A 57,671-nucleotide genomic window follows, 5' to 3' on the forward strand; every position below is an offset into this window, starting at 1 on the left:
CGTGGTGGGCCGGGCCCAGCGGCCCCGGCCCACCACCGGTCAGTCGAGGTAGTCCCGCAGAACCTGCGAGCGGGAGGGGTGGCGCAGCTTCGACATCGTCTTGGACTCGATCTGGCGGATCCGCTCACGGGTCACGCCGTAGACCTTGCCGATCTCGTCCAGCGTCTTGGGCTGGCCGTCGGTGAGGCCGAAGCGCATCGAGACCACGCCGGCCTCGCGCTCGCTGAGCGTGTCGAGCACGGAGTGGAGCTGCTCCTGCAGGAGCGTGAAGCTGACCGCGTCGGCCGGGACGACGGCCTCGGAGTCCTCGATGAGGTCACCGAACTCGCTGTCGCCGTCCTCGCCCAGCGGGGTGTGCAGGGAGATCGGCTCGCGGCCGTACTTCTGGACCTCGACGACCTTCTCCGGGGTCATGTCGAGTTCCTTGGCCAGCTCCTCCGGAGTGGGCTCGCGGCCCAGGTCCTGGAGCATCTGACGCTGGACGCGCGCGAGCTTGTTGATCACCTCGACCATGTGCACCGGGATGCGGATGGTGCGGGCCTGGTCGGCCATGGCGCGGGTGATGGCCTGGCGGATCCACCAGGTCGCGTACGTCGAGAACTTGTAACCCTTGGTGTAGTCGAACTTCTCGACGGCGCGGATCAGGCCCAGGTTGCCCTCCTGGATCAGGTCCAGGAAGAGCATGCCGCGGCCGGTGTAGCGCTTGGCCAGCGAGACCACCAGACGGAGGTTGGCCTCCAGGAGGTGGTTCTTGGCGCGGCGGCCGTCCTCGGCGATGATCTCCAGCTCGCGCTTGAGCTTGGGGGCGATCTTGTCGCTGTTGGCGAGTTTGTCCTCGGCGAAGAGACCGGCCTCGATGCGCTTGGCCAGCTCGACCTCCTGCTCGGCGTTGAGCAGGGGGACCTTGCCGATCTGCTTGAGGTAGTCCTTGACCGGGTCGGCGGTGGCGCCTGCGGCGGCGACCTGCTGGGCGGGGGCGTCGTCCTCGTCCTCGTCGGACAGGACGAATCCCTCGTTCTCGCCCTTGACCTCGGCCGCGGGGTCGTCGGCGACCTTGCCGCCCTTCATCGGGGGCTCGTCGATGATGTCCTCGTCGCCCTCGAGCAGCTCGTCGACCTCCCCCTTCTTGGCGGTGGTCTTCTTGGCCGCGGTCTTCTTCGCCGCCACCTTCTTGGCGGTGGTCTTCTTGGCCGCGGTCTTCTTCGCCGCCGCCTTCTTGGCGGGCTTCGCCGCGGCGTCCTCGGCGACTCCCTCCGCGTCCTCGGCGGGGTCCTCCGCGCCGGCGACCGGGGCGGCCTTCCTGACGGCGGTCTTCTTGGCGGCGACCGTCTTGGTCGCGGTGCGCTTGGCCGGGGTCTTCGCTGCGACGCTCTTCCGGGTGCGCTTGGGGGCCTCAGCGGCACTCACCATCAGCGTCACACCCTCCTCGTCGAGGATCTGGTTGAGGCTGCGCAGGACGTTCTTCCACTGGGTCGGCGGAATCTGGTCAGCCTCGAAGGCCCGACGCACATCGTCGCCGGCGATCTGCCCCTCGGCCTTTCCCCGCTCAATGAGCGCCATCACAGACGCGGACTCGGCGATCTCCGCAGGGAGCGTACGGGATGTGCTGGCCGACACGAACAACCTCTCGGAACGATGGAAACGGCTTCGGCCCCGCCCACGAAGGGATCCGGAACCTGCAAGCCCCGGCGGGGATGACCGGCGGCTCGGGTGGAGCGACGGAGGAGTTACAGCGCCGGATACGGCGTCCGTATTCCCCCGCTGACTGCCACCTCTTGAGTCATCGCGCTGCCACGCGAAGCGTTACGCCCAATTAGAGTGTCCCGAGTCACAGGACATATACGGCCAGATCGCCTTATACGGTGATGGATCTCCGGTTCATGGGCCCGGAGGGGCCGGTGCGGCAGAAGGGGGACACGGGACCGGACGGATGTCGCCGGACCCCGCTTCGGGCGGGACCCGGCGACACCGTGCGGACCTGGCCGGCGCCGGCCGTCAGTGCTCGCGGGGCGCGGGCACCACGTGGTCGGAGGCGCCGCTCCCGGACGGCGGGGCCGCCGGGACCTGCGCCTCGGACGGCGCGGCGGAGGAGGTCCCGGGCGCGGGGGCCGCCGGAGCCGGCGCCCCGGATGTCGCGGGGACGGCCGCCTCGGTGGGCGCCATGAACAACTGGCGCACCGCGCTCTCGGCGGTGGCGGCCTCTCCGGCGGCGACGGCGTCGGCGATCCTGCGGTGGTGGGCCACCGACGCCTCGGTGGGGCGCTCGCACCCGGCGGCGGGTGCTCCGGAGACCTGGAGGGCCGCGCCGACGATGCCGGAGAGGTGCTCCAGCATCCGGTTGCCGGCGGCCTGCAGGAGCAGGGCGTGGAACTCGGCGTCGGCCCGGGAGAAGGTCAGGCCGTCCCCCTGGGCGAGCGTGTGCCCCATGATCTCGACCATGTCCGCGAGGCGCTGCTGGATCTCGTCGCGGCCGTGGTCCGCGGCGAGGCGGGCGGCCAGCGGTTCGATGGCCCAGCGCAGCTCGCACAGTTCACGGCGCTGGTCCTCGCGCTGCGGACCGAAGGCGCGCCACTCGATGATGTCGGGGTCCAGGAGATTCCAGTCGCTGACCGGGCGGACTCGCGTCCCGACGTTGGGGCGGGCGCTGACCAGGCCCTTGGCCTCCAGGACCCGGAGCGACTCGCGGACGACGGTGCGCGACACCTCGAAGCGCTGGCCGATCTCCTCGGGCACGAGGGGGCGGTCGGCGCCGAGGTCCCCGGAGACGATCATCTGACCCAGTTGCTGTACGAGTTGGCCGTGCAGCCCGCGCCCCCGGTTCCCGGCGGCGCGGCGTCCGGCCCGGGCCATGTCCGCTTCGCCGCCGTCCCAGGCGGAGACGCTGGTGGCACGGGCCGCGCCGGTCGACTCGGCGTAGGCGTAACGGTCCGGCTCGCCCGAACCCGTGAGGCCGGAGTCGGCGGAGCGAGCCGAGGTCATCATGGTGTGCGCAAGGGTAGTCACGCATCCTTTGTCGGCGGTGCTCCGGACGGCCTTGAGGGCTTTGGTGAAAAGCACACGAAAGGGTGATCGGCGACCTCCACGCAATTGACGCCTTATCGGAAAGGAAAGGTCTTCCGATCTGGCATATGCGGCAGTTGACGCGCGCCGGCGGCGGCTCCGGACCGCCGTGGGCCGCGAACCCGCTGGTGAGCGGCGCGCCGGGCGGGGACGCCCCGGGCTGCGGGCGAGGCGCCCGAGCGCGGCGGGAGGCGTGGCGCCGGCCCCCCTCCCCTCAGATCTCCGGGCGCAGCATCGGGGGGTTCAGCAGCGTCGCCCCGCCGGCCCGGAACAGTTGTGCGGGCCGCCCGCCCTGACGGGTCGTCGTACCGCCGGTCGGCACCAGGAAGCCGGGAGTGCCGGTGACCTTGCGGTGGAAGTTCCGCGGATCGAGGGCGACTCCCCACACCGCTTCGTAGACCCGCCGCAGCTCCCCCACCGTGAACTCCGGCGGGCAGAAGGCGGTGGCGAGCGAGGAGTACTCGATCTTCGAACGGGCGCGCTCCACCCCGTCCGCGAGGATCCGGGTGTGGTCGAAGGCGAGCGGGGCGGGCTCTCCGCCGCCCCGGTCCGGGCCGTCGCCGGGAGGCAGCAGGGTGTCCACCGGGGCCCAGCGGACGCTGTCCGCGTCGCCTCCGGCCGTGGGGGTGGGCAGGTCGGGGGCGAGTACCAGATGGGCGACGCTGACCACCCGCATCCTCGGGTCCCGCTCCGGATCACCGTAGGTGGCGAGCTGTTCGAGGTGGGCGCCGGCCTGCCGGTCGTCCGGTCCCTGGACGCGCAGCCCGGTCTCCTCGGTGAGTTCGCGGGCGGCCGCGGCCCCGAGGTCCTCGTCGATGCGTACGAACCCCCCGGGCAGCGCCCACCGTCCCTGGTACGGCGGCTCGCCCCGGCGTACGACCAGCGCGCACAGGGCGTGCCTGCGCACGGTGAGCACGACCAGGTCGACGGTGACGGCGAAGGGAGGGAAGGCCGACGGGTCGTAGGGCATGCCGTGATCATAGTCGTCTGCCTGACGATAAACAGGGGCCCGCGCCGTTCCGCCGTCAGCCGCGGGCCGCCGCGCTCCCGAGGCCGCGCGCGGCCCGCTGCCGGCGCAGACACTGCCTCAGCGGTTCGGGGTCGAGTCCGCTGTTGCAGGCGCCGTGGAGCAGCCGCGCGAAGACGTACCCGGGGTCCAGCTCCAGCGCGCGGCCCAGCGCCACGCGCGCGCCGGGCTCGTCCCCGCCGGACCAGGCGACCCACCCCGCGAGGGTGAGCGGGGCGGCGGCGTGTTCGGCGTAGGCCCCCACGCACCGCCGGGCCAGCGCCCGCCACAGCCGCAGGGCGGGGGCGGCGTCCGAGCCCTCCATCCACTCCGCGGCCCAGTCCCGGGTGATCCGGTCCTGGAGGCCGAGGATCACGGTGGCGGCCTCCTCGTGGGAGAGGAGGCGGTCGTCCCGGGCGTCGGCCCCGGCCCTCCCCTCCCGCCGGTCCGCGGCGGGTGCGGACCGGTAGCGTTCGAGCAGCCGCCGGGCGAGCGCGAGGGTCTCGGCGCGTACCGTCCCGCGGTCGGCGTCGCCCAGCATCCGGGGCACCAGGGCCGTGCCCGCGAGGTCGAGGGCCCGCTCCTGCGGTCCGGCGACCGGCGGGCCGAGCGGGGCGAGCCTGGCCGTCATCTCCTTCAGGGTGCCCTCCACCCGCAGCCCGGCGTACGCGGCGGCGGCCGCCATGGCCGAGGTGCCGGGGACGCCCAGCGGGGTGCCCTCGGCGGGACAGCACCGGGTGTCGGGGCAGCAGTAGGACCAGTACCGTCCGCCGGAGACGCACAGCGCCTCGTACACGGGCATCTCCAGCGCCCCGCAGGCGATCCGCAACCGCTGGGCGAGCGGCCTGAGGCGCTCCATGACGGCCTGGCCGCTCTCGCCGTCGGCCGGCTCCCGGCACAGGAAGACGAGGGCTCCGTCCGGGCTGTCGCCGCGCGGCACGCCGCTGCCGCGCAGGCAGTCGGCGAGCTGTTCGGCGAGGTCGGGCCACCCCTCCTCCTGCGCGGGGATGCCCACCCGGAGCCTGCCGCCGAAGCGGCCGTTCGGGCCGTGGAGGCCGACCAGGACGACGGAGTCGTCGGGGTGGTAGCCGAGCAGGTACGGGAGGGAGTCGATCAGCTCGGCCGGGCCGCGCAGGGTGACCCGGGCGGCGGCGGACGGCTGCTGGGCGGATTCGCTGTGCTGTGTCATGCCCCGACAGTGCCGCGCACGGGCGGGACGCCGCGCGGCGTTGTCCACAGGCGGCCTCAGCGGTCCGATGGTCGTATCGATCACAGAAACGGCGGGTCGTCCACAGGGCGTTCGCGCGGTGTCGGTGTCATCGGGTTGCATGGACGCATGAGCGAGGAGAACCTGCGCGTCGAGGCCGACGCCGTACTGTCCCGCCTCACCGGCGACGCCACCGGCACGGCGAGGCTGCGCACCGACCAGTGGCGCGCCGTCGAGGCCCTGGTGGTGGAGCGCCGGCGGACCCTGGTGGTCCAGCGCACCGGCTGGGGCAAGTCGGCGGTGTACTTCGTGGCGACCGCGCTGCTGCGCGAGCGCGGCGGGGGGCCGACCGTGATCGTCTCCCCGCTGCTGGCGCTGATGCGCAACCAGGTCGAGGCCGCGGAGCGGGCGGGCATCCGCGCCCGGACGATCAACTCCGCGAACACCGAGGAGTGGGAGGCGGTCCACACCGAGGTGGCCGCCGGCGAGGTCGACGTGCTGCTCGTCAGCCCGGAACGCCTGAACAACCCCGACTTCCGCGATCAGGTGCTGCCGAAGCTGGCCGCCACCACCGGACTGCTGGTGGTCGACGAGGCGCACTGCATCTCCGACTGGGGCCACGACTTCCGGCCCGACTACCGGCGGCTGCGGACGATGCTCGCCGAGCTCCCCCCGGGCGTCCCGGTGCTGGCCACCACCGCGACGGCCAACGCACGGGTGACGGCCGACGTGGCCGAGCAGCTGGGCACCGGCGGAGCGGGGACGGACGCGCTCGTGCTGCGCGGCCCGCTGGACCGGGAGAGCCTCAGCCTGGGGGTGCTGCGCCTGCCGGACGCGGCGCACCGGCTGGCCTGGCTCGACAGCCATCTCCACGAGCTGCCGGGCTCCGGCATCGTCTACACCCTGACGGTCTCGGCGGCCGAGGAGGTGGCGGCCTTCCTGCGGCAGCGGGGGCACACGGTGTCCTCCTACACCGGGCGGACGGAGAACGCCGACCGGGAGGCGGCCGAGGCGGACCTGCTGGGCAACAGGGTCAAGGCGCTGGTGGCCACCTCCGCGCTGGGCATGGGCTTCGACAAGCCGGACCTGGGCTTCGTCGTCCACCTGGGCTCCCCCTCCTCCCCCATCGCCTACTACCAGCAGGTGGGCCGGGCCGGGCGCGGCGTGGAGCACGCCGAGGTGCTACTGCTGCCCGGCGCGGAGGACGAGGCGATCTGGCGGTACTTCGCCTCCCTGGCCTTCCCCCCCGAGGAGCAGGTGCGCCGCACGCTGGAGGTGCTGGCCTCGGCCGACCGGCCGCTGTCGCTGCCGGCCCTGGAGCCCCTGGTGGAACTGCGCCGCTCGCGGCTGGAGACGATGCTCAAGGTGCTCGACGTGGACGGGGCGGTGCGGCGGGTGCGCGGCGGCTGGATCGCCACGGGCGAGCCGTGGTCCTACGACACCGAGCGGTACGCCTGGGTCGCGCGGCAGCGGGAGGCCGAGCAGCGGGCGATGCGGGAGTACGCCGCCGCGTCCGGATGCCGGATGGAGTTCCTGCGGCGGCAGTTGGACGACGAGGAGGCGGCGCCCTGCGGCCGGTGCGACAACTGCGCGGGCCCGCGGTTCGGCACCGAGGTCGACCCGGCGGCGCTGGAGGCCGCGCGGGGCGAACTGGGGCGTCCCGGTGTGGAGGTGGAGCCCCGCAGGATGTGGCCGACGGGACTGCCCGCGATCGGGCTGGACCTCAAGGGGCGCGTGCCGGCGGGCGAGCAGGCCTCCCCCGGCAGGGCCCTGGGCCGGCTGTCCGACATCGGCTGGGGCAACCGGCTGCGCCCGCTGCTGGAGTCCCCGTCGCAGGACGGGCCGGTGCCCGGCGACGTGGCCGACGCCGTCGTCACGGTGCTCGCCGACTGGGCGCGGGGCCCCGGCGGCTGGGCCTCCGGGGAGGAGGGCGCGCCGGCCCGTCCGGTGGGCGTGGTGACCATCGACTCGCGGACCCGGCCGCGGCTGATCAGGTCCCTCGGGGAAAGGATCGCGGCGGTCGGCCGGATGCCGCTGCTGGGCACCGTGGAGTACGCCGAGGGGGCGGCGGACACCCGCATTCCGCGCAGCAACAGCGCGCAGCGGCTCCGGGCCCTGCACGGCGCGCTGACCGTGCCCGGACCGCTGGCGGAGGCGGTCGCGGCCGCCGGTGGCCCGGTGCTGCTGGTGGACGACCTCACGGAGACCGGCTGGACCCTGGCCGTGGCCGCGCGGCTGCTGCGCCGGGCCGGGGCGGAAGGGGTGATGCCGCTGGTGCTGGCGGTGCGGGGATGACCCGCCAGCCGCCGTCGGGCGGCGGCCCGACGTGACCGGCGCGACCCGGTCCTCCATTGCCGCCACCGCGTTCGCCGGTGAGAATTGGTGCGGCGCCACGGACGAAGGACGGAGGGAGGACCATGACCTTCGGCTTCGCCTCGCCACCGCCCGCCGAGGCCCTGACCCGCACCGGCCGTGCTCTCGAACCCGCGGAGTGGGCCGCCGCCGGGATCCCCCTGCTGCGCAGCCCGCGCGAGACGGTCACCGGCCTGCACGCCCGCCACCGGCCCGGACCGGCCACCTCCGTCGTCGCGGTGCTCGGCCCGGACGAGCGGGTCGTCGCGAGTGCGTCGTTCACCCGGGTCGGCTCCGCCCCGGACGGCTGGGAGTGCCGCAACGTCCTGCTGTCCCAGCTGCGCCGGATCGTTCCGCACGATCTGCGCCGCCGCAGGCCCGCGCGCACCGCCGTCCTGCTGTGCTGCCGGGAGGACGGCCCGGGGTGGACGGAGCAGGACGGCGCGTGGATGTGGGGACTGCGCGACGCCTGCACCCTGCACGGCCTGCGGTGCGGCGCTTACCTCACGCTGACCCGTACCGGCTGGCAGGTGCTCGGCGAGGACCGCTGCGGGCGGCGGCCGTACCTCGGCGGCCCGGCCGTCCTCGACGGCCGGCCGGAGGACGAGGGCCCCCGGGTTCCCGGGGCGCGGCGGAGTACGGCGGCCCGCTGACCCGCCGGGCGGCGGACGGCGGGCCCGGGGCGCCGGTCAGAGCAGCGTGCGCAGCCGCTGCGGATCGCCGCAGACGATCAGCCGCGAGCCCGTCCTGGTGAGGGCCGCGGGCAGCGCCCGCGCGGCCTGCTCGTCCGTCCCGCCGTTGACGGCGAGCACGACGACCGGGCGGCCGGCGGTGCGGTCCGCGGCCGACGCGTGGGCGTAGAAGACGTCCTCGCCCTCGGTCTGCTGCCGCCAGTAGGCGTCCTCGCCGAAGGTGAGTTCGTGCTGCGCCCAGGGGTGCTGCTCCCCGGTGGTGAACACCAGGACGTCGGCGGGCGGGCAGCCCTCGTCGAGCAGTTCGTCGACGGTCCGGTCGGCGACCTCGACCGCGGTCGCGTCGGTGGCGTCGACGAGCCGGATCTGCGGTGCGGCACTCGGCGAGGCCGCCCCCGCCTCCGCCGCGGGCTGCTCCGCGGCCGGGTGCGGGGACGTCGCGGTGCGCGCCGGCACCGGCCTGCCGGGGGCGGGACGGCTGCGGTCGGCCCGCGGCGGTGTCGGCCGGGGACCGGGGACGGGTGCGGAGGGGCGGGGAACCTGTGGGGCCCGGGTGGTGCCCGCCGTGTTGCGGGGGCCGGGGACATTCGGGTGGATCTTGGGCTCCTCGGAGCTGTGCGGCATGGGGTGTTGTCTATCAAACGCCGGTGCGGGTTGCGCCAGCGGGTTCGGAAAAAGATTCGGTTTCGGCTCAGAAGAGACCGATCTGATCGGTTCGCTCGGCGCGCGCCCGCTTCAGGTGCCGCCAGCGCGGCAGCGCGTCCAGATACGACCACGACAGCCGGTGGTGGGGCGTGGGCCCCAGCTCCTCGAGGGCGGAGCGGTGCGCGGGCGAGGGGTAGCCGGCGTTGCGGTCGAAGCCGAACTCGGCGTGTTCGGCGCCCAGTTCGGCCATGAGGGCGTCCCGGTGCACCTTGGCGATCACGGACGCGGCGGCGACCGCGACGCAGGACCGGTCGCCCTTGACCACCGTACGGACCCGCCAGGGCGCTCCCAGGTAGTCGTGCCTGCCGTCGAGGATCACCGCGTCGGGGCGGACCGGAAGCGCCTCCAGAGCGCGTACGGCGGCGAGCCGGAGGGCGGCCGTCATGCCCAGCTCGTCGATCTCCCCGGGGGAGGCGTGCCCGAGCGCGTGGGTGGTGACCCAGCCGGCGAGCAGCCCGGCGAGTTCGGCGCGGCGCGCGGGGCTGATGAGCTTGGAGTCCGTCAGGCCCTCGGGCGGGCGGCGCAGTCCGGTGACCGCCGCGCAGACGGTCACGGGCCCGGCCCAGGCGCCCCGGCCGACCTCGTCGACTCCGGCGACGACCCTCGCCCCCGTGGTGGCCCGCAGGGAACGTTCGACGCGGTGGGTGGGAGGCTCGTACGGCATGGCGTCAGCCAGGGTACGCCCGGGGGCGGCCGGGCGAGCCGGGGGGTGCCCCGGGCCGGGACCGGAACCGGAGGCGGGACCGGGGACAGGCCCGGGACGGGCCGGAGACCAGGTCCGGGCGTGCGCCTCAGCCGGTGCGCGGACTGAGCAGCGGCATCATCACCTGGTCCACGACGTCGACGATGTCGGCCTCCTCCAGCGGGGCCCCGGCGGTCTTGTGCCGGTACATCATGATGGCGGGCACCACGTCCACGATCAGGTCGCCCGTGGCGTCGGGCCTGACCTCGCCGCGTTCGATGCCGCGCCGCACCACCTCGCCGATCATCCGCTTGCCGGGCTCCAGCACCCTGCCGACGATGAGACCGATGAAGCGCTCGGCCTCGGTCCGGTCGCACTCGTCCAGCACGGCCCGCAGCGCGCAGCCGCTCGGGGAGTACATCGCCTCCCGCATCCGCCCGCACAGCTGGACGAGGTCCTCGCGCAGACTGCCGCAGTCCGGCAGCTCCTGGGGACCGGGCAGCGCGGCCCGCAGGGCGTCGGCCACCAGCTCGCTCTTGGAGGGCCAGCGGCGGTAGACGGCCGCCTTGCCGGTGCGGGCCCGGGCCGCGACCCCCTCCATGGTCAGCCCCGTCCATCCGGCGCTGCCCAGCTGCTCGAGCGTCGCGTCGAGGATCGCCCGCTCCAGTTCGGGGCCCCGGCGGCGCGCCCCCGGTGCTCCCGTTTCCGCGTTGCGCGAAGTGGCCATGTCCGTCTCTCCGTCGGTCCTCGTCGTCCACGGGGGATCCGGCGGCCCGTCCGGCGCGCCACCGGCCGGCGGGTCCGCGAGCGCGATCCCTAGTGAACGCTTGCGTTCCCTAGTCGACTCTCACTAGGGTGATGGGAACAGTGAACGGCCGCGTTCACTGTTTCTCAAGTGGGGGAATCAGGGGGATTTCACACGTGGCGACCTCTCATCCGGCTGTCGATCGGAAAGAACCGCACGTCCGCGAGCGGCAGGCACGGCGCGGCGTCGCGCTGTTCGTGATCGCCGCCTGCCAGCTCATGGTGGTGCTCGACGCCACCATCGTGAACATCGCGCTTCCGCACATCAGGGAAGCGCTCGACTTCTCGACCGCGGGCCTGTCCTGGGTGGTCACGTCCTACACCCTCACCTTCGGCGGTCTGCTGCTGCTCGGCGGCAGGGCCGGCGACATCCTGGGGCGGCGCCGGGTCTTCACGGCCGGTGTCCTGCTCTTCGTCGTGGCCTCCCTGCTGGGCGGACTGGCGCAGGAGCCCTGGCAACTGCTCCTGGCGCGGGCGCTGCAGGGCGCGGGCGGCGCGATCGCCTCGCCCACCGCCCTGGCCCTGGTCGCGACCACCTTCCCCGAAGGACCCGAGCGCAACCGGGCGTTCGGCGTGTTCGCGGCCGTCTCGGCGGGCGGCGGCGCCATCGGGCTGCTCGCGGGCGGCATGCTCACCGAGTGGCTGAGCTGGCGCTGGGTGATGTTCGTCAACGTTCCCATCGGCATCCTGATCGCGGTGCTCGCCCCGCTGTACATCGCGGAGTCGCGGCGCCATCCGGGCCGTTTCGACATCACCGGCGCGCTGACCTCCACCACGGGTGTGGCCTCCCTCGTCTACGGGTTCGTCCGGGCCGCCGAGGAGGGATGGCGCGACGGGGTGACCCTCGGGGCCTTCGGCGCGGCCGTCGTGCTGCTGGCGGCGTTCGTCCTCAACGAGTCCCGCGTCGGCGACCCGATCACACCTCTGCGGATGTTCGCCGACCGCAACCGCTCCGGCACGTACCTGATCATGCTCAGCCTGGCCGCGGCGATGTTCGGGATGTTCTTCTTCATCGTGCTGTTCGTCCAGGACGTGCTGGGTTACTCCCCGATCACCGCGGGGCTCGCCTTCCTTCCTGTGACCGTCGCCATCGTGGCGGGAGCGGGCGTCTCGCAGCGGCTGCTGCCCACGGTCGGCCCCAAGCCGTTCATGGTGGCCGGCTCCCTCATCGCCGGCGTCGGCATGGCCTGGCTGACGTTCGTCGATCCGGACAGCGGCTACCTGGACGGCGTGCTGGGACCGATGCTGTTCTTCGGCTTCGGCATGGGGCTGAACTTCGTGACCCTGACGCTCACCGCCGTCTCCGGGGTCGCCCAGCACGAGGCCGGGGCGGCCTCCGGTCTGCTCAACGCCACCCAGCAGGTGGGCGGCTCGCTCGGTCTGTCCATCCTGATGACCGTCTTCGGCACCGCGAGCCGCGAGGAGGCCGAGAAGCGGATACCCGACTTCATGGCCGAGGCGTCACCGGAGCAGCGGGCCGAGTTCGCCAGGACGCACGAACTGCCCGACCCGTGGGGCGACGCGGTGCTGGCCCAGGGGATGTCCACCGCCTTCGCCGCGTCGGCCGCGCTGGTCGCGCTCGCCCTGCTCACCGCCGTGCTGGTGATACGGGTCCGCAGAAGTGACCTGGAGGCTCTCAACGGGGCGGCGGGCGCGGGAGGACCCGCCGCCTGACCGGGAGCCGGGGAGGGGGTCGGGTCCGCCGCTCAGTACGAGTCGCGGACCCGACCCTCCCGGTCCACCTGTCCGCAGGGACCGCCGCTCCGGTCGCCGCTCCGGTCGCCGGGGAGACCGACGGAGCGGTCGACGGGGCGGTCGGCGAGCACCGAACGGGCCCGCGCCTCCCCGTAACTGGTCGCGTACCAGGGCTCGTCACCGCCGAGGACGTCGTCGGCGATGTGGCGCAGGGCGCAGGAGCGCTGGGGTTCGGGCAGGCCGTCCAGGGCCGGCACGGCGTCGGCGGAGAGGTCCTGGAGGTACTCCAGATCGATCTTCCCGGTGCGCTCGAAGCGCCGGACGTTCTGCTCCGCGACCAGCGCGTCCGGTGAGACGAGCCCGAAGCACAGCACGGCGGCGCCGGCGCTCGCCACGACCGCGCGGGGCAGCAGGCGCGCGCCGAACACCCCGGCCGCCATGATCAGCACCACGACGAGGCCGAGCCACAGCTCGATCCCGGCCACGGACACCCTCAGCCTGGTCAGGCCGTACGCGTCGACGTACAGATCCATGCGGCGCAGCGCCGAGAGCACCACGACGAGGGTCAGTGCGCAGAGGGTGCCCAGCACGGCACGGACCAGCGTGCGGTCGCGGGCCGCGCCGCGCGGCGCCCAGCGCAGGGCCAGCGCGATCACGACGAGGGTCAGGAGGGTGGCGGTCAGCAGTTGCCAGAAGCCCTGGCGGGCGTACTCGGCGTAGGTCAGCCCCGTCTCGTCGAGCACCTTGTCGTAGCCGCCGAAGAGAACGGTGAGCTGGATGGCGATGAAGACGGCGAACAGCGCGTTCAGCACGATCAGGGGAAGCGCCCACTCCACGCGCCCCCGGGGCCGCCCCGGGCCGCCCTCGACGCGGTCCCAGCGCCAGGGGGCCGCGGCGGTGCGGGCCGCTCCCAGCGCGCCCGCCACTCCCAGGACGAACAGGACGGCGTGCAGCGGCCCGTCCGACACCGAGGTCTCGGGCACCAGCCCGGTCAGCAGGTCCGCGAAGGCCGCGTCCGCCCCCGCGAACAGCGCGCCGAAGACGACCAGCAGCACGACGGCGACGCCGCCCGTCCGGATGACGGGCCACCAGCGGTCGCGCGAGCCGTCCGCCCGCTCCCGCAGCCCGCGCCAGGCCCAGACGGCCCCGGGCAGGACCTCGCCGAGCACCCCGGCACAGCCGAGCAGCACGCCGCGCCAGGTGCGGGTTCCGTGCAGCGCCAGCGAGCCCGCCGCGAGCGCGGCCGTCAGCGCCAGGAAGGTCGGCCACCCCGCGTCCCGCAGCGCGGGCACCAGCAGCAGCGCCAGCCCGCCCACGGCCCACACCAGCGACCACAGGTGGATCCGGCGCCCCGCGGCCCGGCCGGCCAGGTACGCGGCGAGGGCCGCCGGCAGGGCGACCAGCAGCACGTTGATCCCCAGACCGTCGCCGAGCAGCAGCCCGGCCAGCGCCCCGGTGGCCAGCACCGCCCAGACGGTGGCCCAGCCGATCGGCGCGGGCTCCTCCGGCCGCGCCGCCGTCACCCAGGCGGGCGGAGGCGGAGGCTCGTACGCGGTCCAGGACGACGCGCCGTGCCGTGCCCTCGGGGACCGTTCGCCCGGGGCGGTCCGCCGCGCCGTGTGCGCGGGCGCCTCGGGCGGCCCGGCGTCCTTCGGCGCGGTGTCCTTCGGCGCGGCACCCTCCGGTGCGGTGTCCCCCGGCCCGGCTCCCTCCGACACGGTGTCCCCCGGCGCGGCGTCCTCCGACACGGCCTCCTTCGGCGTCGTGCCCTTCGTGCCCTTCGCCCCCTCCGCCGCGGGCGCGCCGAACGGCTGGTCGGACATGAGTCCCCCTCCCCCACCACGGCTTCCCCACCGCCTCGCGGTGATCAGCGCGATGACTCGGGCGCCACCGTAGTGCGCCCCCGGCGCGCACACGCACCCGAGGCGCCGCTCTGTGACACAGCGGTGACAGGGTCGGACCGGCGCACGCGGCCGGGCGCACGCCCGGAGCCGCCGGGGCCGGCCCGCCGCGGCCTCAACCCCTCACGAGCCCCTCACGGGACCCTGCCGGGACGCCCGCGGACCCCCGACATGCCGTACGTCTCCCCGGACTCCCCCGCGTACGGCCCGGCGTACGACTCGGGGGTGCACCAGCGTTCGAACGGCCGGTCCAGGTGGTAGCGCCCGTCCGACCCCAGCAGCAGGGCCCGCATCTCCCCGTTGCCCGGGTTCGACAGCGACTCGAACTCGGCGACCGTCCAGTGCAGCCACCGCATGCAGAACAGCCGCATGGTCAGCCCGTGCGTCACCAGCAGCACGTTCGGCGGGTGGTCGGGCGACTCGAAACTGCGCCACAGGCTCTCCAGGAAGGCCCCGACCCGGTCGTAGACGTCCGCGCCCGACTCCCCCTGCGCGAAGCGGTAGAAGAAGTGGCCGTACGCGTCGCGCGACGCCTTCTGCCGCCGTACGTCCTCGCGGTCCTGCCAGTTCCCCCAGTCCTGCTCGCGCAGCCTGGGCTCCTCGCGCACCCGCACCCGCGTCGGGTCCAGGCGCAGCGCGCGGAAGGTCTGGTGGGCGCGGCGGTACGGCGAGACGTAGGCCGAGACGTGCTCGTCGCCGAAGAGCGCCCGCAGCCGCTCCCCCACCGCCTCGGCCTGCCGGAATCCGCGCTCGGTGAGGCTCAGGGCGTGGTCGGGCACCCGCTCGTAGACCGAGTCGTCGAAGTTTCCCTCCGACTCGCCGTGCCGGACCAGGACGATGCGCCGGGGTCGTGCCATGTGCCCACCCTAGGCGTGCGCGGGCCCCGCGGCCCAACCAGCCCGGCGGCGGACCCGGCGGCGGGTCGCACCGGCGCCGTCCCGCACCGGTTTCAGGCCCTGCACCGGTCCCAGGCCCTGCGCCGGTCTCAGACGGTCCACCCCGGCTCGAGGTCGATCACGTCCCCGTCGACGGCCGCGACATCGGCCCCCAGCTGGGCGCGGAGCGCCAGTCGCTCGATCCGCTCCGTGCGGTACTTGCCGTGCTCCGCGGCCGAGTCCCACATCGACAGCACCAGGAACTCGTCCTCGGCCTGCGCCTGCGCGAAGACCCCCCGCAGCATCCCGGGCGATCCGGCCATGGCCGGGTTCCACACCTTCTCCTGCATCAGGGTGTAGTGCTCGATGCGCTCCCTCCGCACCCGGCAGTGGGCGACGCGCAGCAGGTCGGCGTCCGTGAACTGCGGCCGGAACCCCACCTTCACGTCGAAGCGGTACTCGAAGAGGCGGGTCTGGGCGCCCTTGTAGGTGCCGTTCTGCGAGGCCGCCAGCCGATCGTGGGAGCGTGCCATGAACGAGTCGTAGAAGGCGCGGCTCTCCCAGAAGCCGAAGAGGTGCGCCACACCCGGCCGGGAACGGCTCCAACCGCCGCCCTGAGCGCGGAAGCCCGGCTCGCCGAGCAGGCCCGCCCACTTCCGCTGCCCCCGCTCGAAGCCGCGTCGGTCGACCACCGTGCACCGCATCCACTTGACCAGCACCGCGCCATCGTACGGCCATATCGGTGGCTGATCGCATGGCTCGTCACGGACCGGATCCGACGGGAGTGAGGCGCCCGGCCCCCTGTTCGACCCCCGCCGGAGGCTGCCGTCGGCGCGGAGCCGGGGGGAGGCACGCGTCCTCACCTCCCGCACAGGGGCGGACGCGCCGCCGGCCGCCCCCCGGCCCGCCCGCGGCCGGCTCAGCGCCCCGCGCCGGTCCGGGCGGCCAGGTACTCGTCGTAGGTGACGCGCCCCACCTCGCGTCCCGGCGCCAGATGGCCGCCCGCGCGGTAGCCGCGGAAGATCTTCCCCGGCAGCCTCAGCGGCAGCACCGGACGGCGCCGGCCGCGCGCCCGCAGCGTCGTCCGCGTCAGCTCCGCGTGGTCGCGCACCTGCGGCCCGCCCATGTCGGGCACCCGGCCGGCGGGCTCCCCGGCCGCCAGCTCCACGAGGCGGTCGGCCACCTCCGCCGCGTCGACCGGCTGGAAGCGCACCCCGGCGAACGCCACGGCCACCGGCAGCCGGCGCTGCGCGTCGACGGTCCCGGCGATCAGGTCGTGGAACTGGGTGGCCCGCAGAACGGTCCAGGGCAGCCCCGACTCCTCCACGACCCGTTCGGCCTCCAGCTTGGCCCGGTAGTAGGGGAGCGGCACCCGGTCGACCCCGACGATGGAGACGTGGACCAGGTGCGGACGGCCCCCGGAGCGGCGCGCGGCGTCGGCCAGGCGGCGGGTCGCGGCCACGTCCCCGCGCCCGGCGGCCGTCGCGCAGTGCACGATCACCGCGGCGCCCGCGACCGCCTCCTCGATCCCGCTCCCCTTCTCCAGATCGCCGGTCGTCCACTCGTACGGCTCGCGGTCGTCGGCGGGGCGCGGGCGGCGGCTGAGCACGCGTACCGCGCGCCCGCGCTCCAGCAGCCGCCGCACGACCTGACGGCCCAGCGTGCCGGTGCCGCCGGTCACCAGGACGGGGGCGCCGACCTCTCCTCGGGACTCCACGGGTTCCACTGTTCGTCCGCCTTTCCGGTTCACGGTGTTCCTTCCACCCGTGGGACGGACGGGCCACCGGCGGATGTGACATCTCACCCGTCCGCCGTCCCGGCCGGCGAACGCGCCCCTGGCCGAAGGGCACCCGCGGCCCGTGCGCGCGTGATCGCCGCGGGCTCGCCGCGGGCTCGCCGCGGGCTCGCCGCTTCCGCCCGGCGCGGGGTGCCGCGCGTGGCACCATGGACGAACAGCGCCCGGTCCCGCGGCAGTTGGCCGCACCGGGCGCGGACGTGTCCCGCGGCGGCCCGGTTCCGAGGGAACCGAGGAAGGGGAGGGAGCCTGGTGAGCAGTCTCAACAAGGGGGTCGGCAAGGTCGAGGTGGCGCTGAGGTGGGATCCGAGTCCCTCCGGCGCGCCGTCCCACGACCTCGACATCGTCGCCGCGACCTACTCGGCGGACGACCCGTACGGCGAGCCGGTGTACCTCGTGCACTTCGACCGGCGCTCACCGGACGGCACCATCATCCTCAACAGGGACAGCAGGACCGGCCTGGGCTTCGGCAACGACGAGGTCATGACCGTGGAACTCGAACGCCTGGCCCCCTCGTTCGGCCGCGTGGTCGTGGGCGTGGCCATCCAGCAGAGCGGGGGGCGCAGGACGTTCGGCGACATAGCGAACACCGGAGTCCGGATCACCGAGGGGTACACCGAGCTGGCCCGGCACGACTTCTCCGCCGTCTCCGGCGCCACGGCCGCCACCGTCGCGGAGTTCACCCGCAACGGCTCGGGCGCCTGGGAGTTCCGCGAGGACGTCCGCGGATTCGACACCGACCCGGACTCCTTCGCCCGGCGGATGGGCGCCGTCCCCGCCTGACCCGCGCGTTCCCCGCCGCGGCGGGACTCCGTACGGCGGGTTTCCACCCGGCGGGTTTCCACGCGGCGGCTCGCCGCACCGGGCACGGCACCCGCGCACCGCATGCGCCGAGGGCGGTGGAACCGGAAGACCGGCCCCACCGCCCTCGGCGGCTGGTTCGCGCCCGCGCGGCGCCCGGGATCAGCTGCAGCCGCTGGTCGAGCCGCAGCCCTCGCACAGGTAGCAGCTGCCCGCGCGGCGCATCTTGGTGCCGCAGGAGAAGCAGAGCGGCGCGTCGGCGTTGAGGCCGAGCTGCATCTCCACCAGCTCGGTGGAGCTGTGCGCCTCCTTCGGCGCCGGCGCGGGGGCCTGCGGCTCGGAGGGGCCGCTCACCGCCTTGGGCGGCTCCACCTGGCGCGGGGCCGACTGGGCCAGGCCCTCGACGTCCAGCTCGTCGTCGGCGGGCTCGTAGGAGCCGGTCTCCAGGTGGCGCTGGCGCTCCTCGGCGGAGTGGATGCCGAGGGCCGAGCGGGTCTCGAAGGGCAGGAAGTCCAGCGCCAGGCGGCGGAAGATGTAGTCGACGATCGACTGCGCCATCCGCACGTCCGGGTCGTCCGTCATGCCGGCCGGCTCGAAGCGCATGTTGGTGAACTTCGAGACGTACGTCTCCAGCGGCACGCCGTACTGCAGGCCCACCGAGACGGCGATCGAGAAGGCGTCCATCATGCCCGCCAGGGTCGAGCCCTGCTTGGACATCTTCAGGAAGACCTCGCCGAGACCGTCGTCCGGGTAGGAGTTGGCGGTCATGTAGCCCTCGGCGCCGCCGACGGTGAAGGAAGTGGTGATGCCCGGACGGCCCTTGGGCAGGCGCTTGCGCACCGGGCGGTACTCGACGACCTTCTCGGCCTCGGGCTGCTGCCCCTCGGCCTTCTTCTCCTCCTTCTTCTTGGCGGAGAGCGGCTGGCCGACCTTGCAGTTGTCGCGGTAGATCGCCAGCGCCTTCAGGCCGAGCTTCCAGCCCTCGTAGTAGATCTCCTCGACCTCCTCGACGGTGGCCGTCTCGGGCATGTTGACCGTCTTGGAGATCGCGCCGGACAGGAACGGCTGGGCGGCGGCCATCATCCGCACGTGCCCCATGGGTGAGATGGAGCGCTCGCCCATGGCGCAGTCGAAGACCTCGTAGTGCTCGGGCCGCAGGCCCGGGGCGTCGATGACGTTGCCGTGCTCGGCGATGTGCTCGACGATCGCCTCGACCTGCTCGGGCTGGTAGCCGAGCCGCTTGAGGGCCTTGGGCACCGTGTTGTTGACGATCTGCATCGAACCGCCGCCGACCAGCTTCTTGAACTTGACCAGGGCCAGGTCGGGCTCGATGCCGGTGGTGTCGCAGTCCATCATCAGGCCGATGGTGCCGGTGGGGGCGAGGACGGACGCCTGGGCGTTGCGGAATCCGTTCTTCTTGCCCAGCCGGAGCACGTCCTGCCACGCCTCGGTGGCCGCGGCCCACACCGGGGTGTCCAGGTCGTCCATGCGCTTGGCCTCGGCGTTGGCGTCGGCGTGCTGCTTCATGACGCGCTGGTGGGCGTCGGCGTTGCGGGCGTAGCCCTCGTACGGACCGACGATCGAGGCCAGTTCGGCGGAGCGGCGGTAGGAGGTGCCGGTCATCAGGGAGGTGATCGCACCGGCCAGGGCGCGGCCGCCGTCGGAGTCGTAGGCGTGGCCGGTGGCCATCAGCAGGGCGCCGAGGTTGGCGTAGCCGATGCCCAGCTGGCGGAAGGCGCGGGTGGTCTCACCGATCTTCTCGGTGGGGAAGTCGGCGAAGCAGATGGAGATGTCCATCGCGGTGATGACCAGCTCGACGACCTTGGCGAAGCGCTCGGCGTCGAACGACTGGTTGCCGGCGCCGTCGTCGTGCAGGAACTTCATCAGGTTCAGCGAGGCCAGGTTGCACGAGGAGTTGTCCAGGTGCATGTACTCGCTGCAGGGGTTGGAGGCGGTGATGCGGCCGCTCTCCGGCGAGGTGTGCCAGCGGTTGATGGTGTCGTCGTACTGGATGCCGGGGTCGGCGCAGGCCCAGGCGGCCTCGGCCATCTTGCGGAACAGCGCCTTGGCGTCGACCTCCTCGATGGTCTCGCCGGTCATCCGGGCGCGCAGGCCGAACCTCTCGCCGTTCTCGACGGCCTTCATGAAGGCGTCGTTGACGCGGACGGAGTTGTTGGCGTTCTGGTACTGGACGGACGTGATGTCGTCGCCGCCCAGGTCCATGTCGAAGCCCGCGTCGCGCAGGGCGCGGATCTTCTCCTCCTCCTTGACCTTGGTCTCGATGAACGCCTCGACGTCGGGGTGGTCGACGTCGAGCACGACCATCTTGGCCGCGCGGCGGGTGGCGCCGCCGGACTTGATCGTGCCGGCCGACGCGTCGGCGCCGCGCATGAAGGAGACCGGGCCCGAGGCGTTGCCGCCGGAGGAGAGCAGCTCCTTGGAGGAGCGGATGCGCGAGAGGTTCAGGCCCGCGCCGGATCCGCCCTTGAAGATCATCCCCTCTTCCTTGTACCACTCCAGGATCGACTCCATGGAGTCGTCGACGGAGAGGATGAAGCAGGCCGAGACCTGCTGGGGCTGCTTGGTGCCGACGTTGAACCACACCGGGGAGTTGAACGAGAACACCTGGTGGAGCACGGCGTAGGCCAGCTCGTGCTCGAAGATCTCGGCATCGGCCGGGGAGGCGAAGTAGCCGTGGCTCTCGCCGGCGGCGCGGTAGGACTTCACCACGCGGTCGATGAGCTGCTTCAGGCTGGTCTCGCGCTGGGGCGTGCCGACGGCGCCGCGGAAGTACTTGCTGGTGACGATGTTGACCGCGTTCACCGACCAGAAGTCGGGGAACTCCACGCCGCGCTGCTCGAAGTTGACCGAGCCGTCGCGCCAGTTGGTCATGACGACGTCACGGCGCTCCCAGACCACCTCGTCGTACGGGTGCACCCCCGGGGTGGTGTGGATGCGCTCGATCCGCAGACCCTTGCCGGCCTTGGTCCCCTTGGACCGGGAGCCTCGTGCCGGGTCGCTCGTCGTCTCTGTCATTCCGCCTCCCTGTACAGGCATAACGCCCTGACACACCCCGTACTTCCCGGGGTGTGGTGTTCGTTTCGATGGCCGGGACGCGAGGGCGCCCCGGTCGGGTCCGTGTGGGCCGCTCAGTCCCCGGCGGCCAGCGGCACGGGCCGGGCGGGACCTCCGCCGCCCCCGCCGTCACGTCCGCCTCCGGTGTCCCCGGCGCCGCTGCCGTCACCCGCGCCACGGCTTCCGGCGTCCGCGGCCGTTCCCGCGGCTGCTCCCGTGGATCTGTCCGGGTCCTCGTCGCCCCCGCCGGCACGGTCGGCGCGCGCGGGGGCCCGTTCCCCGCGCAGCTCGGCGATCTCGGCCTCGAAGTCCTCCAGCGAGTCGAACGCCCGGTAGACGGAGGCGAAGCGCAGGTACGCCACGAGGTCCAGCTCGCGCAGCGGCCCGAGTATGGCCAGACCGACGTCGTGCGTGGACAGCTCGGCGCTCCCGGTGGCGCGTACCGCCTCCTCGACCCGCTGGCCCAGCTTGGCGAGCGCGTCCTCGGTGACCGGGCGGCCCTGGCACGCCTTGCGCACTCCGGCGATCACCTTGTCCCGGCTGAAGGGCTCGGTGACCCCGCTCCGCTTGATCACCATCAGCGACGCGTTCTCCACCGTGGTGAAGCGGCGGGAGCAGTGCGGGCACTGGCGGCGTCGGCGGATCGCGGTGCCGTCGTCGGTGGTGCGGCTGTCGACGACGCGGCTGTCGGGGTGCCGGCAGAAGGGGCAGTGCATCGCTTCCCACCCTCCTTCACCCTCGATGGCGCAGCATTGGACACGCATTCGAGTGCCCGGCGAACGGCCCTCGAAGCGGCCACCAGCATAGGCGATGCCCACCGCCCTCAAGAGCGGGGGGACCACAACTTCTGGGTGGCTGCCGAACATCTAACCACTACATCTGGTGGCTGATGGACGCACACGCCGGGCGTGTCGGAAGCGCCGGAGCGGCAAACGTACGAGAGGGTACCGTAGTGATCGGCGGCGATCTTCGGGCCATACACCGACCACATCGATCACGACAGCTAATCTGCGAAATTTCACTCGAACGTGTGTTTGGCGCAACCTTTCGAAAGCACCTACCGTTGTCCAACTAGGGAGAACCGCTTGAGAGGGGCCGTCGTGACCACCACCGCAGAGAGCGCCGCCATCGCCGCACGGGACCGTTCCCAGGGCCGCATCGACCCTGTGCGCGGAGCAAACGCCGCCCACGGCGCGCCCGACGACGCGGGCGGCGCGGAGGCTCCCAAGCCCGCCCGCTCGCTGCCCGGCCGTCCACCGGGGATCCGCGCCGACAGCTCCGGGCTGACGGACCGGCAGCGCCGGGTGATCGAGGTGATCCGCGACTCGGTGCAGCGCCGCGGCTACCCGCCGTCGATGCGGGAGATCGGCCAGGCCGTCGGCCTGTCCTCCACCTCCTCCGTGGCCCACCAGCTGATGGCGCTGGAGCGCAAGGGCTTCCTGCGGCGCGACCCGCACCGCCCCCGGGCCTACGAGGTGCGCGCCTCGGACGCGCCCACCAGCCAGACCACCGACACCACCGGCAAGCCCGCCGCCTCCTACGTTCCCCTGGTCGGCCGGATCGCCGCCGGCGGTCCGATCCTCGCCGAGGAGTCGGTCGAGGACGTCTTCCCCCTCCCCCGTCAGCTCGTCGGCGACGGCGAGCTGTTCGTGCTCAAGGTCGTCGGCGACTCCATGGTCGAGGCCGCGATCTGCGACGGCGACTGGGTCACGGTGCGCCGCCAGCCGGTCGCCGAGAACGGCGACATCGTCGCCGCCATGCTGGACGGCGAGGCGACCGTCAAGCGCTTCAAGCGTGAGGACGGGCATGTCTGGCTGCTCCCCCACAACTCCGCCTACCGGCCGATCCCCGGTGACGAGGCCACCATCCTCGGCAAGGTCGTCGCGGTGCTGCGGCGCGTCTGACGCGCCGACCGCACGACGGCCGAGAGAGACCGGCCCCGGGACCACTGCGCCGGTCCCGGGGCCTCCTTCGTGCCCGAGGACCTCCTTCGTGCCTGGGGGCGCCCGCGGGCGCCCCCAGGCTCCTCCCTGGCCTCCCCGGCCGCCCCGGCCCTACTCGGCCGCCCCGGCCGCCTTGGCCGCGGCGTCGATGGCGGCCAGCGAGCGGCGCACCTGGTTTCGGTCGGTGGTGTACCAGAAGTCGGGCATCGAGGCCCGCAGGAAACTCCCGTAGCGCGCCCGGGCCAGCCGCGGGTCCAGCACCGCGACCACCCCCCGGTCCCCCGTCGCCCGCACCAGACGGCCCGCGCCCTGCGCCATCAGCAGCGCCGCGTGGGTGGCCGCCACCGCCATGAAGCCGTTGCCGCCCGCCTCCTCGACCGCCTTCTGGCGGGCGCTCATCAGCGGGTCGTCGGGACGCGGGAACGGGATGCGGTCCATCACCACCAGCTGGCAGTTGGGGCCCGGCACGTCGACCCCCTGCCACAGCGACAGCGTTCCGAACAGACAGGTCTCGGCGTCCGCGGCGAAGCGGCGGATCAGCTCGCCCAGGGTCTCCTCGCCCTGGAGCAGCACGGGGACGTCCAGCCGTCCGCGCAGCGCCTCGGCCGCCGCCTGGGCCGCCCGCATCGAGGAGAACAGCCCGAGGGTACGCCCCCCGGCCGCCTGGACCAGCTCGGTCAGCTCGTCCAGCATGTCGCCGCGGCTGCCCTCCCGGCCGGGCGGGGACAGGTGCTGGGCGACGTACAGGATGCCCTGCCGGGGGTAGTCGAAGGGCGAGCCGACGTCCAGCCCCCGCCACCGCGGGACCTCGGCGCCGCCGTCCTTCCCGCCGTCCGCCCCCTCTCCGGATTCCCCCGGGCCCTCCGAGTCCCCGGATCCCCCGCCCGTGCCGCCGGGCTCCGTGACCCGGCCCTCGGCGCTCAGCCCCAGGGAGGCGCCCACCCCGTCGAAGTCCCCGCCGAGCTTGAGGGTGGCGGAGGCCAGGACCACCGTCCGGTCCTCGAACAGCTTCTCCCGCAGCAGCCCGGAGACCGCCAGCGGCGCGACCCGCAGCGAGGCGCCGTAGCGGTCGTGGCGCTCGTACCAGACGACGTCGTACTCCGAGCCCTGGACGATGCGCTCGGCGACCTCGTGGACGTTCTCCACGGACGCCAGGGCCTGCCTGCGGACGGCGTCCTCGTCCTGGACGGACCGGTCGCGGGTGTTGCCCAGCGCGGTGATCACCCCGCGGGCCGCGTCGCGCAGCGCCGTCAGGGCGTACCCCAGGTCCTCGGGGATCTCCTCCAGACGGCCCGGCAGGGCGAGCTCCATCAGTCGCTCGAAGCCCTCCGCGGCGGTCTGGAGCCGGTCGGCGTCCTTCTCGTCGACCAGCTTGGCCGCGCGGCGCACCGCCCGGTTCACCCCGCCCGGCGTCAGCTCGCCGGTGGCCACCCCGGTGACTCGGGAGACCAGTTCGTGCGCCTCGTCGACGATCAGGACCTCGTGGCCGGGGAGCACCGGCGCGCCCTCGATGGCGTCGATGGCCAGCAGCGCGTGGTTGGTGACGATCACCTCGGCGAGCTTGGCCCGCTCGCGCGCCGCCTCCGCGAAGCACTCGGCCCCGTAGGCGCACCGGGTGGCGCCCAGGCACTCCCGGGAGGAGACCGAGACCTGGGACCAGGCGCGGTCGGAGACGCCCGGGGTGAGGTCGTCGCGGTCGCCGGTCTCGGTCTCGTCCGCCCAGTCCCGCAGCCGCAGCAGGTCCTTGCCCAGTCTGCTGGTGGGGGCGGCGGCCTCGAAGGGGTCGAACAGGCCGTCCTCGTCGTCCTGCGGCACGCCCTCGTGGAGGCGGTGCAGGCACAGGTAGTTGGAACGGCCCTTGAGCATGGCGAACTCGGGGCGGCGGCGCAGCAGCGGATGGAGCGCCTCGACCGTGCGCGGCAGGTCGCGTTCGACCAGCTGCCGCTGCAGGGCGAGCGTCGCGGTCGCGATGACCGTGCGCTCGCCGTGGGCCAGGGCGGGCACCAGATAACCCAGCGACTTGCCGGTTCCGGTGCCCGCCTGGACCAGGAGGTGGACGGTGCTGTCGACGGCCTCGGCAACGGCTTCGGCCATGGCGACCTGGCCGGGTCGCTCGGTGCCTCCGACGGCGGTGACGGCGGCGTGGAGGAGGTCGGTGAGGGCGGGCTTGGTCATAGGACCGCCACCTTACGCGGCGTCGCCGACAGCCGTGCCCGATACGGTCCGGTACTCACCGCCGGGGGTCACAGGGCATGGCGCAGCACCCGGTCGCGGACCAGCAGGGCGGCGCGCTTGCCGGGGAGTTCGGCCTCGGCCGCCAGCCGGAAGCCCGCCCCCAGGAAGGCGGCGACGGACGGGAGGTTGCGCAGGTCGGGTTCGGCGATGACGCGGTTGCACATCGGCCTCCGGTCCAGGACCAGGTCCGAGACCGCCCGCAGCAGCGCCGTGCCGATGCCGCGCCCCCGGTCCGCCACGCCGCCGATCAGCAGGTGGAGCCCGGTGTCGTGCGGGCGGGCCGGATAGTGCCGGGCGAGCGGGTCGAGGTCGGCGCGGTAGACCTCCCAGTAGCTCATGGGGACGCCGGCGAGCACCCCCAGGCACGGCACGCTGCGCCCGTCGCCGCCCACCTGGGCGCGCAGATGGGCGGCGGTGACCTCGGCGGGACCGGCCAGGCGCCAGAAGGCCGCCACCGCCGGGTCGTTCATCCAGGCGGTGATCAGCCGTAGATCGCGCTCGAGGCGGACGGGGACGAGCTGGAAGACGCCGGCGGGCGTGGTGACCGGGCCCCACTCGGCGACGGCGTCCAGCAGGTCCGGCCGCGCCGGGGGCTCCGCCGCCCCGCCGTACGGCACGGCGGGCGGGTCCGCCGGCAGGTGCAGGTCGAGGGTGTCGTCCGTGCTGGACACCGGCGGTGCGGGAGGGATGGCCGGGGCGGTCGGGTCGGCCGGGGCGAGCGGGTCGGTCGGGGCACCCGGGGTACAGCCGGCGGGCGGTGCCGGGGTGACGGGCGGTACGGACGTGACGGGACGGGCCGGCGGAACACCGGTGGTCATGGCGGTGCCTCCCGTGCGGTTCCGGTTCAGGGCTTCACCAGGGGATTGGAGACGGTCACGTAGACGGACTGGGAGTCCACCGGCCCGACCAGTTCGTCCAGCCCGTGCAACCGGGTCAGGAGGTTGGCCTTGCACCGCAGGGTCGGGGAGTGCAGCAGCAGGGCGGGCAGCCGCGACCTGCCGCCGCCCTCGTGGGGGCGGTCGGCGCCGGTGAGGAAGCGGCGCAGCGCCGCCAGCAGCAGCCGCTCGTCGGCCAGGCCCTGGGAGCCGAACGCGCCGATCAGCCCCAGCATGTTGTTGACGCCCAGGTAGTAGGCGAAGCGCTCGTCGGCGACCTCGTCGGCCACGAAGGTGTCGCTGTCGGCGCCGATGCCCGGCAGGCTCCGCCGGAGCGCCTCGCGGTGGGACTCGCGGAAGTAGTAGCCCTGGTTGTCGCGGTGGCGGCCTCCCACCGGCCACCCGTCGCCGTCGAGCAGGACCACGGTGTTCTGCTGGTGGGCCTCCAGGGCGACGCCCGCCTCGGCGTCCAGCCACAGCACGGGACGCACGACGGTGTGGAGGTAGCGCAGGAACCACTCGGCCGCCACCGTGGCCACCGGCCGCCCCGTACGGACCGCGAGCCGGGTGACGGCGTCGGCGAGGCGGGAGCGGAGCGCGCCCCGGGGGTCGCCGGGCCAGGGCCGGGGCGAGGTGAGTGCGGCCAGGCACACGGCGTCGTCACCGGGCCCGAAGGGGTTGTGCCGGATGACGGCGTCCAGCCCCGCCACGGGCTCGCCGTCGGCGTCGTCGACGGCGAGCCAGGCGGGGTCGCGCACGATGTCGAAGCCGGGACGGCCCGGGAAGGCGGCCCGCCAGCGCGCGCCCAGGCCGGTGCGCAGCAGCCGGTGCACCTCCACGCCCCGGTGCAGTTCCTTGCGGAGGTTCTCGCGGCGGGAGTTGGTGATCCGCAGGCCGAGCGAGAGCTTGAGCATGGCGGGCACGCCGGGCCGGTGGACCGTGCGCACCGAGGAGGTCGGGTGCCAGGGGTCGCCGTGCGGGCCGAGGTCGTGCAGCAGGCCGGCCTCGAGCAGCGCGGCGACGGCGGGGCGGTGCCGTACCTCGCGGGCCTGCCAGGGGTGCAGCGGCAGGGGGACCGTCCCCTCGGGCAGGCTCAGCCCGGAACCGGCCAGCTCGGCGGCGATCCGCTCGGCCGGCACGGTCCGGCCGCGGTCGGTCCAGGCGGAGTCGGAGGCCAGGACGGTGCGGTCGACGGCCATCCAGTGCAGGGGGAAGGCTCCGCGCAGCTCCGGCGACCAGGCGCGCGCCTCCGCGTCGGTCAGCCCGTCCCGGCTCTTGGGCACCGGGTGCAGCGGATGCCCCAGGATCAGGGACTGCTCGCCCTCCAGGAACGGGGAGGCCGCGGACGGCGGCTCGGGCCGGGCCCGGCGGTCGGCGAGGAAGACGGCGGTACGGCGCACGGAGTCGGCGACCCGGCCGACCAGCTCCGCGCCCTCGCCCGCGCCGGCCCCGGGGGCAGCGGGTCCGCGGTGCGCGGCCTCCCGCGCCAGCAGGGCGGCGAGGGTCACCGCGTCGACGGGGGCGGCGCCGGGGGCGGCGCCCTCCAGGGCGGGCGGGCCGAAGCGGTGCCAGCCGGTGGCGGACCAGTGGTGCACCGGCACCCGCAGCGCCAGACCGCAGGAGGCCAGGGCGATACGCAGGACGGCGCTGCCGCCGGGGCCGCCGGGCCGGGGCAGGTCGTTCTCCCGCACCCAGCAGCGCAGCAGGTTCTCGGCCGCCGCGGCGTCGGCGGCCACGGCCGGGTCGGGGTGCTCCAGCGGGTCGCCCGCCTCCCGTCCGCCGGCGTGCGGCGGCGCCCCGTCGCGGTGCGGCTGCCGTGGTACGGCGGACCCGGTGGGGCGGGCGGGCCGCCCGCCGGCCGGGGCCGCCTCCTCCTGCGTCGTCCTCCCGTCCGGAGCGGGACATGCGTTCACGGAAGTCTCCCTGGGGGTGAGGGCACCGCACCGGTGCGTGGTCGTCCGGTTCCCGTGGCACGGCGGAGCGCGCCGCCGTGTCTCCGCCCGTACCAACGACGCCGTCCCCGCCGGATCACGGCCCCGGGCAAAATCCTTCGCGCCTCCGGGCGTTGGAACCGGGGACCCGCCGGGTGCCGTCCCCTGCAGCACCGGCATAGTGAGGGCCCGCCGCGCTCGGCGGGGTCCACCACAGGCCACCACGTGCAGAGTTCCGTTTCAGGGGGATTTTCAGTCCATGTCATCTACGAGCAGACGGCGCCCTGCGCTGGTCGCCGCGGCGCTGGCCGCCGCCCTGGCCGTCACCGCCACCGCATGCGGCCCGGCGGACGGCGAGGGCGACGCGAAGGCCCGCCCCAGCGCCTCCGCGCGGGACGGCGGCGACACCGGGGCCGGCATCGACGGCCTGCGCCTGCCGAAGGAACTGCCCGCCGCCCTCAAGGACTTCGACCCCGAGAAGTGGAGGGACGGGGAGTGGAGGAACTGGGACAGGGACGACTGGCTGCGTGAGGCCAAGGACTTCGTCAACCCGATCATCGAGGGCCTGTGGGACCCGGAGCGGATGAAGGACGCCGAGGAGAACGACCGCGAGGTCGACGACCCCGGCATCGGCGACGGCACCGGCGGCGAGGGGGACGAGGGCGTCACCGACCCCGACCCCGCGCCGAAGAAGGCGCAGCCGGCCGCGACGCCGTACCGGGAGAGCGCCCCGGCGGTGGGCAAGGTGTTCATGGACACCCCCAAGGGCTCCATGGTCTGCTCCGGCACGGTCGTCCAGGACCCCCGCAACCCGGGCAGGTCCGACCTGGTGGCCACCGCCGGGCACTGCGTGCACGCGGGTTCCGGCGGCGGCTGGTTCCGCAACATCGTCTTCGTGCCCGCGTACAACGACGCGGCCCTGGAGGCCGCCGAACTGGAGCGGGCGTCCCCCGCGGAGGTCGCGCCGCACGGCGTGTACTGGGCCACCTGGGCCCAGACCACCGACCACTGGATCTCCAGCGGCTCCGACACCGGCGGCCTGGGCGCCTCGCAGGACTTCGCCGTGCTGCGGGTGGAGGCCGAGGACGGGAGCGGGAAGTCCCTGGAGGAGACCGTCGGCGCCGCCGTGCCGGTCAACTTCGACAAGCCGTCGGTGGCGTCGATCCCCTCCGTACGGGCCTACGGCTACCCCGCGGCCCCGCCCTTCGACGGGCTCACCATGCACACCTGCGCCGACCGGCCGGGCCGGCTGACCCTGAGCGAGTCGGAGTCCACGATGTACCGCATCGGCTGCACGATGACCGGCGGCTCCTCCGGCGGCGGCTGGTTCGCCAGGGGGTCCTCCGGCCGGCAGGTGCTGGTCTCGGTCACCTCCATCGGCACGCTCGACCACACCTGGCTGGCCGGTCCGCGTCTGGGCGCCGAGGCCGAGGGCGTCTTCGAGGCGGTCAGCGGGAAGTCCGCGGGGCGGGGCTGACGACCCCGGCCCGGCGCGGGACGCACCGAGGGCCCCGCCGCTCCCGTGGGGGGAGCGGCGAGGCCCTCGCCGTGTACGCGCCCGGCCGGCCGTGCCGAGCCGGCCCGGGTCAGACCATCGCCATCGGGCTGCGCCGGGTGTCGCTGCCGGGCACCGGCTCGGACGGGTCGCTGCCCAGGTCCACGATGCGGTTGTCCGCGTCGACGTGCACCACCGCGGGCCGGTGGGCCCGGGCCTCGGCGTCGTCCATCTGCGCGTAGCTGATGAGGATCACCAGGTCCCCGGGGTGGACGAGATGCGCGGCGGCACCGTTGATCCCGATCACCCCGGAGCCGCGCCGCCCCTCGATGACGTACGTCTCCAGGCGGGCGCCGTTGGTGATGTCGACGATGTGGACCAATTCCCCGGGGAGCAGGTCCGCGGCGTCCATCAGGTCCGCGTCGATCGTGACGGACCCCACGTAGTGGAGGTCCGCCTCGGTGACCGTGGCACGGTGGATCTTCGACTTGAACATGGTGCGCAGCACGGTGCCGTCTCCTAGCGGTGAGAAGGGTCGCGCTCCCGGGCCGGGATGCGCGCCGTCCGGGCCATGCTACGGCCTACGCCCGGAGCTCCGCCGTGACGTACGCCCTGAGCTCGGCCGCCAGTTCCTCGTGAACGCGGGCCGCCAGCAGCGTGCCGCCCTCGGTGTGCTCCTCGGAGAGCACCTCGCCGTCGGCGTGGACCCGGGAGACCAGGTCGCCGCGGGTGTAGGGCACCAGCGCCGTCAGCTCCACGGCCGGGTGCGGCAGCTCCCGGTCGATCAGCTCCAGCAGCTCGTCGATGCCCTGCCCGGTGCGGGCGGAGACCGCGATGGCGTGCTTCTCGGCGCGCAGCAGCCGCTGGAGGACCAGCGGGTCGGCCGCGTCGGCCTTGTTGACCACCACGATCTCGGGCACCTCCGTCGCGCCGACGTCCCGGATCACCTCGCGCACGGCGGCGAGCTGCTCCTCCGGCACCGGGTGGGCGCCGTCGACCACGTGGAGGATCAGATCGGCGTCGCCGACCTCCTCCATCGTGGAGCGGAACGCCTCGACGAGGTGGTGCGGCAGGTGCCGTACGAAGCCGACGGTGTCGGCCAGGGTGTACGCCCGCCCGCTGGGGGTCTCGGCGCGGCGCACGGTCGGGTCGAGGGTGGCGAACAGCGCGTTCTCCACCAGGACGCCCGCGCCCGTGAGCCGGTTGAGCAGGGAGGACTTGCCGGCGTTGGTGTATCCGGCGATGGCGACCGACGGCACCTTGTTGCGGCGCCGCTCCTGCCGCTTGACGTCGCGGCCGGTCTTCATCTCCGCGATCTCCCGGCGCATCTTCGCCATCTTCTCGCGGATCCGCCGCCGGTCGGTCTCGATCTTGGTCTCACCGGGACCGCGGGTGGCCATGCCGCCGCCCGCCGAACCGGAGCCGCCGCCGCCCATCTGCCGGGAGAGCGACTGGCCCCAGCCCCGCAGCCTGGGCAGCATGTACTGCATCTGCGCGAGCGAGACCTGCGCCTTGCCCTCGCGGGACTTGGCGTGCTGGGCGAAGATGTCGAGGATCAGGGCGGTGCGGTCCACCACCTTGACCTTGACGACGTCCTCCAGGTGGATGAGCTGGCCGGGGCTGAGCTCACCGTCGCACACGACGGTGTCGGCCGCCGTCTCCACCACGATGTCGCGCAGCTCCTGCGCCTTGCCGGAGCCGATGTACGTCGCCGGGTCCGGCTTGTCCCGGCGCTGGATCACGCCGTCGAGGACGAGCGCGCCCGCGGTCTCGGCGAGGGCCGCGAGTTCGGCGAGGGAGTTCTCGGCGTCCTGCACGGTGCCGGAGGTCCACACGCCCACGAGCACCACGCGCTCCAGCCGCAGCCGGCGGTACTCGACCTCGGTGACGTCCTGGAGTTCGGTGGACAGGCCGGCGACACGGCGGAGGGCGGCGCGCTCGGAGCGGTCGTACTGGTCGCCGTCGCGCTCACCGTCGATCTCGTGGCTCCAAGCGACGTCCTCCTCCATCAGGGCGTCGGCTCGGCGGTACGTCTCGGCGAGGCGCTGGCCGTTCTGCGGAAGGGAGGAAGAGAAGGTCAACTGTGTCCTTACGTCGTCGGAGTGAAGACAACCGGGTCAACGCGTGCGGTACCCGGAACATTCCCGGGGACGCGTCCGGTCACGACGATGGTGACACGGCGCAGCCCGGCCGTCACCTGGTTTGGAGCGTGACCGTCGCCCGGCCGGGCGGACCGCCGCCTCAGGGCCGGCGGCGGGTGGCCCGTACGACGTCGTAGACGCCGGGCACCTCCCGCATGGCACGCATCAGCCGGGGCAGCTCGCCGGCGTCGTCCAGCCGCAGGGTGTACGTGTGCCGCACCCGGTGCTCCCTGGGCGGCTCGACCTCGGCGGAGACCACGGCGGCCCCCTCCGCGGCGATGGCCTCGGTGAGGTCGGCCAGGAGGTGCGGACGGCTCAGCGACTCGGCGTGCAGCGTCACCCGGCAGCCCGCGCCGGAGTCCTGCCACCGCACGGGTACGGTCTCGCGCCCGGCCGCGGTCATCCGGGCCACGGTGGGGCAGTTCTCCCGGTGGGCGGTCACCGCGCCGCCGCGCACCGCGAAGCCGACCACGGCGTCGGGCGGCACGGGCGTGCAGCAGCGGGCCAGCCGTACGGGCGCGCCGGGCAGCCCGGCCACGGCCGCGGACCTCTCGCGGGTCCGCACCGGCCCGGGCCCGGGGGCCGGGGCGGCGGGTTCCGGCACCGGGGGCGCCCCGCCCGCCCGGTCCGCCCCGCCCGCGCGCTCGCCGTCCTCCGGGTGCTCGCCGTCCTCCGGGTGCTCGCCGTCCTCCGGGCGGGCGTCGAGCCAGGTGCGGATGGCGATCCGCGCGGTGGGGGTGCGAACGTGCTCCAGCCACTGCGGGGAGGGGCCGGAGGCGCCCTCGGGTGCCATCAGCAGTTGCAGCGAGTCGCCGTCGCGCAGCACGGTGCCCAGCGCCGCGAGCCGTCCGTCCACCCGGGCGCCGACCAGGGCGTGCCCGGCCGCCCCGTAGCGGGCGTAGGCGGCGTCCACGCAGGTGGCGCCCGCGGGCAGGTGGAGGGTGGCGACCTGGGTGGCGCTGCCCGGATCGGTGCAGAAGACGGTGATCTCGCGGTCCTGGGCGAGGTCGTCGCGCAGCTCCGCCCAGAAGGTGTCCGGGTCGGGGGCGTGGCTCTGCCACTCCAGCAGCCGTTCCAGCCAGCCGGGGCGGGTGGGGTCGGCGCGCTCGCCGTCCGCGGCGGCCGTCTCGTCGTGGGAGGGGCCGGAGGTCCGGTGCGGGTCGCCCAGGGCGATCACCCCGGCCTCGGCCACCCGGTGCATCCGGCGGGTACGGACCAGGACCTCGGCCACCCGCCCCCCGGCGTCGGCGACGGCGGTGTGCAGCGACTGGTACAGGTTGAACTTCGGTACGGCGATGAAGTCCTTGAACTCCGACATCATCGGCGTGAAGCAGGTGTGCAGCTCGCCCAGGACCGCGTAGCAGTCCGCGTTCTCGGCGACCAGGATCAGCAGCCGCCCGAAGTCGCACGGCCCCAGCTCGCCGCGTTTGGCGCGGGCCCGGTGGACGGAGAGGAGGTGCCGCGGCCGGATCAGGACCTCGGCCGCGATGCCCGCCTCGCGCAGCACCGCCCGCACCGACTCGGCGATCTCGGCGAGCGGGTCGGACCCGGCGGCGTGCGCGCGGATCAGCTCCCGGGCGCGGGCGTACTCCTCGGGGTGGAGGACGGCGAAGACCAGGTCCTCCAGCTCGGTCTTGAGCGCCTGCACACCGAGCCGTTCGGCCAGCGGGATGAGCACGTCGCGGGTGACGCGGGCGATGCGCGCCTGCTTCTCGGGCCGCATCACGCCCAGGGTGCGCATGTTGTGCAGCCGGTCGGCGAGCTTGATGGACATCACCCGCACGTCGTTGCCGGTGGCCACCAGCATCTTGCGGAAGGTCTCCGGCTCGGCGGCGGCGCCGTAGTCCACCTTCTCCAGTTTGGTGACGCCGTCGACGAGGTAGCTCACCTCCTCGCCGAACTCCGCCCGTACCTGCTCCAGCGTCACGTCGGTGTCCTCGACGGTGTCGTGGAGCAGGGAGGCCGTCAACGTCGTGGTCTCGGCGCCGAGTTCGGCCAGGATCAGGGTGACGGCGAGCGGGTGCGTGATGTAGGGCTCGCCGCTCTTGCGCGTCTGGCCCCGGTGCGAGGACTCCGCCAGGACGTAGGCGCGGCGCAGGATGTCGAGGTCGGCGCCGGGGTGGTGGGCGCGGTGCGCCTTGGCCAGGTGCTCGATGGCGTGGGGGAGGGCGTGGCGGGACGACGGGCCCAGGAGGGCCGCACGACCGAGCTTGCGAAGGCTCCGTACTGCGCTCATGGCACCTCCCACGGCGTCGGGGTGCTTGATCCTATCGAGCCTCCCACGCGCCTCGCTCCGCCTCCTGTCCACAGTGGCCGGGATCACCCGTTCGAGCGGTCAGCCCTCAGGGAGCGGAGAGCAGGCCGGGATCGACGGTGCCCTCGGCGACGATCACGGCGGGGCCGGTCATCTCGACGCCGCCGTCCGGGTGCTCGGTGATCACCAGCCGTCCGCCGGGGACGTCGACGGTGTAGGTGACGGGGGTGCCGTCGGCGGCCGGGTCGGCGCCGTCGCGGCGGGCGGCGGCGACCATGACCGCGCAGGCGCCCGTACCGCAGGAGCGGGTCTCGCCGGAGCCGCGCTCGTGCACCCGCAGGGCCACGTGGCGCGGTCCCCGGTCGACGACGAACTCGACGTTGGCGCCCTCGGGGTAGGCGGCGGCCGGCGCCACGGCCGGGGCGGTGAGCAGGTCGCCGGCGTGGCCGAGGTCGTCGACGAAGGCGACGGCGTGCGGGTTGCCCATGTTGACGTTCAGCGCGGGCCAGGCGCGCTCCCCCACGGCGACGGTGACGCTCGCCTCCGTACCGCCGGGCAGCCTCGCCGCGCCCATGTGGACGGTGACGTCGCCGTCCTTGGCCAGGTGCACCCGGCGCACGCCGGCCCGGGTGGCGACGGCGAGGTCGCCGGCCGCGGCCAGCCCGGCGCGCTCCAGGTAGCGCGCGAAGACGCGCACCCCGTTGCCGCACATCTCGGCGACGCTGCCGTCGGCGTTGCGGTAGTCCATGAACCACTCGGCCCCGGCGGCCATCGCCCGCGCCTCGGGGTGGGCGGCGGAGCGCACCACGCGCAGCAGGCCGTCCCCGCCGATCCCGGCGCGCCGGTCGCACAGCCGGGCCACGGTCGCGGCGGGCAGGTCCAGCGTCCCGTCCGGGTCGGGGATGATCACGAAGTCGTTCTCGGTGCCGTGCCCCTTGAGGAACGGGACGGGCGTGCCCGCGGGCCCTGCTGAGCTGTTCACGGTGCCCATCGTACGGGGACGGGCGCCGACCGGGCGCCGGGCTAGCGGAGGCGGGCGACGCGCCAGATGGCCAGTGCCACGAGGGTGCCGACGACCATCGCGTACAGGGCGACCAGGCGCCAGTCGGGGCGTTCGCCGGAGCCGCGCGCGGGCAGACCGGGCCAGGCGAGGCCGACGCGGCGGGCGGCCATCATGCCCCAGCCGGCGGCGCAGCAGCTGAGCAGCAGGCCGAGCATGGCGACCACCGCCCCGCCCTCGCCGAGTCCGAAGGCGAGCGGGAAGGCGAACATCAGCGATCCGGCCGCACCCAGGCCCACGATCGGGGCGAGCTGCCACAGCCGCAGCTTCCGGGGCGGACGGAGTTCGCCGTAGGACTCGTCCCCGTCGGCGGCCGGGGTCTCCAGCGCCTCCAGCCCGCCCACGCCCGCCAGCCCGTCCAGGCTCCCCGGGCCGTCGTCCCCCCGGCCGTCGGCACGGAGCGGTCCGACGGCCGGCTCGTCGCCGTTGCGAGGGCCGGCCTCCATCGCCACGTGCCCTCCCAACTCCCGCTGTGCGGCTCATCGACGGTCGATGCTCATTGATGGTCGATGATGGCACGCCCGGACAACTGTCCAGGGCCCGCTGGACGTCCCGATGCCATCACGTGATCAGGCTGTGACCGCTCGTTCGAGGAGGGCCAGGGCGCGGTCGGTGAGTTCCCCGCGGCGGTCGGCCGCGCCGCTGAGCCAGTGGACGCGGGGGTCGCGGCGGAACCAGGAGTCCTGGCGGCGCGCGAAGCGCTTGGTGGCGCGTACGGTCTCGGCGCGCGCCTCGTCCTCGGTGCACTCCCCCGCCAGCGCGGCCAGCACCTGCTGGTAGCCCAGGGCCCGCGAGGCCGTGCGGCCCTCGCGCAGCCCGGCGCGCTCCAGCTCGCGCACCTCCTCGACCAGTCCGGCCTCCCACATGCGGTCCACCCGGCGGGCGATCCGCTCGTCGAGCTCCGGACGCCCGACGTCGACCCCGATCTGGAGGGTGTCGTAGACGGAGTCGGGGCCGGGGAGGTTGGCGGTGAAGGGGCGGCCGGTGATCTCGACGACCTCCAGGGCGCGGACGATCCGGCGGCCGTTGCCGGGCAGGATCGCCCGGGCGGCCTCGGGGTCGACGGCGGCGAGCCGGGCGTGCAGCGGCCCGGAGCCGGACTCGGCCAGCTCCGCCTCCAGCCGGGCGCGGACGGCCGGGTCGGTGCCGGGGAACTCCAGGGCGTCGATGGCGCCGCGCACGTACAGCCCCGAGCCGCCCACGAGCACCGGGGTGCGCCCCTGGGCGAGCAGGCGGTCGATCTCGGCGCGGGCCAGGCGCTGGTACTCGGCGACGCTGGCGGCGACCGTGACGTCCCAGACGTCCAGGAGGTGGTGCGGGACACCCCGGCGCTCCTCCTGCGTCAGCTTGGCGGTGCCGATGTCCATGCCGCGGTAGAGCTGCATGGAGTCGGCGTTGACCACCTCGCCGCCCAGGTGCCGGGCGAGGGCGACGCCCAGGTCGGACTTTCCGGCCGCGGTGGGGCCGACCACGGCGATGACACGGGGGGTGGGGGGTGCGCTGCTCACGGCCCAAGTCTCGCAAACACACGGGGAGGAATCCGAACGGGTTACGTGACGTCACACGTCCGGAGTCGTTGCCTGTTGCGAGGTTCCGCCCGCCGACCCACGGACCGGACGCCCGGGGCGACGTCATGTGTCGCTCCGCGGGGCGCGGAATTTCACCCGCACGAGTAAGGTCTGGAGTAGGTATGGGTGTGTTCGCCTGGTTTCGTCGTGGTTCGAAGGACGTGAAGGAGGATGTCTCCGCCGCACCGGTCGCGGAGGGCCCGGAGGGTTCCTCGGCCGGTTCTCCCGCCGCCGCCGCGGCCCCGTCGCCGGAGGCGGGAGGGCCCGCGGGACGCGACGGGACGGGGCGGGCCGACGGACCCGGGGAGCCCGGGGAGCCCAGAAAGGAGGCGGCGCGGACCGCGGCGGAGGACGCCGCGGGCGAGGCCGGGGAGAACGCGGCCGGCGGCACCGATGACACCGATGACGACGGCGCCGGACGGCTCGCCGGGATCCCGCGGCAGCAGTCCGCCGGGCACGCGGCGGACGGCACGGGCGGCGCGGACGGTACGGACGAGCAGGCCGGCCCGGTCGGCGCCGACGACGAGGGCGCCCGCCGGTAGCCGCGGCGGCCGTGCCGGGGCGCCCGCGAGAGCCACCACGGAGCCGAGGGAACGCCGAGGGAACGGAGTGACCGCCATGGGCTTCATGAACAGGGTCAAGGGCATGATGGGCCGGCACGGCGAGAGGACCGGAGAGGCCGGCGACGACCGGACCAGGGGCAGGCACCGGCGCCACACCGGAACCCGTGACGCGAAGATCCGGGAGGCGCGGGAGCGGATGACCCGCGAGAGGGACGAGAAGGGCGACACCGCCGGTCCCGCCGCCTGAGCGGCCCCCGCCGCGGCCGTGCGGTCCCCTTCCGGGCGGGCCGCACGGCCGCGGCGGTCTACGACCAGCTCGCGACCAGGTAGCCGACGCCGTACGGCGCCTGGTCGTACAGCAGCCGTCCCTCCAGACCCGCGCCCTCGGCCGCGCCGGCCAGCACGTGCCAGCAGGCCCGTCCGGACGCCTTCAGCTCGTAGGCCAGCTCCTCGTCGAGGGCCAGCAGTCCGGCCGGGTCGGCGGCGCCCAGGGCGCGGGCGGCCGCCTCGTCGAAGGCGGGGGCGCGCTCGTCGAAGTAGCCGGGGGCCTTGACCGTCCGGCAGGCGCTGCCGTCGCCCATCGCCAGCAGGGCGACGCGCCCGGCCGAGCCCGCCAGCTCCCGGCCGGCCTCCGCGCAGCGCTCCCTCGACAGCGGCTCCCCCACGCCGAGGCCCTCCACGGGCGCGGCGCTCCAGCCCGTGCGCTCCAGCAGCCAGGCTCCCACGGCCAGGGACGGCGGCAGCGGGTGCTCGGCGGGCGGGCCCTCGCCCAGCCGGACCTCCAGGTCGACGCCGAAGGGCCGGAAGGAGCCGGTGGCGCCCTGCGGGTGCCTGCCCCGGCCGGCCGGGTCGGCGGTGCCGACGACGACGAGCCGGTCGGGGCGCGCGGCGGCCAGGACGGCGATCGCGTCGTAGCAGGCGGCCCGGGCGTCGTCCATCTCGTGCGCGGCACCCCCCGCGACCTCGGGCACCAGCAGCGGCGGGCAAGGACATGCGGCGGCGGCGACAAGCATGGCGCGCAGCCTACCGCCGGGGAGTCACCCGCGGCCGGGCGCGTGAGGGGCTCGTGTACGCCTGACCAGCGCACGCCCGGCACACGCCCGGCGCGCACCGACGCGGGTGCGGGACGGGTGCGGCCGGTCGCGACCGGCCGCGGCTGGTCGTGTCCGGTCGTGTCCGGTCGTGTCAGTGGGCGGCGCAGCCGCCCGGCGCGGCGGGCAGCGGCTCGGGGATGCCGACGGTGGGCAGTCCGAGCATCACGCCCTGCGGCTTCGCCGCGGACGCGGCGGCGCGCCGCTCCCAGGCGTCGCCCGCGCGGGTGCGCCGCACCCCCAGCACCGCGCCCTCGGCCAGCAGGTGGTGCGGGGCGGCGTAGGTGATCTCGACGGTGGCCATGTCACCGGGGCGCGGGACGTCCTCGTCGGGACGCGTGAAGTGGACCAGACGGTTGTCGGGGGCGCGTCCGGACAGCCGCCGGGTGGCGCCGTCCTTGCGGCCCTCGCCCTCGGCGACCATGACCTCCAGGGTCCGCCCGGTCTGCTTCCTGTTCTCCTCCCAGGAGATCTCCTCCTGGAGGGCGACCAGGCGCTCGTACCGCTCCTGCACGACCTCCTTGGGGATCTGCCCGTCCATCTCGGCGGCCGGGGTCCCGGGGCGCTTGGAGTACTGGAAGGTGAACGCCTGCGCGAAGCGGGCCTCGCGGACGACGTGCAGGGTCTGCTCGAAGTCCTCCCCGGTCTCGCCGGGGAAGCCCACGATGATGTCGGTGGAGATCGCGGCGTCGGGGATCGCGGCCCGGACCTTCTCGATGATCCCCAGGTAGCGCTCCTGCCGGTAGGAGCGGCGCATCGCCTTGAGCACGCGGTCGGAACCGGACTGCAGCGGCATGTGCAGCTGCGGCATCACGTTCTCCGTCTCGGCCATGGCGGCGATGACGTCGTCGGTGAAGTCGCGCGGGTGCGGGGAGGTGAAGCGGACCCGCTCCAGGCCCTCGACCCGGCCGCAGGCGCGCAGCAGCTTGGAGAACGCCTCGCGGTCGCCGATGTCGGACCCGTAGGCGTTGACGTTCTGCCCGAGCAGCGTGATCTCGGTGACGCCCTCGGCGACCAGCGCCTCGACCTCGGCGAGGATGTCGCCGGGCCGGCGGTCCTTCTCCTTGCCGCGCAGCGCGGGGACGATGCAGAAGGTGCAGGTGTTGTTGCAGCCGACCGAGATGGAGACCCAGGCGGCGTACGCGCTCTCGCGCCGGGTCGGCAGCGTGGAGGGGAACGCCTCCAGCGACTCGGCGATCTCGACCTGCGCCTCCCGCTGGACACGGGCGCGCTCCAGCAGCACCGGCAGGCTGCCGATGTTGTGGGTGCCGAAGACCACGTCGACCCAGGGGGCCCGCCGCACGATGGTGTCGCGGTCCTTCTGCGCCAGGCAGCCGCCGACCGCGATCTGCATGCCCGGCCGGGACGCCTTCTTCGGGGCGAGGTGGCCGAGGTTGCCGTACAGCTTGTTGTCGGCGTTCTCCCGCACCGCGCAGGTGTTGAAGACGACCACGTCGGCGTCGTCGGCGTCCCCCGGGGCCCGGACATAGCCCGCGTCCTCCAGCAGGCCCGACAGACGCTCGGAGTCGTGGACGTTCATCTGGCACCCGTAGGTGCGCACCTGGTAAGTCTTCGCACTCATCTCAGACGACAGGGTACGTGCTCGCACCCCGCCCCCGCCTCTCCCTTCCGCGTACCGGTCCTGGCAGGATCGGAGCCATGGTCCCCCTGTCCGCACGCCGCCCGGGGCCGCGGCGGCTGCTGAAGGCCGCCGCGGCCGCGGCGGCCGTGCTCGCGCTGCTGCTGTGGTGGCTGCTGCCGGGCGGCGGGCCGGCGCCGAGCGGCCCGGTGTCCTTCACCACCGGGGCCCGGGGCGGGGTGTACGAGCGCTACGGGGAGCTGCTGAAGCAGCAGCTCGGCCGGGACCTGCCCGGGGTGGAGGTGGATCTCATGCCCAGCCAGGGCTCGGTGCAGAACATCGAGCGGCTGATCTCCGGCGAGGCGTCCTTCACCATCGCCGCGGCCGACGCGGTGGCGGCCTACGTCAACTCCGGGAGGGAGGGCGCCGACCGGCTGCGGGCCTGTGCGCGGCTGTACGACGACTACATCCAGCTCGTCGTCCCGGCCGGCTCGCCGGTGCGCTCCGCCGAGGACCTCGAGGGACTGCGGGTCGGGCTCGGGCAGCCGCGGTCCGGGGTGAACCTGATAGCCGGGAGGCTGCTGAAGGCGGCCGGGCTGGATCCGGACGAGGACGTCCGGCCGGTGCTCGAGGGCATCGACCGGATGCCGGAGCTGCTGGTCCGCGGCGAGCTGGACGCCTTCTTCTGGTCGGGCGGGCTGCCCACCGGCGCGATCCAGGAGCTGGCGGAGGCCACCGAGATACGCCTCGTGCCGCTCGGCGACCTGGTGCCGACGCTGCACGCGCAGGAGCCCCGGACCCGCTCCTACCGCGCGGCGCTGATGCCCTCCGACGCCTATCCCCCCGTCCAGGACGGCAAGGCCGTCGAGACGATAGCGGTGGCGAACCTGCTGGTCACCACGGACGACACGGACGCCGCGCTGACCGAGGGGATCACCCGCTCGGTGATCAACAGCCGGGACCGCATCGGCCGCGAGGTGCACGCCGCGCAGAAGGTCGACCTGCGCACGGCCATCTACACCCACCCGCTCCCGCTGCACCGGGGCGCCGAGCGCTACTACCGCTCCGCGAAGTCCTGAGGGTCCGGGGCCGGCTGCGGAGGGTTACCGCCGCTTCCGCGCGGTAATGCCCTCGGTGCGTCCATCGCCAGCGAAGCACCGGAGCCGCCGCCATGCACGATGACCGCACCACCGTCGAGGCCCGCCTGGACCGCGTCCTGCGCGAGCGGATCCGGCCCGCCGTCCACGGCGACTCCCGCCCCCTGACCGTCGAGCGGTGGGACGTGCCCGGCGAGCCGGTGCCGGTCGCCGAGGGGCTGGCCGCGCCGTACCGGCCCATCGCCGTGGGCCGGTCGTGGGGCCCGGCCTGGGGGACGACCTGGTTCCGCGTGACCGGGCGGGTGCCGCGGGAGTGGGCCGGGCGCACCGTCGAGGCCGTCCTCGACCTCGGTTTCGACCGCGGGACGACGGGCTTCCAGTGCGAGGGGCTGGTCCACCGCGCGGACGGCACGGAGGTCAAGGGCCTGCACCCGCACAACGACTGGGTACGGATCGGTGACGGGGTCGCGGGCGGCGAGGAGGTCGAGCTGTACGTCGAGGCCGCCGCCAACCCGGTCCTGACCGCCCAGCTCCCCACCCGCCAGGGGGACCGGCTGACCGCCCACGACCGGCCGCTGTACCGGCTGCGCCGCATGGACCTGGCCGTCTTCCGCGCCGGGGTGTGGGAGCTGGTGCGGGACCTGGAGGTGCTGGACGGGCTGATGCGCGAGCTGCCGGTGGACCAGGCCCGGCGGTGGGAGATCCTGCGGGCCGTCGAGCGCGCCCTGGACGCCCTCGACCTCGCCGACGTCCCCGGCACCGCCGGCCGCGCCCGCGCCCGTCTGGCCGGCGTCCTGTCCTCCCCCGCCCACGCCTCCGCCCACCGCGTCAGCGCGGTCGGCCACGCGCACATCGACTCCGCCTGGCTGTGGCCGCTGCGCGAGACCGTGCGCAAGGTGGCGCGGACGGTCGCCAACACCGTCCACCTCATGGACACCCACCCCGGGCACGTCCACGCGATGTCCCAGGCGCAGCAGTTCGCCTGGATCAAGGAACACCGGCCCGGGCTGTGGGCGAGGGTGCGGGAGAAGGTCGCCGAGGGCCGCTTCGTGCCGGTGGGCGGGATGTGGGTGGAGTCTGACACGAACATGGTCGGCGGCGAGGCGATGGCCCGGCAGTTCCTGTACGGGAAGCGGTTCTTCCTGGAGGAGTTCGGGATCGACACCCGCGAGGTGTGGCTGCCGGACTCCTTCGGCTACACCGCCGCGCTGCCGCAGATCGCGCGGCTGGCGGGAGCCGAGTGGTTCCTCACCCAGAAGATCTCCTGGAACCGCACCAACGCCTTCCCCCACCACACCTTCCGGTGGGAGGGCATCGACGGCACCCGGGTGTTCGCCCACTTCCCGCCGGTGGACACCTACAACTGCGACCTCGGCGGCGCGCAGCTGGCGCACGCCGCCCGCACCTACCGGGACAAGGGCGGCGGCAGCCGCTCCCTGGCCCCCTTCGGCTTCGGCGACGGCGGCGGGGGCGCCACCCGCGAGATGCTGGGGCGCGCGGAGCGGCTGCGGGACCTGGAGGGCTCGCCGCGGGTGAGCGTGGAGCCGCCGGCCGCCTTCTTCGAGGCGGCCCGGGCCGAGTACGGGGACGCGCCGGTGTGGGTGGGCGAGCTGTACCTGGAGCTCCACCGCGGCACCTACACCTCGCAGGCGGGGACCAAGCGGGGCAACCGGCGCGGCGAGTCGCTGCTGCGCGAGGCCGAGCTGTGGTCGGCGACGGCGGCGGTGCGGACCGGGCACCCGTACCCGTACGACGCGCTGGAGCGGCTGTGGAAGACGGTGCTGCTCCACCAGTTCCACGACATCCTGCCCGGTTCCTCGATCGCCTGGGTGCACCGCGAGGCGCGCGAGACCTACGCGCGGGTGCACCGGGAGCTGGAGGGGATCGTCTCCTCGGCGCAGCGCGCGCTGGCCGGCGAGGGCGGCGCGGAGGGGGAGGCGGTCGTCTTCAACGGCGCCCCGCACGCCCGGCACGGCATCCCCGCCGGGGGCGCGCTGCCGCTGCCGGGGCGCACGGGCGAGCCGGTGACCACCGAGGAGCGGCCGGACGGCGGACACGTCCTGGCCAACGGGCTGCTGCGGGTGGAGGTCGACGGGCGCGGGCTGCTGGTCTCGGTGTACGACCTCGCCGCGGACCGCGAGGCGGTCGCGCCGGGGGCGGCGGCGAACCTGCTCCAGATCCACCCGGACTTCCCCGCCCTGTGGGACGCCTGGGACCTGGACTCCTCCTACCGGCACGGCGTCACGGACCTGACCGGCGTCGACGAGCTGCGGCCGGAACCGCCGGCCGCGGACGAGGCGGCGGTGACGGTGCGGCGCTCCTTCGGCGCCTCCTCGGTGGTGCAGCGCATCGCCCTGCGCTCGGGGAGCCGGACGGTGGACATCGACACGGAGGTGGACTGGCACGAGAGCGAGAGGATCCTCAAGGCCGCGTTCCCGCTGGACGTGAAGGCGGACTTCTCGGCCGCCGAGATCCAGTTCGGTCACGTCCTGCGCCCGACCCACACCAACACCTCCTGGGAGGCGGCGAAGTTCGAGATCTGCGCGCACCGCTGGCTGCACGTGGGCGAGCCGGGCTGGGGCGCGGCCGTCGTCAACGACGCCACCTACGGCCACGACGTCACCCGGGACGTGCGCGAGGACGGCGGGCAGACCACGACGGTGCGACTGTCCCTGCTGCGCGCGCCGCGCTACCCGGACCCGGAGACCGACCAGGGCGTGCACCGGATGCGCTACGCGCTCGCGCCGGGCGCGACGATCGCCGACGCGGTGCGCGAGGGCCACTGGATCAACCTGCCCGAGCGCTCGGTCGCCGGCGGCTCGCCGGTGGCGCCGCTGGTGACGGTGGACAGCGACCAGGTGGTCGTGGAGGCGGTGAAGCTGGCGGAGGACCGCGGCGGGGACGTGGTGGTGCGGCTGTACGAGGCGCACGGCGGGCGGGCGCGGGCCGCGCTCACCACCGGCTTCCCCGTCGCCTCCGTCACCGCCGTCGACCTGCTGGAGCGCCCGCTGGACGCCGCGCCGGAGCGGGGGGCGTACGAGGTGGTGGACGGCGGCACGGTGGCGCTGCGGCTGCGGCCGTTCCAGATCCTCACCCTGCGTCTGGCGCGTTCCGCGGCAGGCTGATCACCACGCGCAGGCCCCGCGGCTCGTTGCGGGCGAAGGAGATCTCCGCCCCTCCCGCGGCGAGCAGCGCCCGGGAGATGGACAGTCCCAGGCCCGAACCGGAGACGTTCTGGTGGCGGTTGCTGCGCCAGAAGCGGTCCCCGATCCGGTTCAGCTCGTCCTCGGTGAGACCGGGCCCGTGGTCGGCGACCTCGACGGTCACCCGGTCGCCGCCCGCGGTGACGGCGACCGTGACCGACTCCCCGGCGGGGGTGAACTTCACCGCGTTGTCCACGACCGCGTCCAGCGCGCTGGAGAGCGCGATCGGGTCCGCCCAGCCCGTCACCGCTCCCTGCCCGGCCGTGCGCAGCTCCACGCCCTCGCGGTCGGCGACCGGGCGCCAGGCGGCGACGCGTTCGGCGGCGAGCGCCGCGACATCGGTCAGCCGCAGGTCGGCGGGGGTGTGCTCGGCCAGTGCGAGGTCGAGGAGGTCGTCGAGCACCCGGGCCAGGCGCTTGCCCTCGGCCCGCACCGAGGCGATCTCCTCGTTGCCCTCGGGCAGTTCCAGGGCCAGCAGGTCGATGCGGAGCAGCAGGGCGGCCAGCGGGTTGCGCAGCTGGTGGGAGGCGTCGGCGACGAAGGCGCGCTGCTGCTCCAGGACGGTCTCGACGTGGTCGGCCATCTCGTTGAAGGACCGCGCCAGGCGCTGGAGCTCCGGCGGCCCGCTCAGGGCGGCCACCCGGGAGGCCAGCCGTCCGGTGGCGATGTCGTGGCTGGCCCTGTCCAGTACGCGCACCGGCTTGAGCACCCAGCCGGTCAGCCGGAAGGCCAGGGCCACGGCCACGAGCATGGCGGCCGCCTCCCCGGCGGCCAGCGGCAGCCAGCCGTGCAGGATGCGCGAGCGCATCGGACCGGTGGGCGAGTCGGTGAGGACGACGGCGACGACGTCGCCGTCGCGGACGACCGGCGAGGCGACGGCGATCCGGCCGTCCTGCCAGGGCCACACCTGGGCCGGGTCGTGGCTGCGGCGCCCGACCAGGGCCTCGGCGAAGGCGGCGGCGCCCTCCCCCTCCCCGGGGGGCCGCCAGGTCGCCGGGGCCGCGGCCATCGCGCTGCCGTCGCGGTAGAAGACGCCGGCCCTGATGCCGTACAGGTCGTGGTAGCGGCTGAGCTCGTCGCGCAGCGTGGCCAGCCGCTCGTCCTGCTGGCGCGCCTCGGCCGCGGTGGGACTGCGGGCCGGGGGGCGGGTGGTGACGTACTGGGCCAGGGAGGCGAAGCGCGCGGTGTCGTCGATGCGGTCGACGACGACGTCCTGCTGCTCGGCGGCGGCCATGCTCGCGGCGAGCGGGAAGCCGAGGGCGAGCAGGACGCCGGCCATCAGGGCGATGAGGAGGGCGAGGAGGCGTGTGCGCACGGCGGGGGTCCGCTTTCGTCCCGGTTCCCGGCCTCAGCCGGCCGGGGCGACGAGCCGGTAGCCGACGCCGCGCACCGTCTCGATCAGGGCGGGCAGCCCCAGCTTGGAGCGGAGCGAGGCGATGTGCACCTCCAGGGTGCGGCCGGTCCCCTCCCAGCTGGTGCGCCAGACCTCGCTGATGATCTGCTCGCGGCGGAAGACGACGCCGGGGCGCTGGGCGAGCAGCGCGAGCAGGTCGAACTCCTTGCGGGTGAGGGGGACCGCCTCGCCGTGCACCGTGACCCGCCGGGTGTCGGTCTCGATGGTCAGCGGCCCCAGGCGCAGTTCCGGGGCGTCCGCGCCCCGGGCGCGCCCGGTGTCCCCGCCCGCGCCGGGATCGCCGGCGCCGCCGGCGCCGACACCGGCACCGCCGCCGGCCGTGGTGGCGGTGGCGGTGCGCCGGCTGACGGCGTGGATCCGGGCGAGGAGTTCGGCGGTGTCGTACGGCTTGACCACGTAGTCGTCGGCGCCGAGGTTGAGGCCGTGGACCCGGGAGCGCACGTCGGCCCGCGCCGTGACCATGATCACCGGGGTGCTGGTCAGACGGCGGATGCGGCCGCACACCTCGAAGCCGTCGATGTCGGGCAGGCCGAGGTCGAGCAGCACCACGCCGAAGGGCGGCGCGGCGCCGTCCGGCAGCAGGCACCGCAGGGCCTCCTCGCCGCCGCGGGCGTGCACCACGTCGAAGCCGTGCCGGGCGAGCACGGCGGACAGCGCCGCGGCCACGCGGTCGTCGTCCTCGACCAGCAGCAGTCTCATGGCCCCTCTTCTCCCCCGGAACTCCCCCGTGCGCCTGACCGTGCTCTCCCCGGCGCGGCAGTCATCCACTCCGATCCGGCCCGGCGCGTCAAGACCCGCCGGGCCGCGGCCCGCGCGCATCCCTACGGTAGGCAGCCGGTACGCCGACCGGTGCACCCTTCGAGGGATATGCCCCTTTGCGGCTGAATCGTTATGCTCAAGTTCAGCTCAGATGTGATGACGCTGCTCAACGGTGGTCACTAAGGTCCCCTCAACCGACGAGGACGGAGCGAATGACGCCGATGAGCAACGTATCGGTGACCAAGGACGCCGCACCGACGGCGGAGAACCTGGTCGTCCTGGACAACGTCAACAAGCACTTCGGTGCCCTGCACGTCCTCCAGGACATCGACCTGACCATTGCGCGTGGCGAGGTCGTCGTCGTCATCGGGCCCTCGGGGTCCGGGAAGTCCACGCTGTGCCGCACCATCAACCGCCTGGAGACGATCGACTCCGGGACGATCCTGATCGACGGCAAGCCCCTGCCCGCCGAGGGCAGGGAGCTGGCCAGGCTGCGCGCCGACGTCGGCATGGTCTTCCAGTCGTTCAACCTCTTCGCGCACAAGACGGTGCTGGAGAACGTCATGCTGGGCCAGCTCAAGGTCCGCCGCGCCGACAAGAGGGCGGCGGAGGAGAAGGCCCGCGGTCTGCTCGACCGGGTCGGTGTGGCCAACCAGGCCGACAAGTACCCCGCCCAGCTCTCCGGCGGCCAGCAGCAGCGCGTGGCCATCGCCCGCGCGCTGGCGATGGACCCGAAGGTGATGCTCTTCGACGAGCCGACCTCCGCGCTCGACCCCGAGATGATCAACGAGGTCCTGGAGGTCATGCAGCAGCTCGCGCAGGGCGGCATGACGATGGTCGTCGTCACCCACGAGATGGGGTTCGCCCGTTCCGCCGCGAACCGCGTCGTCTTCATGGCCGACGGCCGCATCGTCGAGGAGGCGACTCCCGACCAGTTCTTCAGCAACCCGCGCAGCGACCGCGCCAAGGACTTCCTGTCGAAGATCCTCCACCACTGAGCCCGGCCGGCTCAGCGGACCCTTGCACGCTACGACTCCAGGGATGTTCACCATGACCCTCCGCAAGTCCGGCCTCGTGGCCGCCACCGCTCTCGTCCTCTCCCTGACCGCCACCGCGTGCGGCGGCGGCGGTGACAGCGGCTCCGACGGCGACAAGATCACCATCGGCATCAAGTTCGACCAGCCGGGTCTGGGCCTGAAGACCCAGGACGGCGAGTACACGGGCTTCGACGTGGACGTGGCCAAGTACGTCGCCAAGGAGCTGGGTTACGAGGAGAAGGACATCACCTGGAAGGAGGCCCCCAGCGCCGAGCGGGAGAACATGATCTCCAACGGTGACGTGAAGTTCATCGTCGCCACCTACTCGATCACCGACGAGCGCAAGGAGCGGGTCGACTTCGCCGGTCCGTACTTCCTCGCCCACCAGGACTTCCTGGTCCGCGCCGACGACGACTCCACGTGGAACAAGGACGAGCTGAACACCAAGGAGCTCAAGCTCTGCTCGGTCACCGGCTCCACCTCCGCGCAGAACGTCAAGAACAAGTTCGCGCCGAAGGCCGACCTGCAGGAGTACGGCGGCTACTCGGAGTGCCTGACCGGCCTGGAGAACAAGGCCGTCGACGCCCTGACCACCGATGACTCCATCCTGGCCGGCTACGCGGCGCAGAAGGAGCACCAGGGCAAGTTCAAGCTCGCCGGCCTCAGCCTCAGCGACGAGTCCTACGGCATCGGCCTGAAGAAGGGCGACACCGAGCTGCAGCAGCAGATCAACGACGCCCTCACCAAGATGGTCGAGGACGGCTCCTGGGAGAAGGCCGCCGACAAGCACTTCGGCCCGGCCAACTACGACTACGAGTCGGCCCCGGAGATCACCGAGAAGAGCTGACGGGGGCAGGATGGCGCGCCGCCCGTCCGGGGCGGCGCGCCGCGCCTTCCGACGCCGTCCGACGAGACGCCATCCGACGAGGCGAGAGCGCGGGAGAACGTGTTCGACTTTCTTGATTCCGGGCAGTACGACGTGCTCGGAGCCTTCTGGGTGACGGTGCAGCTCACCTTCTACTCGGCGATCGGCTCCCTGATCTGGGGGACGATCCTGGCCGGCATGCGGGTCGGTCCCACACCACTGATGCGGACCTTCGGCACCGTCTACGTCAACGCCGTGCGGAACACCCCGCTGACGGTGATCATCGTGGCCACGTCCCTGGGCCTGTACTCGACGCTGGGGATCACCCTGGCCGGCGGCGACTCCAAGGAGATCGGTTTCCGGCTGGCGGTGCTCGGCCTGATCGCCTACCACGCCACCTTCGTGTGCGAGGCGCTGCGCTCGGGCATCAACACGGTGCCCGTCGGCCAGGCGGAGGCGGCGCGCGCGCTGGGGCTCGGCTTCTTCCAGGTGCTGACCCTGATCGTCCTCCCGCAGGCGTTCCGTTCGGTCGTGGCGCCCCTGGCGAACGTGCTGATCGCCCTGACCAAGAACACGACCGTGGCGGCGGCCATCGGGGTGTCGGAAGCCGCACTGCTGATGAAGGAGATGGTGGAGGTCGAGAGCGACGCCATCTTCCTGGTCTTCGCGGTGTTCGCCTTCGGGTTCGTTGTCCTGACCCTCCCGACCGGCATGCTGCTGGGCTGGGTGAGCAAGCGCGTGGCGGTGAAGCGATGAGTGACCTGTCCGTTCTCTACGACGCGCCGGGACCGCGCGCCAGGGCCCGCAACCTGGTCTACTCGGCGGTCTTCCTCGTCCTCCTCGGGCTCGTCCTGTGGTGGGTGCTGGACACGATGGCCGACAAGAACCAGCTCGCCGCGGAGAAGTGGAGCCCGTTCGCCACCGACTCCCGGGTGTGGACGACGTATCTGATCCCCGGGCTGCTGAACACCCTCAAGGCCGCGGCGCTGTCCATCGCCATCGCCCTTCCGCTGGGCGCCCTGTTCGGCATCGGGCGGCTGTCGGAGCACCGGTGGATCAGCCGGCCGGTCGGCACGGTGGTGGAGTTCTTCCGCGCCATCCCGGTGCTGCTGATGATGGTCTTCGCCAACCAGGCGTACGCGCAGTTCACCGACATCGACTCCGAGGTGCGCCCGCTGTACGCCGTGGTGACCGGCCTGGTGCTCTACAACTCCTCGGTCATCGCCGAGATCGTGCGGGCGGGCATCCTGTCGCTGCCCTCGGGCCAGACGGACGCGGCCAAGGCCATCGGCATGCGCAAGAGCCAGATCATGCTCTACGTGCTGCTGCCGCAGGCGGTCACGGCGATGCTGCCGGCACTGGTCAGCCAGCTCGTGGTGATCGTGAAGGACACCGCCCTGGGCGGCGCGGTGCTCGGCTACTCCGAACTGCTGAGCCAGGTGCGGGTGATCACGGCCAACTACGGCGCCAACACCATCGCCGCCTTCACCGTGGTCGCGCTGATCTTCATCCTGCTGAACTTCCTGCTCACCAGCTTCGCGAGCTGGCTCGAGGGCCGGCTCCGGCGCGGCAAGCGGACGACCGGCGCCGTCCTGCACGGCGGCGCCGACACGGAGATGGAGTTCGACGAGCCCCATGTCGAGCCCCCCGCCCGGAAGTAGCCGCACACCGCTCCCGCCTTCCGCGCGCGCCCGCCGTGCCCCCTGTGTGCCCACTGCCTGTGCCCCCGTCGCTTGACGGGGGCACAGGCAGTGGGTTGGCATACGATGTGTGATCGTGCACCGGGTTCCATCGGCTCCATCGGCTCCAACCCCCCTTCCCTCCCCGGACCGTGAGAACTGCGAGGGCCGCCCGTCGTGGACCCGGTGATCGTCGTCGGCGCGGGACCGGTCGGTCTCGCGCTGGCGCTGGCGCTCGCGCGCCACGACGTCCCGTCGGTGGTGCTCGACGGCGGTGACGGCGAGGTCGAGCAGCGCACGGCGCGCACCTGCGTCCTGCGGCCGGACACGGCGGCGTACGCGGCGACGCTGGGCGGCTCCCGGTGGGCGGCGTGGCGCACCGAGCGGCGGCACCAGCCGGTGCGGCGGGTGGAGTTGGACTCCCGGACCTCGCCGGTGCACATACAGCAGTACGCGCTGGAGCGGAGCATGCGCGCCGCGCTGGAGCGGGAACCGCTGGCCGAGGTCGTCACCGGGGCCCGCCTGGACGAACTGGAGCAGGACGGCCGGGGGGTGTCGGCGCACACCCGCGGCGTCCCCGGTTCCGCCGGCACCTGGTGGCGCGGCAGTCATCTGGTGGGCTGCGACGGCGCCCGCTCCACGGTGCGCAAGCTGCTGGGGATCCGCTTCCCCGGGCGCACCTCCGTCGAGCGGCACGCGGTGGCGGCCCTGCGCGTGGAACTGCCCTGGGACGGCGAGGCGCTGCTGCACCGCGACGTTCCCGGCGGCGAGGACGAGGTGGTGGCGCGCCCGCTGCCGAACGGGGTGTGGCGGCTGGACTGGCTGCTGCCGCCGCGCGGCGACCTGGTCACCCCCGACGCGCTGCTCGCCCGGATACGCGACACGCTGTCCGCGTGGTGCGAGGAGGTCCCGCCCTACGAACTGCTGGACACCGGCGTGCACATCTCCCACCAGCGGCTGGCCCGGCACTGGCGCTCGGGCCGGGCCTTCCTGGCCGGGGACGCGGCGCACCTGCTGGGGGCGCTGGGCACCCAGCCGGTCGACGAGGGACTGCGGGACGCGGCCAACCTGGCCTGGAAGCTGGCGCTGTGCCGGAACGGCCGGGCTCCGGAGGAACTGCTCGACAGCTACGAGGCCGAGCGCCGCGGTGCGGTGGGGGCCCGGCTGCGCGCCCTCGACCAGGCGCTGCCGCTGGTACGCGGGGGCGGGGGGCTGCGCACCCTGCTGCCCGGCGCCTCGCGGGGGCACCTGGAACTGCTGACGGACGGGCATCTGGGGCGGGGGCCGCTGGGCGCGCCCCCCTGCTACGGGCGTTCGCCGCTGGCACCGGGGCGGGACGCGGTGCCCGGCGCGCTCGCGGTCGGGACCGAGCCGGGCTCGCCCGTGCGGGACGTACCGGTGACGGCCCTGGACGGGACGCGGGGCCGGCTGTGGGAGCGGCTGGGACGCGATCTGCTGGTGCTGCTGGTCGCGCCCGGCACCCATGTGTGGGACAGCCGCCACTGGCTGTCGGCCGGGCTGATGCCGGAACTGGCCTCCGTGGTGGAGCGGCTGCCGGTGCCCGCCGAACTGCTGGTGACCGAGGGCTATCCGGGCGCGGTCGCCCACACCGCTCTGGTGATCCGCCCGGACGGGCATCTGGTGACCGCGCTGCCGGGCGCCGGGACCGGCGAACTGCGTGCCTGTGTCGAGGCGGTGCGCGGCGCCCCGGCCGGGGAGACGGCCGCGACGGGCCCCTGACCTCCGGGCGCGGGGCCTCGGCTGCGTGGAACGGACGGCGCCGGCCTGCGGCGGTCCGGCCGGCCCTCCCGCCCCCGTCTCCGGCACCCGGCGCCGCACGCGGTGCGGTGCCGGGTGCCGGGTGCCGGAGACGGGGAACGAGCGGCGGCCGAGGCGGCGGCCGTACGCGCTCCCGGAGGACGGCAGGCGACACAGCCCCGCGTCCCGGGAGCCGCGCTCGCGGACTTCCGGCCCGGCGGCCCGCCGTCGGCGGAAACAGTCTGACCCTCTGAACTCCGGTGGGCCGCGCTGCTCCCGGCGCGGCGTGGCGCAGCGTCCCGCCGTGGTTCTCCGGCACGGTCCGTCCGGTTACGGCGGTGCGTTCGCTCCCCGCCGCACGGATTCAGTCCGTGCCGTACAGGGGGTAGTCCTCCGTGTCCTCCCCCTCCGCCTCCAGGGCTTCACGGACCACCCGCAGGGCCAGCCCCTCGGAGTACCCCTTGCGTGCGAGCATCCCGGCGAGCCGGCGCAGCCGCCTGTCGCGCTCCAGTCCCCGGGTGGCGCGCAGTTTGCGTTCCACCAGAGCGCGGGCGGTCCGCTCCTCCTGCTCCGGTTCCAGTTGCTCCACCGCGTTGTCGATGAGGGTGGAGTCCACGCCCTTGTTCCGCAGTTCGCGGGCGAGGGCCCGGCGGGCGAGCCCCCGGCCGTGGTGCCGGGACTCCACCCAGGCGTCGGCGAACGCCGCGTCGTCGATCAGCCCGGCGTCCTCCAGCCGGGACAGCACCGACTCGGCCACGTCCTCGGGAATCTCCCGTTTGCGCAGTGCTTCGGCGAGCTGCCCGCGGGTGCGCGGCGTCCCGGTGAGCAGGCGCAGGCAGATCGCCCGCGCCCGCTCCTCCGGATCGGCCGGTGGCTCCCCCTGACGTCCCGCCACGGCTCAGCTCTTGGCCGCTGCGGTGCTCTTGACCGCCTTGGCGCGCGTCGCCGGCGCGGGCACCGTCTTCGCCGCCGCGGCCGGGGCCTCCTCGGCGCCGGCCGCGTCCGCGCCCGGCTCGCTCTCGGGGGCCTCGGTCTTCGGTCCGATGCCGAGCTTCTCCTTGATCTTCTTCTCGATCTCGTTGGCCAGGTCGGGGTTGTCGCGCAGGAAGTTGCGGGCGTTCTCCTTGCCCTGCCCCAGCTGGTCGCCCTCGTAGGTGTACCAGGCCCCCGACTTGCGGATGAAGCCGTGCTCCACCCCCATGTCGATCAGCCCGCCCTCCCGGCTGATGCCGATGCCGTACAGGATGTCGAACTCCGCCTGCTTGAACGGCGGCGCCACCTTGTTCTTGACCACCTTCACCCGGGTGCGGTTGCCCACCGCCTCGGTCCCGTCCTTGAGCGTCTCGATCCGGCGGATGTCCAGCCGCACCGAGGCGTAGAACTTCAGCGCCCGGCCACCGGTGGTCGTCTCCGGCGACCCGAACATCACGCCGACCTTCTCGCGGAGCTGGTTGATGAAGATCGCGGTGGTCTTGGACTGGCTGAGCGCGCCGGTGATCTTCCGCAGCGCCTGGCTCATCAGCCGGGCCTGCAGACCGACGTGGGAGTCGCCCATCTCGCCCTCGATCTCGGCGCGCGGCACCAGCGCCGCCACCGAGTCGATCACGATCAGGTCCAGGGCGCCGGAGCGGATCAGCATGTCGGTGATCTCCAGCGCCTGCTCGCCGTTGTCGGGCTGGGACAGGATCAGGGAGTCCACGTCCACGCCCAGCCGCTTGGCGTACTCCGGGTCCAGCGCGTGCTCGGCGTCCACGAAGGCGACCGTGCCGCCCATCCGCTGGGCGTTGGCCACCGCGTGCAGGGTCAGGGTGGTCTTGCCGGAGGACTCCGGGCCGTAGACCTCCACCACCCGGCCGCGCGGCAGGCCGCCCACGCCGAGGGCGACGTCCAGAGCGGTCGACCCGGTCGGGATGACCTCGACGGGCTCGTTCGGCCGCTCGCCGAGGCGCATCACGGCGCCCTTGCCGAACTGCCGTTCAATCTGTGCGAGCGCGGCGTCGAGCGCCTTCTCGCGGTCGTTTCCTGCCATGGGTGCCACCCGGTTTGCTTGAGTCGATCGCTTCACATCTGAAGACGCTAGCGCCTGCCACTGACAATCGGCCCGGATGCCGTTCCCGGCAGCCCGGCCCCTCCATGAGAATGGCTGTTCGATTTTTGTGTCAAGTCGCCCCGAAGCCCTGTGGAAAACCGGAGAAACCGCAGCTCAGAGGCTATTTCAGCGGATCATCGCCGGTCGGCGCGCACCCGCTTCGGGGCTCACCTGAGCTCGGCGGGCACGTCCACGGCCACGCAGACCGCGCGCCAGACCTCCTTCGCCCCCCACCCAGCCTCCAGGGCCTCGTGGACCGTCCGGCCGCCCAGCTCGGACATCACGTGATCACGTGCGAAGGAGTCGGCGTACGCCTCACCGAAGTGGGCCGCCATCCGCTCCCAGAAGACCGTCAACCGCATCCCCCCAGTATCCGTCCCTCCGGCCGGACGGGGGAAACGCCTACCCCAGGGCCCTCAGCCCCGCGGTGACCAGGACGGCGGCGGCCACCACCACCAGGAAGGGCGCGCGCAGCACCAGCGCGACCGCCGCCGCCGCGAGACCTCCCGCGCGGGCGTCGGCCACCAGCGCACCGCCGTCGCCGCCGAAGGTCTGCTGCGCGGTGAGCGCCGCCAGCAGCGCGACCGGCAGCAGGGCCGCCAGGCGCCGCACCAGCGGGCGCTCCAGCGCACCGGCCGGCACCGACAGCCCGAGCAGCTTGACGAGGTAGCAGCCGACGGCCGTCACCCCGATGGCGATCCACACTCCCACCGGATTCACCGGGCCTCCCCTTCGTCTCCCTCGTCCCCCTCATCCTCTTTGCCCCCTTCGCCCCGCCGTCCCCGGGCCAGCAGCACCAGGGGCGCGGCGAGGGCTGCCACCAGCACCGGGACGCCGGCCGGGAGGATCGGCAGGAGTCCCAGGCCCAGTAGTACCGCGAGCCCCGCGGTGGCGCGCTCGGCCGCCGTCCGCAGCATGGGGGCGAGCAGCGCCAGGAAGACGGCCGGGCCGGCCGCGTCCAGCCCCCAGGCGTCGGTGTCGCCGAGCGCGGCGGCGCCCAGCGCGCCGAGCAGCGTGGTGAGGTTCCACAGCAGGTAGAGGGTGACGCCGGTGACGGTGAAGCCGATCCGGGCCGCGCGCCGGTCGCGCTGGGCGAGGGCCACCAGGGAGGTCTCGTCGATGACCAGCTGGGCGGCCAGCGGCCGCACCGCGCGCGGCAGCCGCAGCAGCGTGGAGAGCCGCAGCCCGTAGAAGGCGTTGCGGGTGCCGAGGAAGAAGGCCCCGGCCGCGGCGGTGAGCGGGTTGCCGCCCGCGGCGAGCGCTCCCACCAGGGCGAACTGCGACGCTCCGGTGAAGACGAGCAGGCTGAGCGCGCAGGTCTGCGCGAGGCCCAGTCCGGCGCCGGCGGAGGTGACCCCGAAGGCGAAGCCGGACAGGCCCACGGCGACGCCGACGCCGAGGGCGTCGCGGACCACGGCCCTGTCATCGGTGCCGCCGGTGCCGCCGGTGCCGCCCGTGCCGCCACCCCCTCCGGCGCTGCGACCTCCGTCGCTGCGACCGCCGTCGGCGGGCGGTGGCGCGGCGGGCGCGCCCTCCTCTGTCGGGTGGGTCCGGACGGTCTGGTTCCTCTGTGGCACGACACGACCCTAGGCGCGGTCCCGCTGCCCCGTCTTGTACGTTCTTGCGCGTTCGCGCTGGTAGGCGCCGGGCGGGACGCCGACGATCCGTCGGAAGTGGCGCCCCAGGTGCGGCTGGTCGGTGAAGCCGACGGCGACGGCCGCCTCGGCCGGCGGCGTCCCCTCCTCCAGCAGGCGGCGGGCGCGGCGGACCCTGGCGTTGGTCAGCCAGGCGTGCGGCGGCATGCCGTACCGCTCCCGGAAGGCGCGCAGCAGTGAGAACGGGCTGGCCCCCAGTTCCGCGGCGAGCCCCTCCAGGGTGGGCGGGTCCGTCATCCGCTCCAGGAGGATTTCGCGGGCGCGCGCCGCTTTGCGCGCGCCCGCGGTGCGGACCGTACGCGCGGGGAGCGCGCCGCCGTGCAGGCGCAGCAGCCGGGTGACGGCGACCCGCAGCAGGGTGTCGGCGGCCAGGGCGTTGCCCTGCTCGGCGGCCCGGTGCACCTCGGTGATCAGGCGTGCGGCCTCCGGATCGTGCACGACCGGCTCGGCGAACCCCACCGTGCCCCGGATGGCCGTGCTCTCGGCGGCGATGGCAGCGACCGTGCCGGCCGCGGGGTAGAGCGTGGCGTACGCCCAGCCCTCGGGGGCCCCGGCACGCGCGGTGTGCGCCACCTCCGGGTTGATCATGACGACGGACCCGGCCCCGACCCGCTCCGCGCCCTGCGGCAGGCCGACCTCCTCGACACCGCCGGTGATGGCCCCGAACACGTAGCCGTCGTGGGCGTGCAGGGGGAAGGTGTGCCGTATGTAGCGGGCGCGCAGCAGGTCCATGTCCGGCAGGCGGTCGTACCGCCAGTGCCGCGCCCACTCCTCCGTGCCCATGCGCTCCATTGTGCGGGGCCGTGCGCGGCGCTCCCGCCGGGGCCCGGCGGAAGCACCGGTGCCGCGGTGTGGCAGTGCCGCGGTGTGGCGGTGTCGGTACCGCGGTGTCAGTGCCGGGGTGCACGATGGAGGCCATGGACCGGGCACCGGCTCTCGACACCTTCTCCCCCGCGACCCGCTCGTGGTTCGCGGGGGCGTTCCACGCTCCCACCGCCGCCCAGGAGGGAGCCTGGCGGGCGATCGCCGAGGAGCGCGACGTCCTGGTCGTCGCGCCGACCGGCTCCGGCAAGACGCTGGCCGCCTTCCTCGCCTCCCTGGACCGGCTGGCGTCCGCGCCTCCGCCCGCCGACCCGGTCCGCCGCTGCCGGGTGCTGTACGTGTCGCCGCTGAAGGCGCTGGCGGTGGACGTCGAGCGGAACCTGCGCAGCCCGCTGACCGGCATCCGCCAGGAGTCGGTGCGGCTGGGGCTGCCCGAGCCCGACATCCGGGTCGGCGTCCGCTCCGGGGACACCCCGGCGGCCGAGCGCCGCGCGCTGGTCCGGCGCCCGCCGGACATCCTGATCACCACGCCCGAGTCCCTCTTCCTGATGCTCACCTCCGCGGCCCGCGAGGCCCTGCGCGGCGTCGAGACGGTGATCCTGGACGAGGTGCACGCCGTGGCGGGCACGAAGCGCGGCGCCCACCTGGCGCTCTCCCTGGAGCGGCTGGACGAGCTGCTGGACCGCCCGGCCCGCCGCATCGGGCTGTCGGCGACGGTGCGGCCGGTGGACGAGGTGGCGCGCTTCCTCTCCCCCCGGCGCGGCGCCCACGTCGTCCAGCCTCCCTCGGGCAAGGAGTTCGACCTGTCGGTCGTGGTGCCCGTGCCCGACATGGGCGAACTGGGCGGTTCGCCGGTGCGGGACGCGGGCGGCGAGGGGCCCGGCGGCCAGGGGGACCGGCCGTCGATCTGGCCGTCGGTGGAGGAGCGGATCGCCGACCTCGTCCAGGCCCATCGCTCCACGATCGTCTTCGCCAACTCCCGCCGCCTGGCCGAGCGGCTGTGCAACCGGCTGAACGAGATCGCCTACGAGCGGACCACCGGCGAGTCCCTGCCCGAGCACCACTCCCCCGCCGAGCTGATGGGGGGCTCCGGGGCCGCCGGGGGTGCGCCGCCGGTGCTGGCCCGCGCCCACCACGGCTCGGTCTCCAAGGAGCAGCGGGCCCAGGTCGAGGAGGACCTCAAGGCGGGGCGCCTGCCGGCCGTGGTGGCCACCTCCAGCCTGGAGCTGGGCATCGACATGGGCGCGGTGGACCTGGTGGTCCAGGTCGAGTCCCCGCCCTCGGTCGCCTCCGGGCTCCAGCGGGTGGGCCGCGCCGGGCACCAGGTGGGCGCGGTCTCGTCCGGGGTGGTCTTCCCCAAGTACCGGGGCGACCTGGTGCAGGCCGCGGTGGTCACCGAGCGGATGCGCGAGGGCGCCATCGAGGCCCTGCGCGTCCCCTCCAACCCGCTGGACGTGCTGGCGCAGCAGCTCGTGGCCATGACCGCGATGGACACCTGGGACGTCGACGAGCTGCTCGCGGTCGTACGGCGCGCCGCGCCCTTCGCGTCGCTGCCGGAGTCGGCGTACACCGCCGTGCTGGACATGCTCGCCGGGCGCTATCCGTCCGACGCCTTCGCCGAGCTGCGCCCCCGCCTGGTGTGGGACCGCGTCGCCCACACCGTCGGCGGGCGCCCGGGGGCGCAGCGGCTGGCGGTCACCTCGGGCGGGACGATCCCCGACCGCGGGCTGTTCGGCGTCTTCCTCGCCGGCTCCGACCCGAAGAAGGGCGGCGGCCGGGTCGGCGAGCTGGACGAGGAGATGGTCTACGAGTCGCGCGTGGGCGACGTGTTCACCCTCGGCACCACCAGCTGGCGCATCGAGGACATCACCCGCGACCGCGTCCTGGTCACCCCAGCCCCCGGGGTCC

General features: G+C 74.1%; 47 protein-coding genes and 1 pseudogene (1 of these 48 running past the window's edge). 16 read left to right on the plus strand and 32 right to left on the minus strand.

The genetic code is table 11. The annotated features are described in order from the left end of the window. Window positions 1-39: 39 nt before the first annotated feature. The 4 genes from QC029_RS14365 to QC029_RS14380 form a co-directional block, all read right to left on the minus strand. Window positions 40-1,617: an RNA polymerase sigma factor gene (locus tag QC029_RS14365; RefSeq protein ID WP_279556029.1), complete on the minus strand. Its 1,578-nt coding sequence runs from the start codon at window positions 1,615-1,617 to the stop codon at window positions 40-42. A 378-nt stretch (window positions 1,618-1,995) separates the two neighbouring features. Beyond that, complete coding sequence (locus QC029_RS14370) at window positions 1,996-3,057, minus strand: FadR/GntR family transcriptional regulator (RefSeq protein WP_279556030.1); 1,062 nt, start codon at window positions 3,055-3,057, stop codon at window positions 1,996-1,998. Between the two features lie 217 nt (window positions 3,058-3,274). Then, window positions 3,275-4,030: an NUDIX domain-containing protein gene (locus QC029_RS14375; RefSeq protein ID WP_279556031.1), complete on the minus strand. Its 756-nt coding sequence runs from the start codon at window positions 4,028-4,030 to the stop codon at window positions 3,275-3,277. A 55-nt stretch (window positions 4,031-4,085) separates the two neighbouring features. Then, window positions 4,086-5,255 carry a DUF4192 domain-containing protein gene (locus QC029_RS14380; protein WP_336621588.1) on the minus strand — a complete coding sequence of 390 codons (1,170 nt, stop codon included), beginning with the start codon at window positions 5,253-5,255 and terminating at the stop codon, window positions 4,086-4,088. A 147-nt stretch (window positions 5,256-5,402) separates the two neighbouring features. Between QC029_RS14380 and QC029_RS14385 the strand changes: the two genes are divergently transcribed. Both QC029_RS14385 and QC029_RS14390 read left to right on the plus strand, forming a co-directional pair. Next, a complete protein-coding gene (locus tag QC029_RS14385; RefSeq protein ID WP_279556032.1) occupies window positions 5,403-7,568 on the plus strand; it encodes a RecQ family ATP-dependent DNA helicase in 2,166 nt (721 codons plus the stop codon). A 122-nt stretch (window positions 7,569-7,690) separates the two neighbouring features. Further along, window positions 7,691-8,278: a hypothetical protein gene (locus tag QC029_RS14390; protein ID WP_279556033.1), complete on the plus strand. Its 588-nt coding sequence runs from the start codon at window positions 7,691-7,693 to the stop codon at window positions 8,276-8,278. A 36-nt stretch (window positions 8,279-8,314) separates the two neighbouring features. Here QC029_RS14390 and QC029_RS14395 read toward each other — a convergent pair whose 3' ends face one another. The 3 genes from QC029_RS14395 to QC029_RS14405 all read right to left on the minus strand — a co-directional run bounded on the left by QC029_RS14395 (window position 8,315) and on the right by QC029_RS14405 (window position 10,431). Continuing rightward, entirely contained in the window at window positions 8,315-8,941 is a 627-nt protein-coding gene (locus QC029_RS14395) for a hypothetical protein (protein ID WP_279556034.1), read from the minus strand. Between the two features lie 67 nt (window positions 8,942-9,008). After that, window positions 9,009-9,686: a ribonuclease HII gene (locus QC029_RS14400; protein WP_279556035.1), complete on the minus strand. Its 678-nt coding sequence runs from the start codon at window positions 9,684-9,686 to the stop codon at window positions 9,009-9,011. 127 nt (window positions 9,687-9,813) lie between these two features. After that, a complete protein-coding gene (locus QC029_RS14405) occupies window positions 9,814-10,431 on the minus strand; it encodes a TetR/AcrR family transcriptional regulator (protein ID WP_279556036.1) in 618 nt (205 codons plus the stop codon). A gap of 269 nt (window positions 10,432-10,700) precedes the next feature. Between QC029_RS14405 and QC029_RS14410 the strand changes: the two genes are divergently transcribed. Beyond that, window positions 10,701-12,182, plus strand: a complete 1,482-nt coding sequence (locus QC029_RS14410; protein ID WP_279556077.1) for an MFS transporter — start codon at window positions 10,701-10,703, stop codon at window positions 12,180-12,182. 32 nt (window positions 12,183-12,214) lie between these two features. Here QC029_RS14410 and QC029_RS14415 read toward each other — a convergent pair whose 3' ends face one another. The 4 genes from QC029_RS14415 to QC029_RS14430 all read right to left on the minus strand — a co-directional run bounded on the left by QC029_RS14415 (window position 12,215) and on the right by QC029_RS14430 (window position 16,696). Next, window positions 12,215-14,026: a DUF4173 domain-containing protein gene (locus QC029_RS14415; protein ID WP_279556037.1), complete on the minus strand. Its 1,812-nt coding sequence runs from the start codon at window positions 14,024-14,026 to the stop codon at window positions 12,215-12,217. A gap of 212 nt (window positions 14,027-14,238) precedes the next feature. Then, window positions 14,239-14,961, minus strand: a complete 723-nt coding sequence (locus QC029_RS14420; RefSeq protein WP_279556038.1) for a histidine phosphatase family protein — start codon at window positions 14,959-14,961, stop codon at window positions 14,239-14,241. 128 nt (window positions 14,962-15,089) lie between these two features. After that, window positions 15,090-15,698: a YdbC family protein gene (locus tag QC029_RS14425; protein ID WP_279556039.1), complete on the minus strand. Its 609-nt coding sequence runs from the start codon at window positions 15,696-15,698 to the stop codon at window positions 15,090-15,092. A gap of 200 nt (window positions 15,699-15,898) precedes the next feature. Then, complete coding sequence (locus QC029_RS14430; RefSeq protein ID WP_279556040.1) at window positions 15,899-16,696, minus strand: SDR family oxidoreductase; 798 nt, start codon at window positions 16,694-16,696, stop codon at window positions 15,899-15,901. Window positions 16,697-17,026: 330 nt separating this feature from the next. Here QC029_RS14430 and QC029_RS14435 point away from each other — a divergent pair, with 330 nt between their 5' ends. Further along, entirely contained in the window at window positions 17,027-17,557 is a 531-nt protein-coding gene (locus tag QC029_RS14435) for a TerD family protein (protein WP_279556041.1), read from the plus strand. A gap of 180 nt (window positions 17,558-17,737) precedes the next feature. Here QC029_RS14435 and QC029_RS14440 read toward each other — a convergent pair whose 3' ends face one another. Both QC029_RS14440 and nrdR read right to left on the minus strand, forming a co-directional pair. Next, window positions 17,738-20,611 (minus strand): vitamin B12-dependent ribonucleotide reductase, encoded by a 2,874-nt coding sequence (locus QC029_RS14440; protein ID WP_279556042.1) that lies wholly within the window; start codon window positions 20,609-20,611, stop codon window positions 17,738-17,740. 113 nt (window positions 20,612-20,724) lie between these two features. Beyond that, entirely contained in the window at window positions 20,725-21,366 is a 642-nt protein-coding gene (gene nrdR / locus QC029_RS14445) for a transcriptional regulator NrdR (RefSeq protein WP_279556043.1), read from the minus strand. A 384-nt stretch (window positions 21,367-21,750) separates the two neighbouring features. Here nrdR and lexA point away from each other — a divergent pair, with 384 nt between their 5' ends. Then, the gene (gene lexA / locus QC029_RS14450) at window positions 21,751-22,554 is read left to right on the plus strand and encodes a transcriptional repressor LexA (RefSeq protein WP_279556044.1); all 804 of its coding nucleotides are present in this window, start codon (window positions 21,751-21,753) and stop codon (window positions 22,552-22,554) included. A gap of 150 nt (window positions 22,555-22,704) precedes the next feature. Here the strand turns inward: lexA and QC029_RS14455 are convergent, their stop codons facing one another. The 3 genes from QC029_RS14455 to QC029_RS14465 form a co-directional block, all read right to left on the minus strand. After that, window positions 22,705-24,768: an ATP-dependent DNA helicase gene (locus QC029_RS14455; protein ID WP_279556045.1), complete on the minus strand. Its 2,064-nt coding sequence runs from the start codon at window positions 24,766-24,768 to the stop codon at window positions 22,705-22,707. A 68-nt stretch (window positions 24,769-24,836) separates the two neighbouring features. Further along, a complete protein-coding gene (locus QC029_RS14460) occupies window positions 24,837-25,472 on the minus strand; it encodes a GNAT family N-acetyltransferase (protein ID WP_279556078.1) in 636 nt (211 codons plus the stop codon). A gap of 200 nt (window positions 25,473-25,672) precedes the next feature. Continuing rightward, window positions 25,673-27,616, minus strand: coding sequence for an IucA/IucC family siderophore biosynthesis protein (locus tag QC029_RS14465; protein WP_279556046.1), 1,944 nt, complete (start codon window positions 27,614-27,616; stop codon window positions 25,673-25,675). A gap of 277 nt (window positions 27,617-27,893) precedes the next feature. On the opposite strand from QC029_RS14465, the gene QC029_RS14470 reads away from it, so the two are divergent. Beyond that, window positions 27,894-29,111, plus strand: coding sequence for a trypsin-like peptidase domain-containing protein (locus QC029_RS14470; protein WP_279556047.1), 1,218 nt, complete (start codon window positions 27,894-27,896; stop codon window positions 29,109-29,111). 109 nt (window positions 29,112-29,220) lie between these two features. Here QC029_RS14470 and panD read toward each other — a convergent pair whose 3' ends face one another. The 6 genes from panD to miaA all read right to left on the minus strand — a co-directional run bounded on the left by panD (window position 29,221) and on the right by miaA (window position 36,092). After that, the gene (panD, locus tag QC029_RS14475) at window positions 29,221-29,637 is read right to left on the minus strand and encodes an aspartate 1-decarboxylase (protein WP_279556048.1); all 417 of its coding nucleotides are present in this window, start codon (window positions 29,635-29,637) and stop codon (window positions 29,221-29,223) included. A 73-nt stretch (window positions 29,638-29,710) separates the two neighbouring features. Then, window positions 29,711-31,210 carry a GTPase HflX gene (hflX, locus tag QC029_RS14480; protein WP_279556049.1) on the minus strand — a complete coding sequence of 500 codons (1,500 nt, stop codon included), beginning with the start codon at window positions 31,208-31,210 and terminating at the stop codon, window positions 29,711-29,713. Between the two features lie 160 nt (window positions 31,211-31,370). Further along, window positions 31,371-33,506 (minus strand): HD domain-containing protein, encoded by a 2,136-nt coding sequence (locus QC029_RS14485; protein ID WP_279556050.1) that lies wholly within the window; start codon window positions 33,504-33,506, stop codon window positions 31,371-31,373. Window positions 33,507-33,612: 106 nt separating this feature from the next. Then, entirely contained in the window at window positions 33,613-34,506 is an 894-nt protein-coding gene (dapF, locus tag QC029_RS14490) for a diaminopimelate epimerase (RefSeq protein WP_279556051.1), read from the minus strand. A gap of 41 nt (window positions 34,507-34,547) precedes the next feature. Beyond that, window positions 34,548-35,030: a hypothetical protein gene (locus QC029_RS14495; RefSeq protein ID WP_279556052.1), complete on the minus strand. Its 483-nt coding sequence runs from the start codon at window positions 35,028-35,030 to the stop codon at window positions 34,548-34,550. A gap of 123 nt (window positions 35,031-35,153) precedes the next feature. Then, complete coding sequence (gene miaA / locus QC029_RS14500) at window positions 35,154-36,092, minus strand: tRNA (adenosine(37)-N6)-dimethylallyltransferase MiaA (RefSeq protein ID WP_279556053.1); 939 nt, start codon at window positions 36,090-36,092, stop codon at window positions 35,154-35,156. A 182-nt stretch (window positions 36,093-36,274) separates the two neighbouring features. On the opposite strand from miaA, the gene QC029_RS14505 reads away from it, so the two are divergent. After that, window positions 36,275-36,694 (plus strand): hypothetical protein, encoded by a 420-nt coding sequence (locus QC029_RS14505; protein WP_279556054.1) that lies wholly within the window; start codon window positions 36,275-36,277, stop codon window positions 36,692-36,694. 76 nt (window positions 36,695-36,770) lie between these two features. Further along, complete coding sequence (locus tag QC029_RS14510) at window positions 36,771-36,962, plus strand: hypothetical protein (protein ID WP_279556055.1); 192 nt, start codon at window positions 36,771-36,773, stop codon at window positions 36,960-36,962. Between the two features lie 58 nt (window positions 36,963-37,020). Here QC029_RS14510 and QC029_RS14515 read toward each other — a convergent pair whose 3' ends face one another. Beyond that, window positions 37,021-37,728: a class III extradiol dioxygenase subunit B-like domain-containing protein gene (locus QC029_RS14515; protein WP_279556056.1), complete on the minus strand. Its 708-nt coding sequence runs from the start codon at window positions 37,726-37,728 to the stop codon at window positions 37,021-37,023. A 172-nt stretch (window positions 37,729-37,900) separates the two neighbouring features. Continuing rightward, a complete protein-coding gene (gene miaB, locus QC029_RS14520; RefSeq protein WP_279556057.1) occupies window positions 37,901-39,388 on the minus strand; it encodes a tRNA (N6-isopentenyl adenosine(37)-C2)-methylthiotransferase MiaB in 1,488 nt (495 codons plus the stop codon). Window positions 39,389-39,465: 77 nt separating this feature from the next. Between miaB and QC029_RS14525 the strand changes: the two genes are divergently transcribed. Together QC029_RS14525 and QC029_RS14530 are read left to right on the plus strand one after the other, a co-directional pair. After that, entirely contained in the window at window positions 39,466-40,464 is a 999-nt protein-coding gene (locus tag QC029_RS14525; protein ID WP_279556058.1) for a TAXI family TRAP transporter solute-binding subunit, read from the plus strand. Window positions 40,465-40,556: 92 nt separating this feature from the next. Then, entirely contained in the window at window positions 40,557-43,607 is a 3,051-nt protein-coding gene (locus QC029_RS14530) for a glycoside hydrolase family 38 C-terminal domain-containing protein (RefSeq protein WP_279556059.1), read from the plus strand. Here QC029_RS14530 and QC029_RS14535 read toward each other — a convergent pair. Both QC029_RS14535 and QC029_RS14540 read right to left on the minus strand, forming a co-directional pair. Beyond that, window positions 43,573-45,000, minus strand: a complete 1,428-nt coding sequence (locus QC029_RS14535; RefSeq protein WP_279556060.1) for a HAMP domain-containing sensor histidine kinase — start codon at window positions 44,998-45,000, stop codon at window positions 43,573-43,575. The genes QC029_RS14530 and QC029_RS14535 overlap by 35 nt on opposite strands. Before the next feature lie 33 nt (window positions 45,001-45,033). Beyond that, entirely contained in the window at window positions 45,034-45,798 is a 765-nt protein-coding gene (locus QC029_RS14540) for a response regulator transcription factor (protein WP_279556061.1), read from the minus strand. Between the two features lie 281 nt (window positions 45,799-46,079). Here QC029_RS14540 and QC029_RS14545 point away from each other — a divergent pair, with 281 nt between their 5' ends. The 5 genes from QC029_RS14545 (at window position 46,080) to QC029_RS14565 (ending at window position 51,179) form a co-directional block, all read left to right on the plus strand. Continuing rightward, on the plus strand, window positions 46,080-46,856 hold the full coding sequence (locus tag QC029_RS14545; protein ID WP_279556062.1) for an amino acid ABC transporter ATP-binding protein: 777 nt from the start codon (window positions 46,080-46,082) through the stop codon (window positions 46,854-46,856). Between the two features lie 52 nt (window positions 46,857-46,908). Next, window positions 46,909-47,742 carry a glutamate ABC transporter substrate-binding protein gene (locus tag QC029_RS14550; protein ID WP_279556079.1) on the plus strand — a complete coding sequence of 278 codons (834 nt, stop codon included), beginning with the start codon at window positions 46,909-46,911 and terminating at the stop codon, window positions 47,740-47,742. A gap of 99 nt (window positions 47,743-47,841) precedes the next feature. Further along, window positions 47,842-48,516: an amino acid ABC transporter permease gene (locus QC029_RS14555; RefSeq protein WP_279556063.1), complete on the plus strand. Its 675-nt coding sequence runs from the start codon at window positions 47,842-47,844 to the stop codon at window positions 48,514-48,516. Continuing rightward, window positions 48,513-49,421, plus strand: a complete 909-nt coding sequence (locus tag QC029_RS14560) for an amino acid ABC transporter permease (protein ID WP_279556064.1) — start codon at window positions 48,513-48,515, stop codon at window positions 49,419-49,421. Before QC029_RS14555 ends, QC029_RS14560 begins: the two co-directional genes overlap by 4 nt. A 195-nt stretch (window positions 49,422-49,616) precedes the next feature. After that, window positions 49,617-51,179 carry an FAD-dependent monooxygenase gene (locus QC029_RS14565; RefSeq protein ID WP_279556065.1) on the plus strand — a complete coding sequence of 521 codons (1,563 nt, stop codon included), beginning with the start codon at window positions 49,617-49,619 and terminating at the stop codon, window positions 51,177-51,179. Window positions 51,180-51,561: 382 nt separating this feature from the next. Here QC029_RS14565 and recX read toward each other — a convergent pair. The 6 genes and pseudogenes from recX to QC029_RS14595 form a co-directional block, all read right to left on the minus strand. Then, a pseudogene (recX, locus tag QC029_RS14570) lies at window positions 51,562-52,095 on the minus strand (recombination regulator RecX); the annotation flags it as partial. Beyond that, window positions 52,096-53,226 (minus strand): recombinase RecA, encoded by a 1,131-nt coding sequence (recA, locus tag QC029_RS14575; RefSeq protein ID WP_279556066.1) that lies wholly within the window; start codon window positions 53,224-53,226, stop codon window positions 52,096-52,098. A 227-nt stretch (window positions 53,227-53,453) separates the two neighbouring features. Further along, window positions 53,454-53,648, minus strand: a complete 195-nt coding sequence (locus QC029_RS14580; protein WP_093663386.1) for a DUF3046 domain-containing protein — start codon at window positions 53,646-53,648, stop codon at window positions 53,454-53,456. Between the two features lie 40 nt (window positions 53,649-53,688). Further along, window positions 53,689-53,997, minus strand: coding sequence for an AzlD domain-containing protein (locus QC029_RS14585; RefSeq protein ID WP_279556080.1), 309 nt, complete (start codon window positions 53,995-53,997; stop codon window positions 53,689-53,691). A 5-nt stretch (window positions 53,998-54,002) separates the two neighbouring features. After that, window positions 54,003-54,701 (minus strand): AzlC family ABC transporter permease, encoded by a 699-nt coding sequence (locus QC029_RS14590; RefSeq protein ID WP_279556081.1) that lies wholly within the window; start codon window positions 54,699-54,701, stop codon window positions 54,003-54,005. A 171-nt stretch (window positions 54,702-54,872) separates the two neighbouring features. Next, window positions 54,873-55,724 (minus strand): AraC family transcriptional regulator, encoded by an 852-nt coding sequence (locus QC029_RS14595; protein WP_279556067.1) that lies wholly within the window; start codon window positions 55,722-55,724, stop codon window positions 54,873-54,875. 134 nt (window positions 55,725-55,858) lie between these two features. On the opposite strand from QC029_RS14595, the gene QC029_RS14600 reads away from it, so the two are divergent. Next, window positions 55,859-57,671: the 5' end (the start) of a DEAD/DEAH box helicase gene (locus QC029_RS14600; protein WP_279556068.1), read on the plus strand. Its footprint extends 2,999 nt past the window's final position; only the first 1,813 of its 4,812 coding nucleotides appear in the window; the start codon lies at window positions 55,859-55,861; its stop codon lies off the right edge, out of view.

The organism is Streptomyces sp. DH37, assembly GCF_029813835.1.
Taxonomy (GTDB): Bacteria; Actinomycetota; Actinomycetes; order Streptomycetales; family Streptomycetaceae; genus Streptomyces.

Bases quoted from the DNA above. Each gene is read 5' to 3' on its own strand.
- QC029_RS14580 (WP_093663386.1), bottom strand. From the start codon at position 53,648: ATGCGGTTGACGGTCTTCTGGGAGCGGATGGCGGCCCACTTCGGTGAG.
- QC029_RS14415 (WP_279556037.1), bottom strand. From the start codon at position 14,026: ATGTCCGACCAGCCGTTCGGCGCGCCCGCGGCGGAGGGGGCGAAGGGC.
- QC029_RS14455 (WP_279556045.1), bottom strand. From the start codon at position 24,768: ATGACCAAGCCCGCCCTCACCGACCTCCTCCACGCCGCCGTCACCGCC.
- recA (WP_279556066.1), bottom strand. From the start codon at position 53,226: ATGGCAGGAAACGACCGCGAGAAGGCGCTCGACGCCGCGCTCGCACAG.
- QC029_RS14540 (WP_279556061.1), bottom strand. From the start codon at position 45,798: ATGAGACTGCTGCTGGTCGAGGACGACGACCGCGTGGCCGCGGCGCTG.
- QC029_RS14515 (WP_279556056.1), bottom strand. From the start codon at position 37,728: ATGCTTGTCGCCGCCGCCGCATGTCCTTGCCCGCCGCTGCTGGTGCCC.
- QC029_RS14505 (WP_279556054.1), top strand. From the start codon at position 36,275: ATGGGTGTGTTCGCCTGGTTTCGTCGTGGTTCGAAGGACGTGAAGGAG.
- QC029_RS14390 (WP_279556033.1), top strand. From the start codon at position 7,691: ATGACCTTCGGCTTCGCCTCGCCACCGCCCGCCGAGGCCCTGACCCGC.
- QC029_RS14595 (WP_279556067.1), bottom strand. From the start codon at position 55,724: ATGGGCACGGAGGAGTGGGCGCGGCACTGGCGGTACGACCGCCTGCCG.
- QC029_RS14560 (WP_279556064.1), top strand. From the start codon at position 48,513: ATGAGTGACCTGTCCGTTCTCTACGACGCGCCGGGACCGCGCGCCAGG.
- QC029_RS14510 (WP_279556055.1), top strand. From the start codon at position 36,771: ATGGGCTTCATGAACAGGGTCAAGGGCATGATGGGCCGGCACGGCGAG.
- QC029_RS14470 (WP_279556047.1), top strand. From the start codon at position 27,894: ATGTCATCTACGAGCAGACGGCGCCCTGCGCTGGTCGCCGCGGCGCTG.
- QC029_RS14375 (WP_279556031.1), bottom strand. From the start codon at position 4,030: ATGCCCTACGACCCGTCGGCCTTCCCTCCCTTCGCCGTCACCGTCGAC.
- QC029_RS14530 (WP_279556059.1), top strand. From the start codon at position 40,557: ATGCACGATGACCGCACCACCGTCGAGGCCCGCCTGGACCGCGTCCTG.
- QC029_RS14550 (WP_279556079.1), top strand. From the start codon at position 46,909: ATGACCCTCCGCAAGTCCGGCCTCGTGGCCGCCACCGCTCTCGTCCTC.
- QC029_RS14380 (WP_336621588.1), bottom strand. From the start codon at position 5,255: ATGACACAGCACAGCGAATCCGCCCAGCAGCCGTCCGCCGCCGCCCGG.
- QC029_RS14395 (WP_279556034.1), bottom strand. From the start codon at position 8,941: ATGCCGCACAGCTCCGAGGAGCCCAAGATCCACCCGAATGTCCCCGGC.
- QC029_RS14545 (WP_279556062.1), top strand. From the start codon at position 46,080: ATGAGCAACGTATCGGTGACCAAGGACGCCGCACCGACGGCGGAGAAC.
- QC029_RS14405 (WP_279556036.1), bottom strand. From the start codon at position 10,431: ATGGCCACTTCGCGCAACGCGGAAACGGGAGCACCGGGGGCGCGCCGC.
- QC029_RS14440 (WP_279556042.1), bottom strand. From the start codon at position 20,611: ATGACAGAGACGACGAGCGACCCGGCACGAGGCTCCCGGTCCAAGGGG.
- miaB (WP_279556057.1), bottom strand. From the start codon at position 39,388: ATGAGTGCGAAGACTTACCAGGTGCGCACCTACGGGTGCCAGATGAAC.
- QC029_RS14525 (WP_279556058.1), top strand. From the start codon at position 39,466: ATGGTCCCCCTGTCCGCACGCCGCCCGGGGCCGCGGCGGCTGCTGAAG.
- nrdR (WP_279556043.1), bottom strand. From the start codon at position 21,366: ATGCACTGCCCCTTCTGCCGGCACCCCGACAGCCGCGTCGTCGACAGC.
- QC029_RS14420 (WP_279556038.1), bottom strand. From the start codon at position 14,961: ATGGCACGACCCCGGCGCATCGTCCTGGTCCGGCACGGCGAGTCGGAG.
- QC029_RS14400 (WP_279556035.1), bottom strand. From the start codon at position 9,686: ATGCCGTACGAGCCTCCCACCCACCGCGTCGAACGTTCCCTGCGGGCC.
- QC029_RS14495 (WP_279556052.1), bottom strand. From the start codon at position 35,030: ATGGAGGCCGGCCCTCGCAACGGCGACGAGCCGGCCGTCGGACCGCTC.
- QC029_RS14485 (WP_279556050.1), bottom strand. From the start codon at position 33,506: ATGAGCGCAGTACGGAGCCTTCGCAAGCTCGGTCGTGCGGCCCTCCTG.
- QC029_RS14385 (WP_279556032.1), top strand. From the start codon at position 5,403: ATGAGCGAGGAGAACCTGCGCGTCGAGGCCGACGCCGTACTGTCCCGC.